Origin of the sequence: Methylovulum psychrotolerans (assembly GCF_002923755.1) — a bacterium.
Classification (GTDB): domain Bacteria; phylum Pseudomonadota; class Gammaproteobacteria; order Methylococcales; family Methylomonadaceae; genus Methylovulum; species Methylovulum psychrotolerans.
The window spans coordinates 236,406-292,106 of sequence record NZ_PGFZ01000005.1 but is presented as its reverse complement, the minus strand read 5'-3'; the positions used below and the strand labels follow the sequence as shown (position 1 = coordinate 292,106).

61 protein-coding genes and 3 tRNA genes (2 of these 64 running past the window's edge) are annotated in these 55,701 nt (G+C 50.4%); 24 read left to right on the top strand and 40 right to left on the bottom strand.

Annotated elements, in window-relative coordinates; all coding sequences use genetic code 11:
* The 5 genes in view from AADEFJLK_RS13240 to AADEFJLK_RS13220 are tightly spaced (at most 54 nt apart) and all read right to left on the bottom strand, a layout consistent with a single transcriptional unit that may run on beyond the window.
* Window positions 1-2,976, bottom strand: the 5' portion of a protein-coding gene (locus AADEFJLK_RS13240) for a hybrid sensor histidine kinase/response regulator (protein ID WP_103974603.1). The gene continues 288 nt to the left of window position 1, outside the view; 2,976 of the gene's 3,264 nt are visible here — the first part of the coding sequence; its start codon is at window positions 2,974-2,976; its stop codon lies off the left edge, out of view.
* Between the two features lie 54 nt (window positions 2,977-3,030).
* Entirely contained in the window at window positions 3,031-4,824 is a 1,794-nt protein-coding gene (locus tag AADEFJLK_RS13235; RefSeq protein ID WP_103974602.1) for a methyl-accepting chemotaxis protein, read from the bottom strand.
* A 36-nt stretch (window positions 4,825-4,860) separates the two neighbouring features.
* Complete coding sequence (locus AADEFJLK_RS13230) at window positions 4,861-5,382, bottom strand: chemotaxis protein CheW (RefSeq protein ID WP_088618653.1); 522 nt, start codon at window positions 5,380-5,382, stop codon at window positions 4,861-4,863.
* A gap of 8 nt (window positions 5,383-5,390) precedes the next feature.
* Complete coding sequence (locus tag AADEFJLK_RS13225; protein WP_088618654.1) at window positions 5,391-5,765, bottom strand: response regulator; 375 nt, start codon at window positions 5,763-5,765, stop codon at window positions 5,391-5,393.
* Between the two features lie 41 nt (window positions 5,766-5,806).
* Window positions 5,807-6,610, bottom strand: a complete 804-nt coding sequence (locus tag AADEFJLK_RS13220; RefSeq protein ID WP_103974601.1) for a response regulator — start codon at window positions 6,608-6,610, stop codon at window positions 5,807-5,809.
* Window positions 6,611-7,116: 506 nt separating this feature from the next.
* On the opposite strand from AADEFJLK_RS13220, the gene AADEFJLK_RS25130 reads away from it, so the two are divergent.
* From AADEFJLK_RS25130 to AADEFJLK_RS13210, 3 genes are all read left to right on the top strand, one after another.
* Entirely contained in the window at window positions 7,117-7,326 is a 210-nt protein-coding gene (locus AADEFJLK_RS25130; protein WP_146054592.1) for a hypothetical protein, read from the top strand.
* 341 nt (window positions 7,327-7,667) lie between these two features.
* The gene (locus tag AADEFJLK_RS13215; protein WP_088618656.1) at window positions 7,668-9,374 is read left to right on the top strand and encodes a proline--tRNA ligase; all 1,707 of its coding nucleotides are present in this window, start codon (window positions 7,668-7,670) and stop codon (window positions 9,372-9,374) included.
* 325 nt (window positions 9,375-9,699) lie between these two features.
* Entirely contained in the window at window positions 9,700-11,610 is a 1,911-nt protein-coding gene (locus AADEFJLK_RS13210) for a L,D-transpeptidase family protein (protein ID WP_088618657.1), read from the top strand.
* A gap of 3 nt (window positions 11,611-11,613) precedes the next feature.
* Here the strand turns inward: AADEFJLK_RS13210 and mepK are convergent, their stop codons facing one another.
* Entirely contained in the window at window positions 11,614-12,198 is a 585-nt protein-coding gene (mepK, locus tag AADEFJLK_RS13205) for a peptidoglycan L,D-endopeptidase MepK (protein ID WP_088618658.1), read from the bottom strand.
* A 478-nt stretch (window positions 12,199-12,676) separates the two neighbouring features.
* Between mepK and AADEFJLK_RS13200 the strand changes: the two genes are divergently transcribed.
* The 8 genes from AADEFJLK_RS13200 to AADEFJLK_RS13165 all read left to right on the top strand — a co-directional run bounded on the left by AADEFJLK_RS13200 (window position 12,677) and on the right by AADEFJLK_RS13165 (window position 19,904).
* Entirely contained in the window at window positions 12,677-13,306 is a 630-nt protein-coding gene (locus AADEFJLK_RS13200; protein ID WP_088618660.1) for a DVUA0089 family protein, read from the top strand.
* An 81-nt stretch (window positions 13,307-13,387) separates the two neighbouring features.
* Entirely contained in the window at window positions 13,388-14,887 is a 1,500-nt protein-coding gene (locus tag AADEFJLK_RS25885; protein WP_103974600.1) for a DNRLRE domain-containing protein, read from the top strand.
* 103 nt (window positions 14,888-14,990) lie between these two features.
* Window positions 14,991-15,524: a phage tail protein gene (locus AADEFJLK_RS13190; RefSeq protein WP_103974628.1), complete on the top strand. Its 534-nt coding sequence runs from the start codon at window positions 14,991-14,993 to the stop codon at window positions 15,522-15,524.
* Window positions 15,525-15,745: 221 nt separating this feature from the next.
* Window positions 15,746-16,285, top strand: coding sequence for a phage tail protein (locus AADEFJLK_RS13185; RefSeq protein WP_088618662.1), 540 nt, complete (start codon window positions 15,746-15,748; stop codon window positions 16,283-16,285).
* A gap of 195 nt (window positions 16,286-16,480) precedes the next feature.
* Entirely contained in the window at window positions 16,481-16,963 is a 483-nt protein-coding gene (locus tag AADEFJLK_RS13180) for a GNAT family N-acetyltransferase (protein WP_088618663.1), read from the top strand.
* An 8-nt stretch (window positions 16,964-16,971) separates the two neighbouring features.
* Window positions 16,972-17,775: an aspartyl/asparaginyl beta-hydroxylase domain-containing protein gene (locus AADEFJLK_RS13175; protein ID WP_103974599.1), complete on the top strand. Its 804-nt coding sequence runs from the start codon at window positions 16,972-16,974 to the stop codon at window positions 17,773-17,775.
* Window positions 17,772-18,755, top strand: a complete 984-nt coding sequence (locus AADEFJLK_RS13170) for a hypothetical protein (protein WP_088618665.1) — start codon at window positions 17,772-17,774, stop codon at window positions 18,753-18,755. The genes AADEFJLK_RS13175 and AADEFJLK_RS13170 overlap by 4 nt, the downstream gene beginning before the upstream one ends.
* Window positions 18,756-18,764: 9 nt before the next feature.
* Window positions 18,765-19,904 (top strand): glycosyltransferase, encoded by a 1,140-nt coding sequence (locus AADEFJLK_RS13165; RefSeq protein ID WP_103974598.1) that lies wholly within the window; start codon window positions 18,765-18,767, stop codon window positions 19,902-19,904.
* A 34-nt stretch (window positions 19,905-19,938) separates the two neighbouring features.
* Here the strand turns inward: AADEFJLK_RS13165 and AADEFJLK_RS13160 are convergent, their stop codons facing one another.
* The 7 genes from AADEFJLK_RS13160 to ffh form a co-directional block, all read right to left on the bottom strand.
* Window positions 19,939-20,145: a DUF6494 family protein gene (locus AADEFJLK_RS13160; protein WP_088618667.1), complete on the bottom strand. Its 207-nt coding sequence runs from the start codon at window positions 20,143-20,145 to the stop codon at window positions 19,939-19,941.
* Between the two features lie 133 nt (window positions 20,146-20,278).
* Complete coding sequence (locus AADEFJLK_RS13155) at window positions 20,279-20,728, bottom strand: beta/gamma crystallin domain-containing protein (RefSeq protein ID WP_088618668.1); 450 nt, start codon at window positions 20,726-20,728, stop codon at window positions 20,279-20,281.
* A 356-nt stretch (window positions 20,729-21,084) separates the two neighbouring features.
* A complete protein-coding gene (gene rplS / locus AADEFJLK_RS13150; protein ID WP_088618669.1) occupies window positions 21,085-21,426 on the bottom strand; it encodes a 50S ribosomal protein L19 in 342 nt (113 codons plus the stop codon).
* Window positions 21,427-21,428: 2 nt separating this feature from the next.
* Window positions 21,429-22,190, bottom strand: a complete 762-nt coding sequence (gene trmD / locus AADEFJLK_RS13145) for a tRNA (guanosine(37)-N1)-methyltransferase TrmD (protein ID WP_103974597.1) — start codon at window positions 22,188-22,190, stop codon at window positions 21,429-21,431.
* The gene (rimM, locus tag AADEFJLK_RS13140; RefSeq protein ID WP_103974596.1) at window positions 22,190-22,696 is read right to left on the bottom strand and encodes a ribosome maturation factor RimM; all 507 of its coding nucleotides are present in this window, start codon (window positions 22,694-22,696) and stop codon (window positions 22,190-22,192) included. The genes trmD and rimM overlap by 1 nt, the downstream gene beginning before the upstream one ends.
* Window positions 22,697-22,701: 5 nt before the next feature.
* The gene (gene rpsP / locus AADEFJLK_RS13135; RefSeq protein WP_088618672.1) at window positions 22,702-22,953 is read right to left on the bottom strand and encodes a 30S ribosomal protein S16; all 252 of its coding nucleotides are present in this window, start codon (window positions 22,951-22,953) and stop codon (window positions 22,702-22,704) included.
* 120 nt (window positions 22,954-23,073) lie between these two features.
* Entirely contained in the window at window positions 23,074-24,429 is a 1,356-nt protein-coding gene (gene ffh / locus AADEFJLK_RS13130) for a signal recognition particle protein (RefSeq protein WP_088621528.1), read from the bottom strand.
* Window positions 24,430-24,601: 172 nt separating this feature from the next.
* On the opposite strand from ffh, the gene AADEFJLK_RS13125 reads away from it, so the two are divergent.
* The 3 genes from AADEFJLK_RS13125 to AADEFJLK_RS13115 all read left to right on the top strand — a co-directional run bounded on the left by AADEFJLK_RS13125 (window position 24,602) and on the right by AADEFJLK_RS13115 (window position 27,787).
* The gene (locus tag AADEFJLK_RS13125; protein WP_103974627.1) at window positions 24,602-25,396 is read left to right on the top strand and encodes a cytochrome C assembly family protein; all 795 of its coding nucleotides are present in this window, start codon (window positions 24,602-24,604) and stop codon (window positions 25,394-25,396) included.
* Window positions 25,397-25,519: 123 nt separating this feature from the next.
* Window positions 25,520-26,461 carry a hypothetical protein gene (locus AADEFJLK_RS13120; RefSeq protein WP_103974595.1) on the top strand — a complete coding sequence of 314 codons (942 nt, stop codon included), beginning with the start codon at window positions 25,520-25,522 and terminating at the stop codon, window positions 26,459-26,461.
* A 207-nt stretch (window positions 26,462-26,668) separates the two neighbouring features.
* On the top strand, window positions 26,669-27,787 hold the full coding sequence (locus tag AADEFJLK_RS13115) for an ATP-binding cassette domain-containing protein (protein ID WP_103974594.1): 1,119 nt from the start codon (window positions 26,669-26,671) through the stop codon (window positions 27,785-27,787).
* A 125-nt stretch (window positions 27,788-27,912) separates the two neighbouring features.
* Here AADEFJLK_RS13115 and AADEFJLK_RS13110 read toward each other — a convergent pair whose 3' ends face one another.
* The 8 genes from AADEFJLK_RS13110 to AADEFJLK_RS13075 form a co-directional block, all read right to left on the bottom strand.
* Window positions 27,913-29,295: a radical SAM protein gene (locus AADEFJLK_RS13110; RefSeq protein ID WP_103974593.1), complete on the bottom strand. Its 1,383-nt coding sequence runs from the start codon at window positions 29,293-29,295 to the stop codon at window positions 27,913-27,915.
* Window positions 29,285-29,986, bottom strand: a complete 702-nt coding sequence (locus tag AADEFJLK_RS13105; RefSeq protein WP_103974592.1) for a prolipoprotein diacylglyceryl transferase family protein — start codon at window positions 29,984-29,986, stop codon at window positions 29,285-29,287. Before AADEFJLK_RS13105 ends, AADEFJLK_RS13110 begins: the two co-directional genes overlap by 11 nt.
* Window positions 29,987-30,356: 370 nt before the next feature.
* On the bottom strand, window positions 30,357-30,692 hold the full coding sequence (locus AADEFJLK_RS13100; protein ID WP_146054591.1) for a hypothetical protein: 336 nt from the start codon (window positions 30,690-30,692) through the stop codon (window positions 30,357-30,359).
* Between the two features lie 33 nt (window positions 30,693-30,725).
* Window positions 30,726-31,061, bottom strand: coding sequence for a hypothetical protein (locus AADEFJLK_RS23965; protein ID WP_146054590.1), 336 nt, complete (start codon window positions 31,059-31,061; stop codon window positions 30,726-30,728).
* A gap of 29 nt (window positions 31,062-31,090) precedes the next feature.
* A complete protein-coding gene (locus AADEFJLK_RS13090; RefSeq protein WP_146054589.1) occupies window positions 31,091-31,429 on the bottom strand; it encodes a hypothetical protein in 339 nt (112 codons plus the stop codon).
* A 71-nt stretch (window positions 31,430-31,500) separates the two neighbouring features.
* Window positions 31,501-32,589: an alanine racemase gene (gene alr / locus AADEFJLK_RS13085; protein WP_103974588.1), complete on the bottom strand. Its 1,089-nt coding sequence runs from the start codon at window positions 32,587-32,589 to the stop codon at window positions 31,501-31,503.
* Window positions 32,586-35,402, bottom strand: a complete 2,817-nt coding sequence (gene dnaB / locus AADEFJLK_RS13080; protein WP_103974587.1) for a replicative DNA helicase — start codon at window positions 35,400-35,402, stop codon at window positions 32,586-32,588. The genes alr and dnaB overlap by 4 nt, the downstream gene beginning before the upstream one ends.
* 47 nt (window positions 35,403-35,449) lie before the next feature.
* Window positions 35,450-35,923 carry a nuclear transport factor 2 family protein gene (locus AADEFJLK_RS13075; RefSeq protein ID WP_103974586.1) on the bottom strand — a complete coding sequence of 158 codons (474 nt, stop codon included), beginning with the start codon at window positions 35,921-35,923 and terminating at the stop codon, window positions 35,450-35,452.
* A 148-nt stretch (window positions 35,924-36,071) separates the two neighbouring features.
* On the opposite strand from AADEFJLK_RS13075, the gene AADEFJLK_RS13070 reads away from it, so the two are divergent.
* The 4 genes from AADEFJLK_RS13070 (at window position 36,072) to clpX (ending at window position 39,541) form a co-directional block, all read left to right on the top strand.
* Window positions 36,072-36,156 (top strand) — tRNA-Leu (locus AADEFJLK_RS13070).
* A 107-nt stretch (window positions 36,157-36,263) separates the two neighbouring features.
* A complete protein-coding gene (gene tig / locus AADEFJLK_RS13065) occupies window positions 36,264-37,565 on the top strand; it encodes a trigger factor (RefSeq protein ID WP_088618679.1) in 1,302 nt (433 codons plus the stop codon).
* A 9-nt stretch (window positions 37,566-37,574) separates the two neighbouring features.
* Window positions 37,575-38,222, top strand: coding sequence for an ATP-dependent Clp endopeptidase proteolytic subunit ClpP (clpP, locus tag AADEFJLK_RS13060; protein WP_088618680.1), 648 nt, complete (start codon window positions 37,575-37,577; stop codon window positions 38,220-38,222).
* Window positions 38,223-38,278: 56 nt separating this feature from the next.
* The gene (clpX, locus tag AADEFJLK_RS13055) at window positions 38,279-39,541 is read left to right on the top strand and encodes an ATP-dependent Clp protease ATP-binding subunit ClpX (RefSeq protein ID WP_088618681.1); all 1,263 of its coding nucleotides are present in this window, start codon (window positions 38,279-38,281) and stop codon (window positions 39,539-39,541) included.
* A 64-nt stretch (window positions 39,542-39,605) separates the two neighbouring features.
* Here clpX and AADEFJLK_RS13050 read toward each other — a convergent pair whose 3' ends face one another.
* Complete coding sequence (locus AADEFJLK_RS13050; RefSeq protein WP_088618682.1) at window positions 39,606-40,250, bottom strand: helix-turn-helix transcriptional regulator; 645 nt, start codon at window positions 40,248-40,250, stop codon at window positions 39,606-39,608.
* Window positions 40,251-40,405: 155 nt separating this feature from the next.
* Here AADEFJLK_RS13050 and AADEFJLK_RS13045 point away from each other — a divergent pair, with 155 nt between their 5' ends.
* Both AADEFJLK_RS13045 and AADEFJLK_RS13040 read left to right on the top strand, forming a co-directional pair.
* The gene (locus AADEFJLK_RS13045; protein ID WP_088618683.1) at window positions 40,406-40,792 is read left to right on the top strand and encodes a group I truncated hemoglobin; all 387 of its coding nucleotides are present in this window, start codon (window positions 40,406-40,408) and stop codon (window positions 40,790-40,792) included.
* Between the two features lie 79 nt (window positions 40,793-40,871).
* A complete protein-coding gene (locus tag AADEFJLK_RS13040; protein WP_103974585.1) occupies window positions 40,872-41,843 on the top strand; it encodes a 2Fe-2S iron-sulfur cluster-binding protein in 972 nt (323 codons plus the stop codon).
* Window positions 41,844-41,886: 43 nt separating this feature from the next.
* Here AADEFJLK_RS13040 and AADEFJLK_RS13035 read toward each other — a convergent pair whose 3' ends face one another.
* From AADEFJLK_RS13035 to AADEFJLK_RS13010, 6 genes are all read right to left on the bottom strand, one after another.
* A complete protein-coding gene (locus tag AADEFJLK_RS13035; protein ID WP_103974584.1) occupies window positions 41,887-42,489 on the bottom strand; it encodes a hypothetical protein in 603 nt (200 codons plus the stop codon).
* Between the two features lie 35 nt (window positions 42,490-42,524).
* Entirely contained in the window at window positions 42,525-43,163 is a 639-nt protein-coding gene (locus AADEFJLK_RS13030; protein ID WP_146054588.1) for a hypothetical protein, read from the bottom strand.
* Window positions 43,164-43,820: 657 nt separating this feature from the next.
* Window positions 43,821-45,494: a M10 family metallopeptidase gene (locus tag AADEFJLK_RS13025; protein ID WP_103974582.1), complete on the bottom strand. Its 1,674-nt coding sequence runs from the start codon at window positions 45,492-45,494 to the stop codon at window positions 43,821-43,823.
* Between the two features lie 123 nt (window positions 45,495-45,617).
* Window positions 45,618-46,154, bottom strand: a complete 537-nt coding sequence (locus AADEFJLK_RS13020; protein ID WP_103974581.1) for a DUF6438 domain-containing protein — start codon at window positions 46,152-46,154, stop codon at window positions 45,618-45,620.
* A gap of 5 nt (window positions 46,155-46,159) precedes the next feature.
* Window positions 46,160-47,065 (bottom strand): hypothetical protein, encoded by a 906-nt coding sequence (locus AADEFJLK_RS13015; protein ID WP_103974580.1) that lies wholly within the window; start codon window positions 47,063-47,065, stop codon window positions 46,160-46,162.
* Window positions 47,066-47,187: 122 nt separating this feature from the next.
* A complete protein-coding gene (locus AADEFJLK_RS13010; protein WP_103974579.1) occupies window positions 47,188-47,376 on the bottom strand; it encodes a hypothetical protein in 189 nt (62 codons plus the stop codon).
* Window positions 47,377-47,637: 261 nt separating this feature from the next.
* Here AADEFJLK_RS13010 and AADEFJLK_RS23960 point away from each other — a divergent pair, with 261 nt between their 5' ends.
* The gene (locus AADEFJLK_RS23960; protein ID WP_146054586.1) at window positions 47,638-47,832 is read left to right on the top strand and encodes a hypothetical protein; all 195 of its coding nucleotides are present in this window, start codon (window positions 47,638-47,640) and stop codon (window positions 47,830-47,832) included.
* 200 nt (window positions 47,833-48,032) lie between these two features.
* On the opposite strand, the gene AADEFJLK_RS13005 is transcribed toward AADEFJLK_RS23960, so the two are convergent.
* Window positions 48,033-48,434 carry a hypothetical protein gene (locus AADEFJLK_RS13005; protein WP_103974578.1) on the bottom strand — a complete coding sequence of 134 codons (402 nt, stop codon included), beginning with the start codon at window positions 48,432-48,434 and terminating at the stop codon, window positions 48,033-48,035.
* 313 nt (window positions 48,435-48,747) lie between these two features.
* Here AADEFJLK_RS13005 and gshA point away from each other — a divergent pair, with 313 nt between their 5' ends.
* From gshA to AADEFJLK_RS12990, 3 genes are all read left to right on the top strand, one after another.
* On the top strand, window positions 48,748-50,340 hold the full coding sequence (gshA, locus tag AADEFJLK_RS13000; RefSeq protein ID WP_103974577.1) for a glutamate--cysteine ligase: 1,593 nt from the start codon (window positions 48,748-48,750) through the stop codon (window positions 50,338-50,340).
* 3 nt (window positions 50,341-50,343) lie between these two features.
* A complete protein-coding gene (locus tag AADEFJLK_RS12995) occupies window positions 50,344-51,072 on the top strand; it encodes a phosphoadenylyl-sulfate reductase (RefSeq protein WP_088618687.1) in 729 nt (242 codons plus the stop codon).
* Between the two features lie 130 nt (window positions 51,073-51,202).
* On the top strand, window positions 51,203-51,964 hold the full coding sequence (locus AADEFJLK_RS12990) for a DUF4184 family protein (protein ID WP_103974576.1): 762 nt from the start codon (window positions 51,203-51,205) through the stop codon (window positions 51,962-51,964).
* Between the two features lie 109 nt (window positions 51,965-52,073).
* Here AADEFJLK_RS12990 and AADEFJLK_RS12985 read toward each other — a convergent pair.
* From AADEFJLK_RS12985 to AADEFJLK_RS12945, 11 genes are all read right to left on the bottom strand, one after another.
* Window positions 52,074-52,149: transfer RNA gene (locus AADEFJLK_RS12985), tRNA-Phe, on the bottom strand.
* A 51-nt stretch (window positions 52,150-52,200) separates the two neighbouring features.
* A tRNA-Phe gene (locus tag AADEFJLK_RS12980) sits at window positions 52,201-52,276 on the bottom strand.
* A gap of 64 nt (window positions 52,277-52,340) precedes the next feature.
* Complete coding sequence (locus AADEFJLK_RS24530) at window positions 52,341-52,493, bottom strand: hypothetical protein (RefSeq protein WP_170065111.1); 153 nt, start codon at window positions 52,491-52,493, stop codon at window positions 52,341-52,343.
* An 8-nt stretch (window positions 52,494-52,501) separates the two neighbouring features.
* Window positions 52,502-53,299: a twin-arginine translocase subunit TatC gene (tatC, locus tag AADEFJLK_RS12975; RefSeq protein WP_088618689.1), complete on the bottom strand. Its 798-nt coding sequence runs from the start codon at window positions 53,297-53,299 to the stop codon at window positions 52,502-52,504.
* Window positions 53,286-53,609 carry a Sec-independent protein translocase protein TatB gene (gene tatB, locus AADEFJLK_RS12970; protein ID WP_103974575.1) on the bottom strand — a complete coding sequence of 108 codons (324 nt, stop codon included), beginning with the start codon at window positions 53,607-53,609 and terminating at the stop codon, window positions 53,286-53,288. Before tatB ends, tatC begins: the two co-directional genes overlap by 14 nt.
* A 5-nt stretch (window positions 53,610-53,614) precedes the next feature.
* On the bottom strand, window positions 53,615-53,830 hold the full coding sequence (gene tatA / locus AADEFJLK_RS12965; protein WP_103974574.1) for a Sec-independent protein translocase subunit TatA: 216 nt from the start codon (window positions 53,828-53,830) through the stop codon (window positions 53,615-53,617).
* A 33-nt stretch (window positions 53,831-53,863) separates the two neighbouring features.
* Window positions 53,864-54,181, bottom strand: a complete 318-nt coding sequence (locus tag AADEFJLK_RS12960) for a phosphoribosyl-ATP diphosphatase (RefSeq protein ID WP_088618692.1) — start codon at window positions 54,179-54,181, stop codon at window positions 53,864-53,866.
* 68 nt (window positions 54,182-54,249) lie between these two features.
* Window positions 54,250-54,630, bottom strand: coding sequence for a phosphoribosyl-AMP cyclohydrolase (hisI, locus tag AADEFJLK_RS12955; protein ID WP_103974573.1), 381 nt, complete (start codon window positions 54,628-54,630; stop codon window positions 54,250-54,252).
* A 26-nt stretch (window positions 54,631-54,656) separates the two neighbouring features.
* The gene (locus AADEFJLK_RS23955) at window positions 54,657-54,857 is read right to left on the bottom strand and encodes a hypothetical protein (protein WP_088618694.1); all 201 of its coding nucleotides are present in this window, start codon (window positions 54,855-54,857) and stop codon (window positions 54,657-54,659) included.
* A gap of 1 nt (window position 54,858) precedes the next feature.
* On the bottom strand, window positions 54,859-55,632 hold the full coding sequence (gene hisF, locus AADEFJLK_RS12950; protein WP_103974572.1) for an imidazole glycerol phosphate synthase subunit HisF: 774 nt from the start codon (window positions 55,630-55,632) through the stop codon (window positions 54,859-54,861).
* A protein-coding gene (locus tag AADEFJLK_RS12945) for a hypothetical protein (RefSeq protein ID WP_103974571.1) crosses the window boundary here: on the bottom strand, window positions 55,629-55,701 show its 3' end. The gene runs 239 nt beyond the window's last position; 73 of the gene's 312 nt are visible here — the last part of the coding sequence; its start codon lies off the right edge, out of view — the gene reads right to left on this strand; its stop codon occupies window positions 55,629-55,631. The genes hisF and AADEFJLK_RS12945 overlap by 4 nt, the downstream gene beginning before the upstream one ends.

Below are 55,701 nucleotides of genomic sequence, written 5' to 3'. Positions count from 1 at the left end.
GCTGTCTTTTAACAGCAGCGCCAAGGATTTACGCGCACTTAACGAATCGTCCACCACTAACACCCTTGGCAGCTTAACCGCCACGGTATGCGCCACATAATCCATAACGCGCTGGTTATAGGCACTTTTATGCTTAAGGGCTTCAGGCAGGTCAATAACAGGCGAAATTTGTCCATCCGCCAACACAGTCACGCCCGGCATGGCCGGATTATGCGGCACATAACTGCCCAAATCCTTAAATACCAGTTCGCGGCTGTCTAGCAATTCCGTCACCATTACCACGACTTTTTCGCCCTGCCCCAAATTGACGCGTAATAAATGAAAATCCGGCAGCTGCCCATAATCGGCACTGGGCAGGCCAATCAGGTTTTCCATGCTGTAAGCCGGGTAGCGTTGGTCTTGATAACTGAACCAGAATCCGTTACCGTCTGCCTGTAATTGCCCGTCGGATGATAACAGGACTTTTTCAATACCGTATTGGATCAGCGATAAGGCATAAGGACCACAACGCGCCACTTGGGCTTTCAATAACAAGGCACTGGCAGGAATAGACAGGGTAAAACGGCAGCCTTGGCCTGGAGTTGAGGCAATCTCCAGCTTACCTTTCAGGCGGATCACTTCCTGATACACCACATCCATACCGATGCCCCGCCCGGATAATTGGCTGACCTCGCTACGCGTAGAAAACCCCGGAATTAAAATCAGGCGGTCTATATCCTGCTCGCTTAAGGACGCGGTGCTGTCGATCAGGCCCTTGGCCTCGGCGATTTGCCGGATGGCGGCACGGTTAATACCGCGCCCGTCATCTTCGCACACCACGGCAATCCTATCGGTTTCTTCAACAAAACTGAGTTGGATCAGGCCATGTTCCGGCTTGCCGACCGCTAACCTTTGGGCAGGGGGTTCCAGACCATGATCGACGGCGTTACGGAGAATGTGCATTAATGGGTCGGCCAGTTGATTAAGTATCTGGCTGTCTATCAGCGTCTGCCCGCCCGTCACCACCAACTCGGCTTGCTTACCCGCAACGCGGCAGGCTTGCCGGAGGGTACGCTGTAAGCGCGGCACCATAGACTCGACCGCCAGTAAGCGGGTAGCGAGGACATTCTCTAAACTGTCTTTATGCAAATGCGCCAAATTAAGCAAAGTATCGGACATTTTCCGCGCATAGCCCTCCACTGTCCGTTCGATTTCACGGCTGTCGGCGGCGGCTTCATAGAGCTTAGAAATGCTGCTGTGCATTTCATTGAGGCGGTTCATTTCCAAGGGGTCAAAGCCATCGTGGACGGCAGTGACTGACGGGTTATTCAGTGTGGTGGCGAGTAACTGCTCCAAGTCAGCCAGTACCCGCTGTAAGGTGCGGTAACGTTCGCCGCCTGTTTTCAGTAGGGCTTTAATTTGCTTAAGCTGTTCGTCCAATTGGGTATCGGAAATTTTCACCTCGCCCGCCACACGGAATAATTGGTCAAGCAAGGCTTTAGGGACGCGGACAAAAGTATCTTCACGGCCAGCCGCTTCCTGCTCGTCAGGCAACGGCTCCGCAGCGGGGCTAGGGTTAGCCGCAACCGGCGTTGCCGCCTCTCCGGTCTGTAACCGATAATGTCCATCGGCTAATTGTTGGAGAACACTGAGGGCTTGCGGAGGGGGCGCACGCCGCGCTAACAGCGCTTCGCCCAGCACCGCCAACATGTCCGCCGCCTCCATCAGCGCCTCAACCAAACCGGCATCGGGGGATTGCGCTTGGGTATGCAAAAATTCCAATATATCTTCTAAACGGTGGGTTAAGTTGGCAATCCCCTTCACCCCCAGCATATTCGCCAAGCCTTTTAGAGTATGCGCGACCCGTTGCGCGGTGCGCAACGCCTCACGGTCTTGGCGGTTAAGAAAAGCCTGTAAATGCTTGGCAAAGTCTTCGGTCAGTTGCGGTAAATCATTAAAGGCCATATCCAACAATTGCGGATCGACATCATCAGGAATAATTAAACTGATGTCATCAGCAGATACCACCTCAGCGACCAATACGGCGGCGGTTTGCAACTTTAATTGGGCGAACAGTTGCCGTAAGAAATGGCTATCGTCGCTACTTAAGCAATACGGCCATTCCGGGTTGGCGAACAATTCGTCCAACGCTTGCTGGACAGATAGGTTTTGGGTATCTTGGCAATAGTGGGTGATAGCGGCCAAGGCGTTGTTTATCAGCATTGGCGTGTCATCGCCCAACAAGTCAGGATCATCCTGATAGCCGTGCAGGTTTTTCATCAGCCCGGTCAAGACAAAATGCCCAGCCCATAAGCGGATACCCGCCGTAGCACGGACAATCGGCTCCACAGCTTCCAGCACTAAACTTAGCCGTTCCGGCAGCGTGGCGGAGCTTTGCCAGCATTCCTGCAATAAGACGCATTGCCCGCCGATCATGGCGATCAGTTGCGGGTCAACGCTGATCGGCCCCTCCGCCAGTAAAACATAGTCCAGGTAGGCAAAACCGCCGTCTTCAGCACTATTGGCAACAGCGGGCACTTCTTCGCTTAGCGCTGAGTCTTCTTCGTCTTGGGCATTATCGTCCACACCTAACAAACGCAGCCTATCCGCCTCCAGCAGTTCCTGAAAATAACCCCTATCTTCATCGCTAAGCGGGCTAGGCCATTGCGGGGCTTGCAGAAAATCTAATACTGCCAGCATGGCTTCAGGTGTGGGTATCTGGAAAAAATCATCCAATTGGCTAATGCCCGCCAACAAAAAAACGGTTTCGGCTTCGCCCAAAGCGTCTTGGTCAGCCAACAATTGCTCTTGCAACTCGATATAAAAACCGAATAAATCCACCAGTCCTAAGCAATTTTCTTCGGCGGCGGCTATCATCAGGTTTTGCCATTGCACCGCCAGCCGTTCCAGCAAGCCGTCTTTATCAGGCCGCGCCTCCAGATAAGCCTGCTCATCAGCCAATGCCACAATAATCTGTTCAACAAATTCGACACACATGGGTGTTCCTAAGGACTGTTTAGGGGATGGGTGCGGCAGGCAAAAGCCGACCCCTTATGACAATTTAAACACACCAATCGCCGCTTGCAGCTCTTCCGCCGCCCAGACCAAATCAGCCGACAAACTGGTCTGCTCGGACATTTTTTCGTAAGTGGAATGGGCGCTCGCATCGATGCTGACGGCGCGGAAACGCAACTGTTCGGCCACGGCGGTTTGGGCGACCGAGTAGCGGGCGATACGCTGTATCGAGTCCACCAGCAATTCGGTGCTCAGACGCGTCTGCTGCATCCGCTCGCCCGCCTGCCCCGCCAATTGCGTGCCTTCGACCACATTGGTGATAACGGCATTCATGGCACTGACGGTATCGGCGGTTTCCTGTTGGATATTATTCACCAACTCCTCGATTTCCGCCGCCGCTTCGCTGGAGTTTTCCGCCAAACGCTGCACTTCTTCCACCACCACCATCAGGCCTTTACCCGCCACGCCCGCCGAAGCGGCATGCATACTGGCGTTCATCGCCAATAAATGGGTCCGCGAAGAAAAGCTGTCCAACAGCTTGACGATACCGCCAATCTCCTGCGAACGTTCGCCCAAGCGTTTGATTTTTTTCTCGGCATCGTTAATGGTCGTGCGGATTTTGTTAATACTGGCAATGGTCTGCGAGACCGATTCCTCGGCATTTTCGGTGGTGTTGATGGCTTTGAGGGAGGTTTCATTGGTCACTTGCGCCAATTCCGAAATCAATTGCATGGTCTCTATCGCCTGCTCCAATTCCGCTAAAGTCTCTTCAATCTCTTGTTGCTCTTCACTAGCCGATTGGGTAACAGAGCTGGATTGCTCTTTCACTTGGTTGGACGTGTCCACAACTTTTTCGGCAACAACCCGGACATTTTCCAAAACGGCTTTAATGGATTCGGTCAATTGGTTAATCGAGTCGGCAATGGCTCCGGTAACATCTTCTTCAACGGGCAAAATCACCGTCAAATCCCGTTGGCTGAGCATGAACACGTTTTGGATCATGCGGATGATAGAAGTATTGATAGCATCATTTTCGCGCTGTTTCTGGATGAGGGCCTGTATTCTTTCATCCAACAAATTATCCAGGGTAGTCGCCAACTCGCCCAATTCATCAGAACTGCTAAGGCGGCTTCTGACCTCGGTGTCCCCCGCCGAAATTTTACGGACGGTATTTTGGATCACCGCCACCGGCCTTAACACCCCAAATTGCAGAATGAAAAAAGTCGCCACCAAAGCGATCACCATGACCGTTACGGAACCTAAAAATAACCGTAACTTAATGCTTTTTTCCGCGTCAAAAATCAATTTGTCCTTAGCCTGATAATCTTGCTTAATTGCAAAAAACCGCCCCATGAGCGGCTCCATTGCTTTGATCAGGGTTTCGATATGCTCACTGACGGCCTGTTTTTTATCGGCCTGGGAAGCTTTCAGATCAACCAACTTATGAAATTCGTCCTGATAATCCAATAACCGCTGCTGGATGGCATCGACCAATTTTCTGTCGTCATCGGTGCGCAAAAAATACTCGACGGCAATAATGGCATCGTCCGCCAAAGACATGCTTTCATCAAAATTGTCCACCATGGCCGCTTGTTGTTGGAACTGGTAGTCTTTTTGATACCCCCGCGCTTCCAACACGTCAATCGTCACCGAATCGACTAAGCTCGATAAGGTGCTAAGCTGCTGGTTTCTCTCCAACGTACCTTCTTCAAGCTGGATGGTCTGATAATAGTTAAGCCCTAAGGATAACAAGCCCATAGCCAAAAAACCCGTCACGATAAGGAATTTTATCGGCAGTTTTAGGTTTCTAAAGGGTTTCAATAACTGCATAGTGTTTCCTCGCAAGTCAAATTAGCGCAGACACGGCTAACTCAGGAGTGATGATTGGTAGTCTTGGAACAGCGCTTTTACCGATAACAGCCAAGCATCGTAGCGGCAATCCAACCACGTTTTGCCGCTACCCGTATACGCCGCATAAACAAATGGCCGTATCTGCTCAGGGATATTGGCGACACTATCCAAATCGGCTTCCTGTAAAGCGTTAAGCAATTGCGGGTAGCTATCGATCAGCAGGCCGCACATGTTCGGTGGGCTATCGATCACCAACAGCCAATGCGGGTGTTTGGCGGTGGTTTGCGGTGCTGGCGGCAAGAGCAATTCGGGAACGGAAAATACCGCAATGACATCACCACGATGGTTAGCCATGCCTTTACACCACGGCGGCGCTAAGGGTAGCGGCGAAATTCTGGGAACGTCAAGCAATTGCACTGGGATTCCAGACGGTATTAACAAATGCAGTTGCCCGACACTAAAGCCATGGCGGATAACGCTATTATCTGTAGCGTCTTGTTGTCTAGCGGCTGGCGGGGCGGTCGGCGTACCGTTCATAACAATACCTAAATGAAATGGGCGACCTGTTCGAGTATCTGGTCATCGGTGTAAGGTTTGGCGACCAGCGCCACGGCCCCTTGCAAGGTAGCCCATACTTTATCGGCAGGCTGGTGTTTTATGGACACGATAACAATCGGAATGCCTTTGGTGTCGGCGGCGGTGGTAAGCTGCCGACACGCCGAATAGCCGTCCAATTCGGGCATCAGAATATCCATAAAAATCAGGTCAGGGTGTTCGATGCGGGCTTTCTCTACCCCTTCCCGGCCATTTTGTGCCAATGACACGGTCGCGTTCACGTTCGCTTTAGCCAGTACGGCGCACAGCCGTTGCCGGTCAATAAGGGCATCATCCACTACCAAGATTTTTTTTGTCGAAGCCATTGCCGCCACCTTTAAGCATATTTGCTGTTGGAGTTTTTGTTTTAGTCGCGGACACTAAAATTGTCCACCCATTTGGTAATGCGCTGCATCACTTTTTGAAAGTCTTCATGGACAATAGGTTTGGTCAAATAAGTTGAACAGCCGGCAATAACGCCTTTGACTTCATCCATCGGCGAGGTTTTTGCCGTCAACATAATAATCGGGGTTTTTTTCATGGCCGGGCGTTTACGCATCTGGGTGCAAGCCTCAAACCCATCAATGCCGGGCATCATAATGTCAAGGAAAATAAAGTCGTAGCGCTGTTCCTCGGTCATGGTTAAGGCTTCTTCGCCGCTGCCCGCAAAGTCGATATGCACAGTGGCCGGCAATTTCTCCAGTTCCAACGCCAAAGCCTTTTGCATCGGTAAGCTATCGTCCACCACCAACACGCGGTATTGCAAGGCGGTGTCGCCCTCAATAGGAGCGGCTATGGCAGCGGGTTCGGCCGTGACTGTTATGGCTGTGTGTTCGGGTTGGGCGGGTGTGGACGGCGGCTCTATGCCCCCTACCCCCGATAGGCCATCTAAAACCCGTAACACCCGTGATGCCACTAACGGAAAAGGCAAGTGAAAATACCCGGCCTGTTCGGGCGGCTGTTTGGCAACCACGCCGATTTGCACGGGTAATCCAGACAAACCCGTCAACTGCGCTTGATACGCACCGACCTCACCAAAGACCAACAGCACATCCGGCACACCCGAAGCATCAAAAGCCTGTAATGTGTAAGCCGCGTTTTTCGCCAGGGGCAAAATTTTTCCAAGCTTGGCCTCTTCTGTTGAAGGAAATCCTAAGGTGCTTATTTTCATTGCCTATTATCCTTTAAAATGTAGCTAAATTGATTCTGTATTGGCGCATGGCGTAGGCTGGCGGAGATTAATAGCCCTGGCAAAAAACCAGTGCCAGACCCAAACTTGTCCGCCGATTGCTATGGCTTTTCCGCCTTTAAGTTCATTGTACTGCGTTAAATACGAAAAACCTGCATAAAATCGCAAGCCTTACGGTATTTGCTGGTGAGTGAATTTATAGCTTACCCTTAGCCATATATAACAGAGCGAGTGGGAACAAAAATATTTTGCCACCCTATTTGCAACAATACCTAGACATAATTAAATGGCGGTTAGGCAAGCACTTGGGGAAATACCCGAAACACATTATATAATAATGATTTTTATATAAAAATTAATAATCGAAAAGAACAAAAGCACACCTAAACTACAACATCAAAAGCAAAAAGACAGGCGGCTTTTGCAAATTTTCAACATTACACAATACACAATGCCGATATGGGCATAAGCGGATACGTTTTTACGCCATGACAGAAATTTTTCTGCCATTGTGCGTAAGAAATCTGTTGCTCTTCCGACTAAAGCAATGGAAATGGCCGTTTTACGCAAATAGACCGACGGAGCTTGGCGGTACTTTTGCCTACCAACGCCTGTCCGCAAAATTTAATACCGTGTTGGGAACTTTACCGCAAAACGATGGTTTAACAGAGCATGGTTCGTCTGACGCTGAACGCTAATGTGCCTGCCGATTCATGTTTATTTTTCATCGAAGCCCCTCTAACCTTCTGCTTGCCTATCAAGATAGGATTTACTATCTTGATAGGCAAGCAGAAGGTTTTTTTTGCCTCTACGTCTATAGGCCATCATTATTGCGGCTTTATCGGCAGCCACGGCCAATCTCCGCTGCCGTATTGCTTCCTACGTTACGGATTTAAACGTAGACAACCCGACGTTAACGGCCTACAGCCTCCGGTTTGGGTTGGCTCTTCACACAACAGTGGCGATTTAAACCCGCAAACGCTTGGGAACCCGCGAAAAAGCTGTAAAATAGGTACTTTTATTTTAACCCTGCCTTATTATGCGTACAACTCAGTTCCCCCTCAATACCGTCAAAGAAACGCCTGCCGATGCCGAAATTATCAGCCATCAGCTCATGATCCGCGCCGGCCTCATCCGTAAACTGGCCGCCGGGCTGTATAGCTGGCTGCCGTTAGGTTTGCGGGTGTTGCGCAAAGTCGAAAAAATCACCCGTGACGAAATGGAAAAAGCCGGGGCACTGGAAGTGTTGATGCCGACCTTGCAACCTGCCGAACTCTGGCAAGAAACCGGACGCTGGGAACAATACGGCCCCGAATTGGCACGCCTGAAAGACCGCCATGACCGCGACTTTTGCTTAGGGCCCACGCACGAAGAGATCATCACTGATTTGGCGCGTAACGAACTGAAAAGCTATAAGCAACTGCCGATTACCTTTTATCAGATACAAACGAAGATCCGCGACGAGATACGTCCGCGTTTCGGGGTCATGCGCTCGCGCGAATTCATCATGAAAGATGCCTATTCTTTCCATCTTGACCAAGCGTCCTTGCAAGAATCTTATGAGGTGATGTACCGCGCCTACAGCAATATCTTTAACCATCTGGGCTTAAAGTTCCGCGCGGTGATCGCCGACTCCGGCTCTATTGGCGGCGCCATTTCGCATGAGTTCCATGTTTTGGCGGATTCCGGCGAAGATGCCATCGCCTTTTCCAGCGCCAGCGATTATGCGGCCAATGTCGAAAAAGCCGAAGCCTTGGCCCCTACGGGCGAACGCCCTGCCGCCAGCACACCGATGGTTCTGGTTGACACCCCTGCCCAACACAGCATTGAAGAAGTTTGCACCTTTTTGACCATTGCCCCAACCCAATGCCTGAAAACCCTTATTGTCAAAGGTGAAGAAGAGGGTTTGGTGGCACTGCTGTTACGGGGCGACCACGAACTGAACAAAATCAAGGCGGAAAAACTGGCCGGTGTCGCCGCGCCGCTGACTTTCGCCAGCGAAGCCGACATTATTGCCGCCTGTGCCTGTAAGCCCGGCTCTATTGGCCCTATCGGCCTGACCATGCCGATTATTGCCGACCGTAGCATCGCCTTAATGGCGGACTTTGTCTGTGGCGCTAACCAAGACGGCAAACATTATCAAGGTGTCAATTGGGGACGCGACCTGCCCTTACCCGAACTTGCCGACCTGCGCACTGTCGTCGAAGGTGACCCTAGCCCAGATGGCCAAGGCCATATCACTTTAGCGCGGGGTATTGAAGTCGGCCACATCTTCCAGCTCGGCACCAAATACAGCGGCGCAATGAAGGCGGGCATCATTAACGAAGCCGGCAAGCACCAAATCATGCTGATGGGCTGTTACGGCATCGGCATTTCCCGCGTCGTCGCGGCGGCTATCGAACAGAACCACGATGGCCGAGGCATTATCTGGCCGACCAACCTCGCCCCGTTCCAAGTCGCCCTGCTGCCTATGAACATGCACAAATCGGAGCGCCTGAAAGCCTTGGCCGAACAGCTCTACCAAGACCTGCAAGCGGCGGGCATTGACGTGCTGTTTGATGACCGCAAAGTCCGCGCCGGCTTTATGTTCTCAGATATGGAACTGATCGGTATCCCGCACTGCATTATCGTCGGTGACAAAAGCCTGGATAACGGCACGGTAGAATATAAGGCCAGAACCTCGCGCGACAATGAAGAATTGCCGCTTACCGACGTACTGGCGTTTCTTCAGGCTAAATTGGCATAAGCTCTGCTGGCCCGGCCAAACAATAATATCACCCTAACTTGTCGGGAGTTACCCCGGCTAGGCTCGCCACCGCTTCGGATAGCTAAGCGCTTTCCAAAGCGGCCTTATATGCCGCCGCCTTACCGTAAACGCCGCATTGCCAAGCAAGAAAGAGGGATTTGCAGCAACGAATTACCTTTGTCGTCCATGTTGGCCGTTAACTTAGTGTAAAATAAACCAAGCCTAGCGACATAACAGCTTATCCTGGTTTCATATCATCCTAAGAAACAGCCTGTTAGTGGTAATATTGGCACAATCGGCAGTTAAGCTAACATCTGGATATTTTATGCACCTGAATATATTGGCAAGTTTTAAGCGTTTTGATGGATTTAATAATTCCGCTAGGGTAAGGCTACAGCCTGCGCGTGTTTTGGCTTCCCGCCCCACCGCTCTCTCAGGTAGCTGGCTAAGCCGCCAAGCTCCCCGTTGGTTCATGTACGCCTGCCTGACGTTAATGGCTCCGCCGCTATTGGCCAACGACCCCATCTTAAATCCGACACCAGCAGTTCCGGCTCTTGCGCCTGTCAGCCAAGAAATCACCGCAATCATTACTGCTAAACAACATCCTTTGCTGTTACCCGGCGGCTTTGCCAGTCGCGCCGACGATTTGGATGCCCTCTATAAAATGGCTAACTACCAACCGCTCTGGCTGGGCACAGAGACATCGGAAAAGAATATCACGGCGTTACTGGAGCTATTAGCCAATGCGGCAGTAAATGGCTTACAAACCAGTCATTACAATCTCGACACCTTGCAGAAAAAAATGCCCGCCATGCTGCATTTGGATGCGGATGCCTACCGGGAACAGGCCAGTTACGACACCGCCTTGAGCCTGTCGCTGTTGCGTTTTTTACACGACTTGCATTATGGCCGTATCAGCCCCCAGGTCATTAACTTTAACCTCAAGCTCCGCGACAAAAAAACCATCGACCTGCCTGCCCTCATCAAGGCCAGCACCGAACAGCAAACCGTCGCCAGCCTGCCTAGCATGGTCGAGCCGCAACTGAAGCAATACCAACTGTTAAAAACCGCCTTAGAACATTACCACGCCTTGGCGCAACAGGCCAAACCTTTCGCCATGACGTTTAAAAAACCCATCCGCCCTGGCGAAAACTTACCCGAATTGGCGGATCTGCGGGATTTACTGCATACCTTAGGCGATTTGCCCAGCAGCCAAAGCAATGGCAAAGCGACCCGCTATAGTGATGACACCGTGACCGCCATGAAAAGCTTCCAGCGGCGGCATGGTTTATCAGGTGACGGGGTGATCGGCAAATCCACTGTAACGGAACTTAATGCGGGCTTGGAAAAACGGGTAACCCAAATTAGCTTGGCGATGGAGCGCCTGCGGTGGTTGCCGGAACTGGGCAGCGGCCCTTCCATTGTCGTCAATATCCCCGCGTTCCAACTCTGGGCACTTGATGACATTAATGATTTACAAACCACCACCACGCAAATGCGGGTAGTGGTCGGCAAAGCCATGAAAGCCCAAACACCGGTACTGATGGCGAGCATGAGCTTTATTGAATTTTCCCCTTATTGGAACGTGCCTTACAATATCGTCAAAAATGAGATATTGCCCAAATTGGCCAATGGCCCAGGCTATCTAAACTCACAAAATATGGAACTGGTCGGCAAAAGCGGAGCGGTCGGTTTTTCGGGTGCGGCACTGGCGCAATTAAAACAAGGGACGCTAAGAGTCCGGCAAAAACCGGGAACGAGAAATGCGTTAGGACGGGTTAAATTCCTTTTCCCTAACAAAGATGATGTGTACTTACATGACACCCCCGCTGATGCTTTATTTAGCCGTTCACGGCGGGATTTTAGCCACGGCTGTGTCCGCGTCGACGATCCCCAAGCTTTAGCGGAATTTGTCTTGAAAAACCAAAAAGGCTGGGACAAGGCTAAGATACAACAGGCCATGAAATCGGTAAAAATGCAGCGGGTCGTTTTGGCCAAACCCATTCCGGTACTGTTTTTTTACACCACGGCCTTTTTCGATGAGCATAACCAATTAGTGTTTTATCCCGATATCTACGACCATGACACGGTCTTACTGGAGGCGTTAAAAAATCCTGGCGAACTGTCCGATCAAATGCTCTTTGTCCAAGCCAACGATCCAATTAAGGTAAAAGACGACGCGGTTCTGCCCGACATCGGCACCGATGCCCTAAAAACCGTCGATATTAACAAATAGCCTTCACCACAACCTAATATCCCCCGTGTCCAGATGGACAAAATCGGCATGGGGATAATAGCCGACCCCACCCCGCTGCATCGCCACCGCCGCTTGCCTAATGACGGCGGTCGGCACACCCTCAATACGGATATCAATCGCCCTACCCTCCATATGCAAGCTGTGCTTGGCGACCCCATGGCTTTGGCGGCGCAGTTGCGCATTCGTAAACGGCGAACGGTACCCGGACACCACTTCGATGGGCTGGCTGATACCTAGCCACTGGCTCAAATCATACAACTGGTCAAGCAACGCCGGATCAATCGGGTGCAACTCATCAGTATGGCTATCGCGTAGCAAATAATCCACTTCGCTTAAAGCATTATCAAGATAACGGCCTTGGTCAAAATAAGTGACTTGGATGGCATCGCCCGTGTGCGGACGCAGTAAGGCGAGTGTTCGGGGCGGTGGGGCATAGTGGCGGAGGGCGGCTTTGGCAATCGAAGGGGTAGTGGCCGCTAATAGGGAACCACAGACTAACTGCTTTAAAAAACGGCGTTTGGTCAGCACGGGCGGTTGCGCCGTGTCGGTGTCATGAGGTCGGTTCATTGGCAAGCTCCAAAATTTTTGCCTATTTTGCCTACAATTGCCTTAACAAAATCTTAAATCCGCTTTTTTTACCCGCAAAACTTGCGGCTTCTGATCGCCGCACCCACTTTTTTTTAAATCCCCCTGCCACAACCAAGCGGCCACAGCCGCAAAAATGCTTGAATTATGGTCTGTGCCTGCTCCAGCATCCCCTTAATTATACCGGTCAGATAAAATTACTTATATCCCTGTATTTTCAATCATTACCAGGAAAACAACAATGCCGCGAACAAACATATAATTTTTGAAAATGTGAAAAACTACCTTATTTAATTTGCATCACAAAATTTCCTGCTTTTTATAATCAAACAAAATCACATATTTTTTTAAAAAATGTGAGAAATTACCTCGGAATTCTAAAGAAGTCTTGTTAAAATCCGTCCGTTTTTTGATGGAGTTCACACTTTTCAAGTATTAATCTAGCAATCGGGTAATAAGTATGATAGCAAAACACCGCTTTACCACATTGAAACTCGCCTTCTTGCTGCTGGCTAGCCAGTCCGTAATGGCGGCAGATTTCAGCTTTACAGGCAACTTCACTCAAGACAGCGATGTCCAGCTGTTTAGTTTTTCCCTAGCCTCAGACTCTTCATCTTTTATTATCGACACCTTGTCTTTGAACGGCGGAACAAATGCCGCAGGTGCAACTATTGGTGCGGGGGGCTTTGACCCTTATCTTGCCATTTTTAAAGAGTCCGATGGCCAATGGTTCTATTCCACCGAAATCAAAAATGCCGGTGATGAAGCCATTATTTCTAGCAGCCTGTTATTTGCCGGCAACTACCTATTAGCATTGACCCAAACCGACAATTTCCGGGCAGGCGACTATTTGACGGACGGCTTTGCATTCGATTTGGGCCTAACCAGCTTTTCTCCTACCCCGTTCACCACTAACGGCGGCGGCGGTAGTGGCCAATGGGCGGTTGACATCAAAAATGTCAGCGCGGCTGATACCTACCCATCATCGCCAGTACCTGCCCCAGCGGCCTTACCCCTGACGCTGATTGGCCTACTGGGCTGGCAAGCCAGCAAAGTAGCAAAAAAAATCCGTACCACAACCGCTGCTTAAGCCGTAACCGTTTGTCTAGGAGTTGCCAGCCGTTCAGGTTAGGGTAACTCCATCATCGATAAAATATTTTTTGGAGTTGCCATGCGCTTATCTTTCACACCCCTACACGCCGCTATCGCCTTAGCGTGCCTTAACCCAATCACTGCCCATGCCGTGGTTGCCCCGCTTATCGCTGATGTTAATTCAGCAGCGACCAATACGGGCGGTGCAGTAGCCATTAATATTGTTTCCAGCAGCAAAGCCCTGTTCAATTTTGATTTATCGGCATTGCCTAGCGGCATCACCTCCAGTGATGTTGCCAAAGCCACCCTGGTCTTTTATGTAAAAACCATTCCCAGCAGCGGCAAAATCCAAGCGAGCCCTATCACCCAAGCATGGAGCGAAGGGACTGTCACTACCGCCCCCACCCAAGGTGCGGCAGCGGCCAGCAGCGCGACCATTAGCCGTGCCAATAGCTATTTTGCTGTTGACGTCACCAACTTGGTTCTGGATTGGGTTGACAATCCTGCCAATAACAACGGCTTAGTTTTGGAACCTGATGCTTCAACAACCAACACATCCATCACTATAGACAGTAAAGAAGCCCTGCAAACTAGCCATCCGGCTTATCTTGAAATTTCATTAAAAGGGCCGGCGGGAGCGGTTGGTGCTACGGGTGCGACCGGAGCGACAGGGGCAACCGGCCCGCAAGGCCCCACAGGATCGACTGGCGCTACAGGGGCAACCGGCCCGCAAGGCCCTACAGGATCGACTGGCGCTACAGGGGCAACCGGCCCGCAAGGCCCTACAGGATCGACTGGCGCTACAGGGGCAACCGGCCCACAAGGGCCTACAGGATCGACTGGCTCGACCGGAGCAACCGGCCCACAAGGCCCTACAGGATCGACTGGCTCTACAGGGGCAACCGGCCCACAAGGCCCTACAGGATCGACTGGCTCGACCGGAGCGACTGGTTCAACCGGCCCGCAAGGCCCTACAGGATCGACTGGCTCGACCGGCCCGCAAGGCCCGACGGGAGCCACGGGTTCAACCGGCCCACAAGGCCCAACGGGAGCCACTGGCTCGACCGGCCCGCAAGGCCCGACGGGATCAACTGGCGCTACAGGGGCAACCGGAGCGACTGGCTCAACCGGCCCTCAAGGCCCTACCGGTTCAACAGGCGCTACGGGAGCGACAGGCTCTACCGGAGCGACGGGCGCCACTGGTCCAGGCGTACCTACAGGCGGCACCGCCAATCAGGTGCTATCTAAGATTGACGGCACTAACTACAACACCCAATGGGTAACCCCTGCTTCGGGTTCCAGCATCCCTGTTTATGACAACAGCGGCACAGCCATTTCAAATGTGCACATCGTTACTGGCAAAATCACAGGAATAGGTGCCAGCAGCTCAGGCTCGGTCACTTTTAGCAGCAACGCCGTTTTTGTTGGTAATGCCCCAATTTGTGTGGTAACACCTTTGACTTCTGCTGGCACCGTCAGTAGCCCACCAAGAATATCAACCACCACAACAAGCCTTAGCGTATCCAACACCAATACAGTTAATGCTCTAGATGTCTCTTATCATTGTATAAGCAATTAAAAGCTATAAAACATTAAACCTTACCCTCCGTTTAGCCATAACCGCCATACGGTTAAGCGGATTTTATTGAATGGCGAATACTATTATTATTGAGGAGTTCATTATGTCAGAACCTTTTGTCGGCGAAATCCGTATGGTCGGCTTTAATTATGCCCCACGCGGCTGGGCTTTGTGCGATGGCCATACACTTCCCGTTGCCCAATACCAAGCTCTGTTTGCCTTACTCGGCGTAACCTACGGCGGCGACGGACGCACTACCTTTGGCTTACCTGATTTACGCGGGCGGGTGCCAGTAAACCAAGGCGCCGGCCCTGGCTTAAGCACCTATACGATGGGCCAAAAAGCAGGTAGTGAAACAGTTACCTTAACCAGCGCCCAAATACCTAACCATACCCATGGCTTGAACGTTTCCAGTGGTCACGGCAATCTCGCGACCCCTGTCAACAACTTTTTAGCTGTACCTATCGATAATAATGGTGCCGCCGATATGCAGGATTTTGCCGGTTTGGCTAATGCAACCATGAATGCGGCGGCAATTGGTGCAACGGGTGGCAACCAAGCCCACACCAACATACAGCCGTATTTGTGTGTAAACTTTATTATTGCCTTAAACGGTATCTTCCCAAGCAGAAACTAAGGGCGGGCCTTGCCAACACTCGGCTTATAAAAATGGGCATGACATAGCGAATATCCGCCAGACCTTTCAGGCTTTTTTACGCAATAAGGCATTGAAAGGTCTGGTCGGCGCTGACGGAATGATTTTCCGAGCCTATTTTACCGTCTTAACCTGATTCGCCATACAGTTAAGCGGCCATTTACTTTAAACGGCGGATACTAATTATTATTGAGGAGTTCATTATGTCAGCACCTTTTATCGGTGAAATCCGTATGGCAGGTTTTAGTTATGCCCCGCAACCCGGCTGGGCTTTATGTGATGGCAGAGTGCTAGCCATTTCCCAAAACCCAGCACTGTTTGCCCTAATCGGTATAACTTACGGCGGTGACGGCCAAAACACCTTTGCCTTGCCCGACTTACGCAGCCGAGTTCCGGTAAATGAAGGTAGTGCCCCTGGGTTAAGCTCGTATCTGTTAGGCCAACGGAGCGGCATAGAATCGGTAACCTTATCTTATGCTTCTTTGCCCAGCCACAGCCACGCTTTAAACGTGTCTAGCGCAGACGGGACTTTACCGACACCCGTCGGTGAGTTTTTGGCTAAACCTATTGATAAGCTCGGCAACGCGGATATGCAGGATTTTGCCAGTGCACCTAATTCCATCATGAACCCAACAGCGGTTAGCGGAATACCTAACAGCGGTCAGGCGCACCCCAACTTACAGCCTTATTTGTGCGTAAACTTTATCATTGCCTTAGAGGGCATTTTCCCAAGCAGAAACTAAGGGCTGTTTTTGCCATAGCCTCGGCCACTAAAAACGATTAAGGCATTAGCTCCGCCAAACCTTGCAGATTTATGCCTCTTAAAGCACAAATCTGCAAGGCCTTAAGCAGTAAGTTGCCTGTCCGGCACTCGTTACCCTAGCCGAGGCTACGCCTTTCTGTTACCATTTTTTCTTTTAGCCAACACCCCTACCACCATGCAGGCGATTACCCTACGCCCCGAAACGGCGGCTGACGAGCTGTTACTGCGGCAAATTTACGCAGCTAGCCGTAACGAAGAACTGGCCTCCGTACCTTGGACAGACGCACAGAAAAGTGCCTTCCTAGCCATGCAATTCGATTTGCAACGCAGCCATTATCGGCAACATTATCCGAATGCCGATTTCCTTATCGTCAGCCAAGCGGACAAGCCTATCGGACGTTATTATCTGCATCGTGGCGAAACCGACTTGCTGTTGATAGACATTGCCTTATTGCCCCCTTACCGTAGGCAAGGCATCGGTAGCTTGCTGTTGTACAACCTATTGGCAGAAGCCGAAGAGTTTAACAAACCCGTGCAACTGCATGTGGAGCAGTTCAATCCCGCGCAACACCTTTACCTAAAACTGGGCTTTTCTGTCATCGAAGATAAAGGCGTACACCGCCTGATGCAATGGCGGCCACAAGCCAGTAATCCTTAAAAAAAACCATGCCAGCACAAACACCTATTTCTGCCTGCCGTTTACCGCTCGCGTTCAATGCCGCCCAACTCCAAGCCGATGTGGCAACGTTAGCTCCTACCGACTGGCAAGCCCATTTCAATAACAGCATTTATCAAGGCGATTGGAGCGCCGCCGCCTTACGCGCCGTTCCGGGCAGCCATAACGCGATTTATTCCGATCCTAACGCCGAAACTTGGGCGGATACCGAACTGTTGGCGCGTTGCCCACATCTGCAAGCCGCCCTTAGCCAGTTTGCCTGCCCGTTGTTGTCGGTGCGGCTTTTACGGCTCGCGCCTAGCGCCGTTATCAACGAACACCGCGATCATGGCTTAGGCTTGGATGTCGGCGAAGTCCGTATCCATCTGGTTATCAGCACCAACCCCGATGTCGAATGCCGTATCGACGGCAAGCCTTACCATTGGGCGGCGGGGGAATGCTGGTATGCCGATTTTAGCCTGCCGCATTTTTTTGCCAACCGGGGCGACACTGAGCGCGTCCATCTGGTACTCGACTGCAAAGTCAATGACTGGCTTTTGGCGCTCTTAGCCGCTGCCGAACAGGCCACGCCCAATGCGCCTTCCCTGCCACCACTGACAGTTGCTTGGTTGCACCAACAAATGCAAGATAACCCTGAACTGCACAGGCAGTTATTTGCCATTAACACCAGCGATGCCTTTATCGCCGCCTTGGCCAATGTGGCCACACGTTCCGGGCATAGCTTGGACGAACCGGAATTAAGGCAGATAATGCGCCAAAACCACCGTGCTTGGATTGAAAGGAACTTGCCATGACCACAACCGATGCTTTAACGGACTGGATACCCTTATATCTGCAACGCGGCCATGTCCATTGGTGTTATATGGGGCAAGAGCGTTTTGTCGAACCGTTTTGCCAAGACACCTTACAAAAACTCGCGGTCAAACCCTTTAACCAATTGTTCCGCCAACGCACCGAGTTATCGGTATTAACCGAACGCGCCCTTAGCCATCCGGGCTTGCCCTTACAAGGTATCATTTTCCATAGCAGCCGTTGCGGCTCAACCTTGGCCGCGCAAGCCCTCGCCGCCTTATCCGATAGCGTCGTGCTATCGGAACCGCCTGCTATTGATACTTTTTTGCAATGGCTAACCGCCTCCCCGGATTTTGACAAACAGGCAGGCGAAGCCTTACTGCATGACCTCACTGCCGCACTGGGGCAACCGCGCCGCGCCCAAGACCAACGTTTATTCCTAAAAACCGATTGCTGGCATATCTGCCATATCGGGCGGATTCTGAGCGCTTTTCCCGGTACGCCGTGGCTATTCCTCTACCGCGACCCACTGGAAGTGCTGGTTTCGCAAGCGCGTATGCCTTCATCGTATCTGATCCCCGGCTCAATGATAGCGCACGGCCTTTATCCGCCCGAACAGCTCTTTAACCAACCCTTAGAGCACGGCGCGTGGGTGCTTTCCCATATCCTGAACGCGGCTATCCAAGCCCTGCAAACTTATCCGGGCGGCTTACTGGTCAATTACAGCGAATTGCCGACGGCCTTGACAACCCGCCTTGCCCCACATTTTAAGCTGCACCTGAACGGCTCTGACCTTACCGCTTGGCAACAGACCACAGCCCGCCACTCTAAAAATCCCCAGCAGACTTTTACCGCCGATGCCGCCGATAAACAGCGCGACGCCGATGAGGCGATACGCGCCATCGCCGCGCGCTGGTTAGACACGCCTTATGCCGTATTGGAGCAAATGCGCTTGGAACGGCTGACAGGCCTGATAAACTAAAGGACAGGTATGGCTAGCATAGGCTTAGTGATGATCGTTAAAAACGAGGCCAAGGTCATCCGCCGCTGCCTAAGCAGCGTGTTACCCTTGCTAGATTATGTGTTAATTGCGGATACCGGCTCCACTGACGGTACGCAAGACCTCATCCGCGCCTTTTTGCGTGAGCAGCAATTGCCCGGCCAAGTACTTGACGAACCGTGGCAAAATTTTGCCGCGAACCGCAATTCGGTACTGGCCAAACTGCGTGGGCGCACCGAGATAGATTATGCGCTGATGATTGATGCCGATGAAGTATTGGTGTTTGCCCCTGACTTTGACTGCATGGCCTTCAAAAACAGCCTGTCCGCGCCTGTCTATGACATCCCCACGCACTTTAACGGCCTGATCTACAACCGCCCACAACTGTTCAGCAACCGCCTGCCGCTGGTTTATAAAGCCGTGTTGCACGAATATCTGGACTGTGCCGATCTTAGCCGCGCCCTAGTGGGCGGCTTTTTTAACCAGCCCACTACAGACGGGGTAAGAAGCCAAAACCCCGATAAATTCCGGGCCGATGCAACCCTGTTAGAGCAAGCGTTACAAACCGAAACCGACCCGTTTTTAATCTCGCGCTATACTTTTTATCTGGCGCAAAGCTACTGGGATATTGGCGAGTTGGAACGGGCAGTAGAGACTTATTTACGCCGGGCGCAACAAGGCTTTTGGCAACAAGAAGTGACTGTCAGCCTCTACAATGCCGCGCACCTGAAAGAAGTGCTAGGCCATCCGCCTGAAGAATTATTGACACTGTATCTTCGTGCCTTTGAGGCCTGCCCAAACCGCGCCGAAGCCTTACATGGCGTAATGCGGCTTTGCCACACCTTGGGTAAATACCAGCAAGGCTATGTGTTCGGCAAACACGCCCTGACCCTGAGCAACCCGCCCGATGCCTTGTTTGCCAAACAGTGGTTGTATGACTACGGCTTATTGGATGAATTCGCTATCACCGCGTATTGGGCGGGGCATTACCAAGAGTCGTTGGCCGCTTGCCAGCAACTGCTGGCCGATAAGCGTATCCCCGCCGAACACTGGCCGCGTATCCGCGCAAACGCCGGCTTTGCCATCGCCAAACTTAACCAACCGGAATTAAGGGGGCTATTGCCAAGTTAAAAGCCAGCAATACGGCTCTTCCAGCCATTAGCCGTTACTCAAGCGCTATCGTGCCCTCAATACAATGGCTAATGCCGACAGCCGGAACTTCCAGCGTCATACTGACCGCAACCGTTTCTGTACCGCTCAATTGCCCTGCTTCAACAGCCTTTAAAATAGCATGTTCGATTTCCCGTTGCGAGGTGATGCCGACCGTTTTCAAAAACTTTCTGATTTCGATGTTAAAGATATCTTCGTTCATCTGCATTCTCCTGTAGCTGATCATTACGCCAAATAGCCGTACAAATTTTTTAACCTACTCGCATAGTGAGGGGCTGTATTTTTAACCCAACCCCACATAGTATGACTTGGCATATATGTCCTGCCCTAAAGGTTCATTCAAGACAATCAATCTTCAATGAACGGGTTTTATCATGGAAATTAAAATCGCTAAGGTCGTGTATTGTCGCTTTGGCACCAAAAATCAGCTCGGAATCTTCTTTGATGTCCTGTTCCGTAACCCCTAAAGAACGCATTAAATCTGGATATTTTGCCATTTCCTTTAACGTGAGTTTAAAGTTGAGATTTTCAAAAACCGTCACTTTCGCCTTAGGCCCGACTTTAATGCTGTCAATGCGCAAATCCCAATTTTCGCCATTGACGTTATGTAAATTGTCCAGTTGCACCGGCCCGTTCAGCCGGACATGCTCGCCCGTATAGTTAGTGCCATGAAAAAACTCGGCCCAACAGGCTTCGTCCCCGGCATAAGCCGTAGCTACCGTGCCTAATAATAATGCCGTAACGCAACACATTTTAATGCCGCTGAATAATCGGATGCTGTTCATTGTTATCCCCTCCTCCATCTTTTATTGATCGAATGGCATTGCCGCCCTGACCGCTGTTGGGAATCCAATGCCCGTTCAGCCTGTTCACTGTAACGTCGGAAATAACGCATATAGACAGGCTGAGGTACTTAATGCCCTCACCGTTAGGTATGCAAGCGCTATCAAAGCAAGCGTTAAGCCGATAGCGCGTGTAAAAAATGGGCGGTCGCCCGCAAAATGCAACCGAACCGAGCCATCATCCCCCAACAAGGGCAGGAACCTATTCTTAGAGAGCCTATAAAAGCAAGGCAGTTCAACAAACATAAAAAAAGGCAGCCTAAGCTGCCTTTTTCACTGCACGGATTAAAAATAACCGCTTACAGTTTTTCTTTAATACGCGCCGCTTTACCGGTAAGATCACGCAGATAGTACAGTTTGGCGCGGCGGACATCGCCACGGCGCTTAACAATAATTTCACTGATCATAGGGCTGTGGGTTTGGAAAACCCGCTCAACGCCTGTACCGTGGGAAATTTTTCTGACGGTAAACGCCGAGTTTAAGCCACGGTTACGCTTAGCGATAACAATGCCTTCAAACGCCTGAATCCGCTCACGCTCGCCTTCTTTTACTTTTACTTGTACCACAACAGTGTCGCCTGAGCTAAATTCAGGGATTTGTTTTAACTGCCGCGCTTCCAATTCATCAATAATATTGCTCATCACTACACCTTTTTATTCAATTCTACTATAAATTCTTTCAGCAGCTTGTCCTGTTCTGCATCCAAATTATTATTTTTTAATAAATCTGGCCGTCTTTGCCAGGTTCTCCCCAGTGCTTGCTTCATCCGCCAACGCGCTATTTCCGCATGGTTTCCGCCCATTAACACGTCGGGTACTGCACGGTCATTAATCTGTTCAGGCCGCGTGTAATGCGGACAATCCAAAAGGCCAGCGGCATGGGAGTCCTGCACTGCCGAATCGGCATCACCGAGCACACCCGGCAACAAACGGGTGATGGCATCAATCACTATCAGCGCGGCAAGTTCACCGCCGCTGATGACGTAATCGCCTATCGACCATTCTTCATCACAATCCAGATCAACAAAACGTTCGTCTATGCCTTCATAACGCCCCGCCACCAACACCAATTGCGCCAGTTGGCTGGCATCCTTGAGCAATGCCTGGGTTATCGGTTTTCCTTGCGGACTTAAACAAACCACCTTGCGCCCGCCCGCCGGAGTGGCGGCTTGCTGCGCTGCCGATACGGCATCATGCAAGGGTTGGTATTTCATCACCATGCCAGGGCCACCGCCATAAGGTCGGTCATCGACCGTTTTATGCCGGTCTTGGGTATAATCCCTAGGGTTCCAAACCGACAGGCTGACGATGTTACGCTCAATGGCACGGCCTGTTACGCCATAGGCGGCAGCGGCAGTAACCATTTCAGGAAACAAGGTGACAACATCAAAACGGGTCAGAACCATTAAAATTCCGGGTCCCAGTCGACAACCATCAGTTGCGCCGCCAAATCAATACGGATAATGGTTTGCCCCTGCAAGAACGGGATAGCCCTAGGACGCTCGCCGCTCACTACGACGACATCGTTAGCCCCTGTTTCCAGTAGGCTATCAACAACGCCTAACGATACGCCGTCGGTCGTTTCAACGTTTAAACCGAGCAAGTCCGACCAATAATATTCATCAGCAGCCGTTTTTGGCAATTGTTCAGGGGTGATAAAAATCGTCCAGCCCATTAATGCAGCCGCCTGATCCCTATCGTCTATCCCCACCAGCTTGGCCACCACCGCCCCGCCTTGTAACGCCCCTTCAATCACCTTAACGGTTTTCGTCTCATTGCCTTTGCTCAGCAGCCAAGGCGAATAGCTTAGGATATTGTCGCGCGGGTCGGTAAACGAAAAAACTTTTACCCAGCCTTTGATACCGAAAACGCCGGACACTTCGCCAACGTTAACCAGCCCTTTATCTGCCAAGCGGATTAAGCGGCTGCCTTAGCAGCGTCTTTAATCAATTTGGCGACGCGGTCAGAAGGCTGTGCGCCTGTGGCCTGCCAGTAAGCGACGCGGTCGCCGTCTAAACGTAATCTTTCTTCATTGCCACGCGCTAATGGGTTAAAAAAACCGACGCGTTCGATATAACGGCCATCACGACCGCTTCTGCTATCGGTGACAACGACGTGGTAAAAAGGGCGGTTTTTTGCACCACCTCTTGAAAGACGAATGGTTACCATCTAATTTCCTCAAAAAAACATTTAATAATTGTTAATCCGCCTATTTTACGCGAATTTACTGATAAGTGAAGAAAAATTAATGCCGACTTCAGGCAATCGGCAGATTTTCTTCCCTAGGAACTATCTTCTCAGATTCTTGGCGTTGCTTTTCAGGCCGCGCATCATATTCGCCATGTTACCGTTTTTCATTTTCTTCATGACCTTTTGCATCATCTGATACTGCTTTAAAATCCGGTTAACATCTTGTAATTCCTGACCACAGCCGACCGCGATACGCTTTTTGCGGTTGCCCTTAATCAAATCAGGGAAACGGCGCTCCTGCATGGTCATGGAGTTAATCACCGCAATTTGCCGCGCCAACATCTTGTCGTTCATCTTTTCTTTGACTTCTTGCGGCACTTTATTCATGCCGGGCATTTTTTCCATCATCGAACCGATACCGCCCATGCTTTGCATTTGTTGGAGCTGCTCGCGCAGGTCTTCCATATCAAAGCCTTTGCCTTTTTGCATTTTGCGGGCAAATTTTTCGGCCTTTTCCTTATCGACCTTTTTCTCAATCTCTTCAATCAGGCCAAGAATGTCACCCATGCCCAAAATGCGCGAGGCGATACGGTCAGGATAAAACGGCTCCAGTTCCGAGGTCTTTTCACCGACACCGATAAACTTAATCGGCTTGCCGGTGATATGGCGGATAGACAACGCCGCCCCGCCCCGGGCATCGCCGTCGGCCTTGGTCAAAATCACCCCGGTCAGCGGCAGGGCATCGTTAAATGCCTTTGCGGTTATCGCGGCATCCTGTCCGGTCATGCTATCGACCACAAACAGGGTTTCAATCGGCTTAATGGCGGCGTGCAAGGCCTTAATTTCGACCATCATCTCATCATCGACATGCAGACGGCCTGCGGTATCGATGATAATTACATCCAAGAATTTGCGCTTTGCCGCGTCGATGGCGTTTTTGGCGATCTCGACCGGATCTTGCGAAATGTCGCTAGGGAAGAAATCCAACGACAAATCCGCCGCCAAGGTTTCCAACTGCTTGATCGCCGCCGGGCGGTACACGTCAACACTGACTACGCCGACTTTTTTCTTATGGTTTTCTTTCAGCCAACGGCCCAGCTTGGCGACCGTGGTGGTTTTACCCGCCCCTTGCAAGCCCGCCAACAAAATTACCGCAGGCGGCACAGCCTTAAGGTTAAGGCTTTCGTTCGCCTCACCCATGACCTTAATCAATTCGGCCTGCACCAGCTTAATCATCGACTGGCCGGGAGTCAGGCTGGACTGGACATCCTGCCCTAATGCGCCAAGCTTGACTTGTTCGATAAAATCGGTGACAACAGGCAGCGCGACATCTGCCTCCAGCAACGCCATACGCACTTCGCGCAAGGTATCCTTGATGTTGTCTTCGGTCAGGCGGGCCTGACCCTTGAGTTTTTTCAGTGTGTCGCTTAAGCGGTCGGTTAAAGTATCAAACATATCGGCGTTGTTATTATTCTTAAAAGACAAAGAAGCTATCCGTAGGCATAAATGCACTAGGACTATTTAACCTGTTATATTAACATAGCCAATGAGACCTTTGCACTTAGCAGTCATTGCCAAACCCATCCTGCTTACCCTCTACCGTCATCGCCGCGCTAAAAATAAGCCAATGATTTCCATCGCCCTCGCTACTTTTGCAATCTTTGCCTATCTGGCAAGCACCGCGTTAATCTTCCGGCAGATGCGCGAAAACCAGCGCCGATACGCACCGATTTATCTGGCGTGGGTCGCCGTGTGCGCACATATCGCCTTTGTCGCCAGCGAATTTACCCGCTACCATAGCTTTAGCTTTAATTTTTTCAGCACCGCCTCGCTGGTCGCCATGATTGTCGCCTTGGTGCTGCTGCTCGCCGCCCTCAACAAGCCAGTCGAAAAACTCGGAGCCGTGCTGTTTCCCATCGCCGCCACCATGCTAGGGCTGGACATTAATTTTGCCGACCCCAGCCAGCACCTTTCCCACTACAGCTGGGGCATGACCAGCCACATCCTGACCTCCATCATTGCCTTTAGCCTGCTGAATATCGCCGCCTTACAAGCCCTACTGCTCTATATCCAAGACCAGCAACTGAAAAGCCATCCGCCCAAACGCTTCATCCAAGCTCTGCCCTCATTGCAGGCGATGGAGTCGCTGCTGTTCCAAATGATCGCCACCGGGGTCTTTTTCCTGACCCTCTCACTCATCAGTGGTTTTGCTTTTGTCGAAGACCTGTTTGCCCAGCATCTGGTACATAAAACCGTGCTGTCGATAGTGGCGTGGCTGATTTTCACCAGCCTGTTACTCGGCAGAAAATGCTATGGCTGGCGCGGCAAAACCGCCATTCAGTGCACTGTCAGCGGTTTTGTCCTGCTGCTGTTGGCATACTTTGGCAGTAAATTGGTATTGGAGTTGATTTTGCACCGCTAAGCCAATCCGCTATGCGCATTTCACCCAAAGCCTTGGTGCAAATGTCACAGCTGCCTTTGCCGGGCTTTGCTATCCTACTTGCAAGCACACCCCTAACGGCAACGGACACAGAGGAACACCAAAATGCAAACAACAAAACTGGGCTTTTTAGCGCTTTTAATCGGCGGCATGGCCACCCAAAGCTTAGCTTGCGATACGGGGCTGGGGCTTAACGCCGACCTGCATGGCAACCGCTTTTTTCCTGCCGACAACGCCTGGAACCAGCCGATAGACACCAAACCTATTGACCCCAACTCAACGGTTTTGATTAACCAAATGGGCAGCGGGGTAGCGTTACACCCTGATTTTGGCGCCAATGCCTATTGGGCGGACGGCAAACCCTTCGGCATACCCTACGTCGTCGTTTCCGGCACTACCCCGAAAGTCCCCGTCAGCTTCACTTACAGCAGCGAAAGCGACCCCGGCCCTTATCCCATTCCGGCCAATGCCCCTATAGAATCTGGCAGCGACCGCCATGTTTTAGTGGTCGATCAGGATCATTGGAAACTGTATGAAACCTGGAATTCTTACCCGCAAGCCAACGGCAGTTGGGATGTCGGCTCCGGTGCCATTTTTGACCTAAGCTCCAACGCCTTACGTCCCGCCGGCTGGACATCCGCCGATGCCGCAGGCCTACCGATCCTGCCCGGCCTGGTGCGCTATGATGAAGTCTACCTGCACAAAGCCATTAACCACGCCATCCGCTTTACCGTCGCGCAAACCCGCAAAGCCTACATCGCCCCGGCACGGCATTTTGCCAGCAGCAACACCAGCACCAACCTATTGCCCATGGGCGCACGGCTACGCCTAAAAGCCAGTTACGACATCAGCCAATTCTCGCCGCCCGCCCAAGTTATCCTAAAAGCCTTAAAGAAATACGGCATGATGGTCGCCGATAACGGCAGCAATATGTACATCTCCGGCACCGCCGATGACCGCTGGGACGACAACATCCTCAACACCTTAAAGCAAGTGCATAACACCGATTTTGAAGTGGTAAAAATGGGGGCGATGACCACGAAATAGCGTGGAGTGCAAAGGTCTTTAGCCTTTGCACGATGGCCTATAAACCGTGTATCAATATTTAGCCCGTCGCTTGCTTAACACCGGACTCTATATCGCCTAAGACCCTTGCAGCAAACAGTATTTCATAGCTCGCCACACCCTCCCAACTTGGCGCGTTATCTGCTTGCTATCGTTATATACTAAACAACATAACGAAAGGAGCTTACCATGCGGCTAGAAATGAAGGTCACGCTACGGCGCGGCAATTTCGACTTAACCACCGACTTATCCGTACAAGACGAAAACATGGGCTTACTGGGCCGCTCCGGGGCAGGTAAAAGCACCGTCTTGGGCTTATTGGCGGGGACCTTACTGCCTGAATCGGGGCGGATTGCTTTAGACGGCAAGCTGCTGTTCGATAGCGGCAAAGGCATTATGGTGCCGCGCGAACAGCGGCCTATCGGGGCGGTGCTGCAATACGACCAATTGCCTGCCGAAGAGACCGTGCAGGACGGGCTGTTTGCGGTGTATGAGCGGACACCCAAACAACGGCGCAACTTAAAGCCCGCCAGCTTGATTGAATTTTTGGACATCGGCGCGTTGCTGAAACAGCCGATGCGGCATTTATCGACAGGCGAGCGGCAACGGGTCTTATTGGCAAAAGCTTTGCTAAAATCGCCTAAGCTATTGTTATTAGATGATCCTTTAGCGACGATGGGGCATTTTGCCCACGCGGTGACACCCCTGCTGAAACGCCTGCAAACTGAATTGGCTTTGCCGCTGTTTTACGCCAGCCACACCTTAGGCAACATCAGCGAATTCAGTGCTAAGGCGGCGGTACTCGCCGAAGGCCGCATCATCCGTGTCGGCTTAATTAATGATCTGCTGCAAGATGCCGATTTACTACAAAAAATCGGCCTAAGCCAAATTGACAACCGAATTCCCGCCCTCGTCACCCAGCACGACCTTGCCGACGGCTGCACCTTGGCACAAAGCTACGGCATCGGACTGGTGCTGCCGTTACGCCCCGAACTGCCGTTAGGGTCATGGGTGACCATCAGCATCCCCGCCAACGAGATCGCGCTATCGCGGCATTATATCCCCGGCATTTCCATCCAAAACCAAATCAACGGCGAAATTTGCGCGTTAATCCGGCGTGATAACGGGGTATTGGTGCAAATAGACTGCGGCACGGTCTGGTTGGCGGGGATTACCTTAAAAGCCTGCCGCGACATGGACTTAAAAGAAGGCGACAGGGTCTATTGTCTGGCAAAAACCCAATCTTTCTCATACCGCTCCAATGCCGAACCCAGCACCTTTAACCAGCTTTTCGATAAGAGCCAATAGTAGCCTAATGGTGCTAGCTTTGCCTGTACCGGACAAGTTTGGCCTAAGTTTTTCGATGTCGCTATCCTGACAAGGCCTGTTAGCTTGTCATTTTTATGACAAGCTAACAGGCCTGAGGATGCACACTAAGGGCGTTTATCCCGATAAAATAAATTCCAAGTGTCAAACGGGTAAATTTTCCCGTCCGGCTCGACAAAGTGGATACAGGAGCGTTTGACTGAGCCGATGTCAAAACTGTATTTGTCCATAAAGGCGATAATGACCACCCGAAAGACGTTTTCATACGTGAGCCCACCACCTTGGATACGCGGCAGGCAACACAACAGAGTATTGAGATTTTCAGCGGTTTTTTCACTGCACATATCCAGCGAAAACAGCTTTAAAAACGCCTCACGCAAGCCCGCGCTTTTTTCAAAGGTAATGGTGTTGGTCACACCTTGGAGCAGCTCTTCACGCGGCAATAAGCCCGTCACTGGCACAATAGTTCCAGCCGATTTGATGCCGTAACCGATGGCAATATTTTCGGGATGGCAAGGCAGAGGGATCATATCAGCATCGCCAAACGGGTTGTCCGCCTCAATGATGCGGGTACGGATTTCGCTTAAGGTTATACGTCCGCCCCGGTTGCCCTCCGCCGTGTCCGCGTCCATTTCGTTGCGCCCGGCATCTTGCACAGGCTGGAAGGTAACGCCACGCACACACCGCCATTGCTGGGCAAACTGGATCAGCTCGCCAATTTCATCATCGTTCACGCCTTTGCGGATGACACACACCAAGGTGGTGGATATATTGTGCCGCTCCAAGTTTTCCAAAGCCTTAATGCGGATGTTGCGCATATCCTGGCCGCGTATGTTCTGCAAAGCGGACGCTTTTAGCGAATCAAATTGCAGATAAACCTCAAAGCCCGGCATCAGGCTTGCCAGCCCGGCAACCAGTTCAGGATCACGCGCGATACGGATGCCGTTAGTGTTGAGCATCAGATGGCGAATCGGGCTGGCTTTCAGGCGGCGCAAAATCGTCAGCAAGTGCGGATGCAAGGTCGGCTCACCGCCGGACACCTGCACCAAATCCGGCTCTTGTTCGCTCGCCAACAGCGTTTGCAGCATTTTTTCAATATCTTCAAGGCTGCGGGGATTGCCTTTGCCGGGTGCGGAATTAGCGAAACAAACCGGGCAATACATATTGCATTCGTCAATAATGTCGAACAAAGCTAAGCAGGAATGTTGCTCATGGTCGGGGCATAAACCACAGTCGTGCGGACAGCCGTGCTGGATTGCCGTTTGGAATTTGCCGGGCATGTCGCCGGGTTTCAGATACTCCTTGCAGCGTTTGAAATAGGCAATATCAGTGGACACCAGGGTTTTCTGGACACCGTGCTCAAGGCAACGCTTCTGATAATAGACATTGCCCTGTTGAAAAATAATTTTCGCAGGCACAACGGCAAGACAGACCTCGCATAGCGATTGCGTCTGCCCATAGAACAGATAAGGGCGGGCTTTATTCGCCATGAGTTTGCTCCCGATTCAGCATAAATAGCGCGTAACCCACCAATAGCAAGCTTAACCAATGGAACAGGTTAAGCCCCGCCAACACGGGCGGATAAGGCTTGATAAACTCCCAGACAAAACGTTGTCCGGCATACACCAGCACAAACAGATAAAAACCTTGCCGCTGCCAAAATACCGGATGCTTAGGATAGTTCAGCAATAAAACCGCTAACGCCGCCAACATAGCCACAGACTCATACAACTGTACCGGATGGCGGCGGATGCCATCACCAAAATCCACGCCCCACGGCAAGGCCGTCGGCACACCATAGGTAAAATCCGGCAAACCCGCCAAAAAACAACCTACCCGCCCTACCGAAATCAGCATAATCAGTCCCGGCACAAAATACAGTCCGGTAGACTGGCGGATTACGGCAACATATTTAAACGCCTCCGCCGCGACAATCGCCCCAAATACGCCCCCTAACATGCTTTTTGCCACCCCGCCCTGTCCGGCAAGATGCAGGTTAAGCGTACCAAACAACAGACTACCGATAATTAGCCCCATCATCAGGGCGATTGAATAATAATGGTACTGCGCCGCGTGGGTAATGCCCGCCGGACGCACTAAGCCATATTGGCGGCGAAACCAGAGGCTGATGAACACGCCACTGCCCAGTGCCAAGAGGTCGAACAGGATATGGATAGCCATCTAGCTCAAAGACATCATGAATAGGCTACAGCCACCGACGGCAACAAATGGCAGGGCAAAGGTTGTAAGTGCCAGCCGATTAATGAGTAAAGAAGCGGCGAGCGTCCTACACAAAAATTGCTTAGTCAGCTTAAACAGGATGCCGCCTTGCCCTAATATGACCAATGAAAACCATAGTATCGCCCCCCCTTTAGGCATCGACCAAAACGCTATATTAAGCATAGGAGCCATACGAACAACCAGCAACAAAAAAGCGGCACAGATAAGCCACAAAAACCAAAACGCAATTTTTGTGGCGATTGAATAGGGTTCTAGGGGTGGCATAGCGTTATCCTCGTCTATTATCTAAATATCGTTACCCGTGTTGTATTCACCAAAAACGGGCCAATGTAACCAATGTGCAGCCACCATAAGCAAGAAAAGGCATACCAAACGTAATGAACGCCAGCCTTTGAATAAGCATGGAAACAGGCTTAGCTTTCAGAAAAAATTGCTTGGCCGAGTTTAATAGGATAATGCTTTGCGCCAATATGCCCATTACATTCCATCCGGCTATAATCACACCGCAGAAATCTATTGGCAGATAACCTATACGGATCATAGGAAAAAAGACAAACAAAAATAACAACAAAGAGCCAAGACAGATAAGCCACACGACCCAAAAAGTAATTTTCTCCCCTATTGAATAGATTTCTATTGGTGACATTTGCCATCCTCAGGCATTTACTTAATTTGCTACCTACCCCGCTATTATGCACCCCCCAAAGGCGATAAAAGGCGCACCAAACGCCGTTAAAGCCATATTTTTGATAAGCAAAGAAGCGGGTTTAGCCTTATTTAAAAATTGGCTGGCCGATCTGAACAGGATAATGATTTCTGCCAATATCAAAAATAGAGGCCAACTCCCTATTGGCCAGTTTATGGCGAATGCGGACTTAATACCTATAGGCATTAGGGAAGCACAGATCATGTAAATCATGACATAAGCAAACGGCAGTAAAAATACGGCACAAAGCAACCATAAGCACCAAAAAGCAACTTTTACGCCTAGTGAATAGGCTTCTATTTGTGACATTTGCTATCCTTGAGCATTTACTTAAGCGGCTATTTACCCCAAGGCGATATCATTATCATACACCCCCCATACGCGACAAAAGGTATACCAAACGCAGTGAAAGCCATATTTCTGATAAGCAAAGAAGCAGGTTGAACCATCCGTAAAAATTGGTCGGCTAATCTGAACAGAATAATGCCGCCTACCGACATTACCAAGAAAGACCAACAGCCTATTACTACCCAATCCTTGGGGAGATCATTAACAAAACCTATATTTATCAATTGAACGATAATAAAAGCAAACGGCAGCAAAAATACGGCACAGAGCGACCATAAGCACCAAAAGGCAATTTTTACGCCCAGCGAATAGGCTTCTGTTTGTGACACTTGCTATCCTCCCGTATGGTTCGGTAACGTTTACGCCCCATTAGGTTAGCTGGGATTTTTCCAAGCTAACCTCAGCCCTCCGCTTCCACCAACCGCACCCGCTGGGTCACGCCACACACTAACGTATAAGGTATGGTATCCGCACACAAGGCAATCTCCTCCACCGCCAAGCCTTCGCCCCATAAGGTCACGGCATCGCCGGGTTTGGCATCGGGTTGGCTGGCGAGGTCAACGGTAATCATATCCATAGACACCCGCCCAATCAGCGGCACCCGCTGGCCGTTGACCAATACGGGTGTACCCGGCTTGGCATAACGCGGATAACCGTCACCGTAACCTATCGCCACCACACCCAGAGTGGTATCTTCGGGACATTGCCAGCGGCAACCATAGCCGACGGTATCGCCTTTCGCCAAGGGCTTAACGGCAATCAGCCGTGAATGCAGGCTCATGACTGGCTGTAAGGCCAATTGTGCGCCCGTGCTGTCAGGAAACGGCGAAATGCCGTACAGCACCACCCCAGGCCGCACCCAATCGTTTAACGCGGCTGTCCACGCCAAAATCCCGGCGGAATTGGCAATGCTACGCTCACCCGGCACATTGCCGATGGTTTGCCGAAATAGGGCTATTTGCTTCAAGGTCATGGCATCTTGCCGATCATCCGCATTCGCCAGATGGGTCATCAGGTTAATGGGCTGCTGGACTAAAGCGCAATGGCTTAGGCGCTGGTAAACGCCGTTAAATTCGGCGGCGCTAAAGCCTAAGCGGTTCATGCCCGTGTCCAGTTTCAGCCAGACGGCAAGCTGGGCTGAGCCGTCATGCTGCTCCAGTAAAGCCAATTGGCTGGCCGTATGCACCACCGCATCCAATTGATAGGCCAATAAATCGTCCAGCTCTTCGGTGCAAGTAAAGCCCTCCAAAACGGCAATCCGGGTGTGCAAGCCCGCCTTACGCAAGCGGATGCCTTCTTGCACCCGCGCCACGGCAAACGCATCGGCTTGCGCCTGAGCCAGCGTTTCCGCCACCCGCAACATGCCATGCCCGTAGCCGTTGGCTTTAATGACCGCCATAATCTTGGCAGCAGGGGCGTATTCGCGGACTTTGCGTAAATTGTGCGCCAGGGCAGTTAAGTTCAATACCGCATAAGCTGCTGGGGTCATTCGTAATCCTCGGCACTGTAACTTTGCCCCGAAAAGTTTTCAAAACGAGTGTATTGACCTAAAAAGGTCAGCCTGACCGTACCTAACGGGCCGTTACGCTGTTTGCCGATGATGATCTCGGCGATACCTTTATCGGGGCTGTCTTCGTTGTAGACTTCATCACGATAGACAAACACAATCAAGTCAGCATCCTGTTCGATTGCGCCAGAATTATGGCTGACGATGCCATCCGCCAACCAACAGGCATTGCCGGGTACGGTCAAATCAAACACCTCTTCTTCACCTGCGGGTTCAATAGCAACCACCCTATCCCAAACCAAAGCGTTATCGGCTAAGGTATGCAATTTATCACCCGGCTGCAACTGCCCTGCCCTCTGCCAATCCGATAAGCCGCGCAGACGGTGCTCTTTAGTGCAACGTATAGTGCGGCCACTGGCAAGGCTAACTTTAACAATCTCTTTGCGCCCCACCGACCAAACCAAATCGGTAGCGGCAGTTTGCAACTGCCCTTGCGGCGAGACCGACACCACTTCTGGCGTTTGTCCGACCAGTTCGCTGATAGGCAAGCGGCGACCATCGGCCAACAGCACCAAGGTATCGCCTGTTACACATTCACGCAAATCCGACATAACAGGCCGCTTGTTCGGGCGTTGCTCCAAATTCCGGTTAAGCTGCGACAAAGCAATAACCGGGACGTTCAATTCTTTCGCCAAAGCCTTTAAGCCCCGCGAAATGTCGGAAATTTGCTGGACGCGGTTCTCGCCGCTAGAAGGCGATTGCATCAATTGCAAATAATCCAGCACAATCAGCCCCAGTTGCCCATGTTCGCGGGTCAAGCGCCGGGCGCGTGAGCGCACTTCGGTGGGCGACAGCGCCGGGGTATCATCAATAAACAGCTTGGTTTCCGCCAACAAGTTAATCGCCGAGGTCAACCGGGGCCATTCGTCATCCTCCAGCTTGCCCGTGCGCACTTTATGTTGGTCAATACGCCCTAAAGACGACATCATCCGCATCGCCAAGGCATCCCCCGGCATTTCCATACTGAATACCGCCACCGCTTTGTCGCTCTTAATGGCGATATTTTCCGCCATATTCATGGCGATGGTCGTGTTATGCACGACCGTCATATCTTCCAGTAAAAATAATCGGTTACCATCACAGACAAAGCCGTAATAATCATCTACGCCGTCATATTCAACGGACACGCCCGTTTGTTGCCACGTCCTGTTAGATACCCAAGCGGCGGCTTTTTTCCTGGCAACCCTGACCGGAATCGCGTCCACATCGCCAGTAAAGCGCACCCGATACACGGTGGTCTGAAAATCTCTGGCTTTAATGCTGGCTTGTTTTTCGATTAGCGATGTCCGATACCCCAAACTATCGCATAAGAACTTAATTTGCCGCGCTAAGGCGGCGTTTTTCTGGGTTATCTCATACATTTTATAGCGGCTGGCATAATGCCCGTCGCTATCAATCAAACCTGCCAACAGCTTTAAACGGTTGGCGCGGGAATTCAGCAAAAAGGCTTGGGGGATGTGTTTGTTATTCAGCAAGCCCTGTTCGCGGAGTATTTTTTGTAAAGAGAACTGATTCTGATGGTTGCCGCGTTGCTGTGAACTAATGCTGTACAAGGGGCATTTATCGTTGCCGTCTTTATCTTTGGCGAACTTTTCGGTCAACTGCAAGTTTAATTGCGCCGCATAGTCCCTTAAATAAGCCACGACTTCGGCATCAGTCGTTGCTATATCCACCGACGCGCTTACGCCATCGCCCAACCATAAGCCGAGAAAATACGGGCAAAACGGCAACGCCTGTTCGGTAAACTCCACCGCGACTTTGTAGCCTTTGTAGTTAGAACGGAATTTGGCCGAAGCTGCCAGATAATCGGTTAACGGCACATTCAGGACATCGCCGTTTTTGTGCTTGCCGTCATTACGGCTGCGCTTCAAGGACAAAATATGGGCTTGGTTGACACGGTAAGCCATCGCTTTATTTTGCCGCACCCAATACATGGCCTCACGGCCACGCGCCAAAGACAACACCCGTCTGGGTGTGGAGTCATCGCCCATCAGCTCATCACCGACCTGAATATCTTCCACGGCCTTGACCGCACCCGAATACATCAGTATCGGCGTACCTTTGCCGAAACACTTGCCCATGGACGGCCTACCCGCAACAATAATTAAATCAGCAGGTTGCAATCCAGAGGTAAGTTGATCAAAATCCGAAAACCCGGTCGCCGCTCCGGTGATATTGCCGTCTTGCTCAAATAAAGTTTCGATACGGTCGACCGCTTTGGCCAGCAAGGCCTTAATGGGGATAAAACCGCCCTGCCCGCGCTGGCGTTGCTCAGCGATTTTGAACACCTCGCGTTCGGCACTTTCCAACAACTCGGCGGTTTCACGGCCTTCGGGATTAAACGCCGAATCGGCAATGGTAGTGCCGACATGGATTAACTGGCGCAGTACCGAGCGGTCACGGACAATATTGGCGTAGGTGACGATATTCGCCGCGCTGGGGGTGTTTTTCGCCAACCAACCTAAATACGCCAAGCCGCCAGTATCTTCCAGTTCACCCGCTAAGGCTTCGGAAATGGTGATAATGTCAAACGGTGACTGCTTTTCGGCAAGCTGGGCGATCACCCGAAAAATCAGGCGATGGTCGCGGCGGTAAAAATCGACTTCCTGCACCTTATCGGCGACCGAATCCCACGTCTGGTTGTCCAGCATCAGCCCGCCCAGCACCGCCTGTTCGGCGGGTATGGAATGCGGCGGGATGCGTAGCGATTCCAAAGGGTCATCATTGGCGAACATATAATTATCAGACATACTTAGCTTACTTCTCGGATCAGGCAACAGGGCTACAGCCCCAATTCAGATAAAGAGGGATGCCCGTCAGGCCGTGGCCCTTGCGGCCAATGGAACAGCCTATCCGCTTCGCTAATCGCCAGATCGTTAATGCTGGCAAAACGCTGGCGCATCAGGCCGTATTCGTCAAACTGCCAATTTTCATTGCCATAAGAGCGGAACCATTGTCTGGCGGCATCATGCCATTCGTAAGCAAAACGCACCGCGATACGGTCATCGGTAAATGCCCATAGCTCCTTAATCAAACGGTATTCCAATTCGGCCGCCCATTTGCGCTCAAGAAAAGCCGTGATAGCCTCGCGCCCCGAAAAAAATTCCGCGCGGTTACGCCAGGTAGAATCTACGGTATAGGCCTGCGCACAGCGGGCGGGATCGCGCGAGTTCCAGGCGTTTTCGGCGGCACGGATTTTTTGTCCGGCAGTTTCAAGGGTAAAAGGTGGGAATGGCGGTTTAGTTTCTAGGGACATGGCGGCTCCGACGTTGAGTAAAATGACGGTTCTAAACGGTTAAGGATAGCATAATTAAGGCCCGCATAAGGCAAATAACAAAGGATTTTGAAATAATAGCTTGTTATATGTAGGGTAAAACCTATATAATGCCAAGTTCATTCAAAGTGCGAACGTGGCGAAATTGGTAGACGCGCTGGATTTAGGTTCCAGTAGGTTGCCCTGTGAGAGTTCGAGTCTCTCCGTTCGCACCACCTAATTCCTTAAAAATGGCGGATTGATCCAATAATCCGCCATTTTCAGTTCTATTGAGCCGTTACCAGTCTCTAAAAAATCCTTATCAAACGCGTGGAGTAAAGAAATGCAAGTTTCTGTCGAGAAGACATCTGAATTAAGCCGAAAAATGACCGTCAGCGTGCCAGAATCCGTTGTCCAAGAAAAAATGGCGACACGCTTCAAGTCATTGGCCCGTGAAGTTAAAGTCGACGGCTTCCGCCCAGGCAAAGTACCTCCACATGTGGTAAAAAAGTTATTTGGCGACCGTGTCCGTGGCGAAATCGCTGGCGACCTGATCCAATCCACTTATTATGAAGCCCTGAAAAACGAAGACTTAAAACCGGCTGGCCAGCCTTTTATCGATTCGATTGACGAATCGGAAGGCTTTAAATACACCGCCATCTTTGAAGTCTACCCAGAAATCATTTTAGACGGCTTAGACCAACTGCAAATCACCCGCACCTTAGCGACCGTCGAACAAGCGGATGTGGATGCGATGATTGATAAATTGCGCAACCAAAAACTGACTTGGACAACCGTTGAACGTGCCGCCCAAGACCAAGACCGCATCACCATTACCTTTTCAGGCATCGCCGACGGGGAAAACTTCACCAACGGTAACGTCGAAAACTATCAAGTTGTGATCGGCGCAAAACAAATGATCCCTGGCTTTGAAGAAAGCCTGATCGGCTTAACGGTCGGCGAAAGCAAAACCTTTACCGCCACTTTCCCAGAAGCTTACGGCAACACCAAGCTGGCCGGAAAAACCGCAGAATTTACTGCTGAAGCCACTACCGTCGAAGAGCCTACCCTGCCGGAAATTGACGCTGAATTTATCCAAAGCTACGGCGTTGAAGACGGCACTGTCGAGTCTTTCCTTAGCGATGTCAAAACCAATATGGAACGTGAACTGGCAACCGCTTTATTAGCCAGACTGAAAAACTCGGTGATGGATGCCCTGTATGCCCAACTTGACATCAGCGTCCCTACCGGACTGATTGATGAAGAAGTCGAAAATCTGATGAAGCCTTATGTCGAAACGGCAAAACGGCAAAAACTCAGCTTAGAAGACTTACAGTTACCGCGTGACATCTTCGAAGCCCAAGCTAAACGCCGTGTCGCCTTAGGTTTGATCCTCGGTGACATCATCCGCCAAAACGCTATCACGCTTGATGAAAACAAAGTCCGTAGCACGGTTGAAGACATGGCGAAAAGTTATGAGTCGCCAGAAGAAGTCGTCAACTGGTATTATAGCGACCTGAGCCGTTTAGCCGATGTCCAGCAAATGGTCTTGGAAAACCAAACAGTCGAATGGCTGGTGGCAAAAGGGCAAGTTTCTGAAGAAACCCTGCCGTTCGCCGAAGTCATGGAAAAACACCAACGTTAAGGGGTCTTTATGTACAGGCATGATGCAATAAATGCCGCCAGCCAAATACAAGCGGCGGGCGGATTGGTTCCTATGGTTATCGAGCAGACTGCCAGAGGCGAGCGTTCTTTCGATATTTACTCCAGATTACTGAAAGAACGGGTTATTTTCCTAGTCGGCCAAGTCGAAGACTATATGGCCAATTTGGTCGTTGCCCAGTTGTTATTTTTGGAATCGGAAAACCCAGACAAAGACATCCACCTGTATATCAACTCACCTGGCGGTTCAGTAACGGCGGGCATGTCAATTTATGACACCATGCAGTTCATCAAGCCCGATGTCAGCACCATGTGTATCGGCCAAGCCGCCAGCATGGGCGCGTTATTATTGACGGGTGGCGCAGCGGGCAAACGCTACTGTTTGCCGCACTCCAGAATGATGATACATCAGCCTTTAGGCGGTTTTCAGGGGCAAGCGTCAGATTTTGACATCCATGCCCGGGAAATTTTATCTATCCGTGACAAACTGAACCGCGTCCTGTCGCACCATACTGGCCAACCTATCGAAAAAGTGGCTCAAGACACCGACAGGGACAACTTTTTAAGTGCAAATGATGCCGTGGCTTATGGCCTGATCGATAAAGTCCTGACCAGCCGCGCCACTACACCAGAGGTATAAAACTTGGTCACTTGGATACCCAGCGCCTTGGGCGCTGACCCTTGCGGGAGTCAATTATGAGCCAAAAAGATGACGACAAGCTGTTGTATTGCTCTTTTTGCGGCAAAAGCCAGCATGAAGTACGCAAGCTGATTGCCGGCCCATCAGTCTATATCTGCGACGAATGCGTAGAGCTATGCAAAGATATTATTAAAGACGAACTGACCGATGAGGCCGATACGGGTGACGGTAACGAATTGCCTAAGCCGAAAGAGCTCAAAGGCGAGTTGGACAATTATGTCATTGGCCAAGAAAAAGCCAAGCGCATTTTGGCGGTCGCCGTTTATAACCACTATAAGCGGTTGCGCAACAAAGATAAAAAAGACACAGTCGAACTGGCAAAAAGCAATATTTTGCTGATTGGCCCGACTGGCTCCGGCAAAACCTTGTTAGCGGAAACCTTGGCGCGGTTATTGGATGTGCCGTTCACTATCGCCGACGCAACCACGCTGACCGAAGCGGGCTATGTCGGTGAAGATGTCGAAAACATCATCCAAAAAATCTTGCAAAAATGCGATTACGATGTCGCCAAAGCCGAAACAGGCATTGTCTACATTGACGAAATCGACAAGATTTCCAGAAAGGCCGAAAACCCTTCGATCACCCGCGACGTGTCCGGCGAAGGCGTACAACAGGCTTTGCTGAAACTGATTGAAGGCACAATTGCCTCGGTGCCGCCGCAAGGCGGGCGTAAACACCCTAACCAAGAGTTTGTCCACGTCAACACCGCCAATATATTGTTTATTGTCGGCGGCGCGTTTGCAGGCCTTGACCGGGTGATTAAGGCGCGTACCGAAAAAGGCGGCATCGGCTTCTCGGCAGACGTAAAGAGCAAGGATGACAGCAAAAATGTCGGCGAATTGTTTGCCGAAGTGGAAGCTGAGGACTTAATCAAATACGGCCTGATCCCTGAATTTGTTGGCCGCTTGCCTATCGTGGCGACCTTGGAAGAATTGGATGAAAAAGCCTTGATCCAAATCCTCACCGAGCCTAAAAATGCCTTGGTCAAACAGTACAAGCATTTGTTTGCCATGGAAGGGGCCGAACTGGAATTCCGTGAAGAATCTTTAGGCGCGATTGCGCGTAAAGCCATGGAAAGAAAAACCGGCGCGCGGGGTCTTAGGACTATCGTTGAAAATATCCTGCTCAATACTATGTACGAACTGCCGTCTACCGACAACATCTCAAAAGTCGTCATTGATGACAGCGTCGTCCAAGGCCATTCCGAACCTTACTTAGTGTACGAGACGGAACTGAAAAAAGCCGCCTCTGACCTATAAGGCGATTCGCCTGTGCTTGGGTGCAAAATTTCTTGCACCCAAGCCCCGTCCGCACTGCCCCAGCCTAACCCCCATCACCTAAGCCGCCCAACCTAAATTGGCAGGCACAATCGCCTTTCGCCATACAGCTAAGCTGCTGCACATCGGTTGCCAATAACCCCGCCATTAACGCCTTATCGAACTCGCACAGAGCCGGATGCTGTTGGGCGACATCATGATAAATACAATTGACCGCCTTAAGCACCGACAAACCCGTCGCCGCCTCTTGACTGTGCCGCACCTCAAAACCCAAACCCGTCATAATCTGTTGTAACAGTTCCCGCTTTTCGGCCTGGGATTTGCCGACAAACTGCCCGCCCAGTTGCCGCACCAATTTATCGGCCAAGCGCCGCAAATAAGCCGCAAACGCCTCCTCCCCCATCGCCTCCTGTAAATCCGCCACCAATAACCCGGCAAACCATGCGTATTGCTTAGGAAAATGGTTAATGCCTTTATCGGTAATGCCATATAAAGCCACGGGCCTGCCCGCTGTCTTAGCCGAAGTCACCTTCCCGATATAGCCCTCGCCCTCTAAAGCCACAATATGCTGCTGTACGGCGGTGCGGGAAATCTCCAGCAGTGCCGCCAAACTATCGACGCTTAAGCCCTCCCTATTATCGCGTAACTGGGCGAGGATTTCGTCTTGGCGGGGGCTGATGTGTTGTGGCATGGGTAATTAGTCCTGTTAGGTAAGCAGGGTTCATTATGCCATAAAAAACTTTTACAAGTTAAATATTGCATAAGATTTTACATTGCTATACACTTTCCCCCCGTAAGCCAAGCCGCTTACTGACACTAATAACAACAAAACCAGAGGAGATGATTATGAGCGAAACCACCGAAGCCCCCGTATCGTTATTTGAACAACTAGGCGGCGCGGCCGCCGTTGATGCCGCCGTCGATATTTTTTACCGCAAAGTCCTAGAAGATTACCGGATCAACCGCTATTTCAGCAATGTCGACATGGCGCAACAAGCGGCCAAACAAAAAGCCTTTTTAACGATGGCATTTGGCGGCCCCAATAACTACACCGGACAAGACATGCGCGATGCCCATGCCCGCTTGGTGAAAATGGGCTTGGATGACAGCCATTTTGACGCGGTGATGGAAAACCTGACCGCCACCTTACAAGAGCTTAACGTCCCTGAAAACCTGATTGCGCAAGTCGCCGCCCTGGCAGAAACCACCCGCAATGACGTACTGGGCAAATAAGCGCTGGCTTTAACACCTACCACCCCGGAGCGGCGGCTAAAACCCCGTTCCGGTTTACCGCCCTTAACAAGGTGCCACTATGCCGCACATTACCTTAGGCGCAAGCCAACTCACCTGCCCTAGCGAGACCCTCTTGCTGGACAGTTTGCTACAAGCCAATCTCCGCATCCCTTACAGTTGCCGCCAAGGCATTTGCCAATCCTGCCTCATGCAAAGCTTGGATGCCAAACCGCCCGCCTTAGCACAAGTCGGCCTTAAGGATACCCTGCAACGGCAAAATTACTTTTTGGCTTGCCGCTGCTATCCCGAACAAGACATGCACATCACCCTGCCTAACCAGCACGGCCAAAGCATTAACGCCGTAGTGACCGAAAAACGCCGCCTCGCGCCGGATATTATGCAGCTGACCGTACAGGCCAACGGCCTGAATTTTTATGCCGGACAATTTATCAACCTACAACGCGCCGACGGCCTGACCCGCAGCTACTCCATCGCCAACCCGCCTAGCCCAGACAATACCCTAGAATTCCATATACGCCGCTTACCGCACGGGCAATTCAGCAACTGGGTGCATGACGGCCTGGCCATTGGCGACCCGCTGACCTTATCGCAAGCCCAAGGCAGTTGCTACTACTTACCCGACAACCCCGCCCAACCGCTGCTACTGATCGGCACGGGCAGCGGCCTCGCCCCCCTTTACGGTATCATCCACGACGCGCTTGCGCAAGGCCACAGCGGCGACATCCACCTATACCACGGCAGCCGCGACCCCGACGGCCTGTATTTAACCGAAGAACTGCATACCTTGGCCGCCAACGTCGCCCATTTCCATTACACACCCTGCCTATCCGGCGAACCGCAAGCATCCGGCTACGCCCAAGGCCGCGCCCACGAACTGGCCTTAGCGGATAAGAAAAACCTTAAAGGCTGGCGGGTGTATTTATGCGGTCATCCAGAAATGGTCAATAATAGCCAAAGAATGGCCTATATAAAAGGCGCGTCGCTAAAAGACATTTATAGCGATGCGTTTGTGGTACAACAAGCAGAATAAAACAACAGGACAGGCGCAGATATTGTTATGAAAAAATCAGCTATTAAGGATTATAGTAGTTTTTTAGGTCATCTAGATTTGTCGGAATATCTCCTCCCATGCAGTGGTCGTTATAATAAGGATGGTTGATTGGAAAGCATATCCACTGTTGAAGATGAATTAGCGCATCCAATTTTTTTATTAACACATAAAAAAATATTGGATCGTCGATATAAATACGCGAATAAGCCCCTTTGTAGTCTATTGTTTGATGCCATCTTTCAAAGCCCCTTTTAATCTCATATTTTTTAGAGGCTACAAAAGGCAGTGAGAAAAAATAAATCGTAAACGCATCAAGCTGTTCGTGGGTTATCTGAGCATAGCGATCATCATTAACAAAAGAATTAAACCCTTGGTAATGAATTTTTCCGTCCGGGTATATTGTGATGAAATAGTTAGGCTCCTGCTTTATCCCAATATTTTTCAATTCAAAAACAGGTGCGGGGTTAGTGTCCGCCAAGCTGTTTTGGCATAAAAACAAGGTAATACTAAGCAGAATTAAGATGACAAAATGGTAAGTTGGTGCTGAGGGTATATTTGCCGTTCTTGTAAAAAACCAGTTCCATTTAACTAATTGGCTTTTTTGTTCATCGGTTACAGTTGTCATCTTTTGCTCCTGTTAGGGTAAGTTTAAAGTGAGTGTCATGGTTCCATGTAGTTTTTAAGACCCTGTAGGTCGTCCGGTATGTTAAATACATTGGCACTACAATCATCTTGCTTATTTTTGGCGCAAAGCAATGGTTTTAGATTGGCATATTTGCGCATTCGGTTTATTAAAAACTCAAAAAAAATAGTATCTTGAATAGTAATGCTAATGAATTTATCTTTATAGGCGATATAAACACGCCAAGGTACACTTGCACTGTCTTTTGCCCGCTCCAGTTTTTTTGATGACTCGAAGGGCAGCGACAAAAATACATTCACCAGTTCATTCAACTGTTCGGATGTCATTTGGGCATAACGGTCTTCAGCTTTAGTGGCAGGATTAAGATGGCCAAAATCAGTTTCGTTACGGTGAAAATGGACTTTTCCGTCTGGGTATATTTTGATGACGGAAGTAGGTTTCCCCCCATATGTATGCGTCAATTCAAAAACAGGTGCGGGATTAGTGTCCGCCAAGCTGTTTTGGCATAAAAACAAGGTGATGCTAAGAAAAATTAAGATTACAAAATGGTAAGTTGGCGCTAAGGGCGCATGTTGATTCAGGCCTTTCATGGGGCAGTACCTTTGGGCAGCATTAAGGTTAGGAGGGCAAGCGGCTGGTTTTTCATTTTGTTTCATCGTCGCCAGTTCAGTTGTTGGCGGTAAAATCAACGATGAATTTTAGTGGATGTTCTCTTAATTCCAGAAAATATTAGCATTTAACATGAGTTGATTATATGCCGCTGTTCCAACGAAAGCGTGGCTTTTACTTAAGACAGTCATGCGCTGAAATTCGGCATTTGTGCCGTTTCACAATTGCCGATATTTTGCCGTGTTGCAACCGCCACCGTGTTACTTTCAACCCGATTTTCTCTGGCATTCAAAAACTTAGTTTATTTATTTGCGACGCTCTGGTCTTTTGTATAATTATCCATGCCTGCCTTAAGATTATAAGGGAACCCAAGACAAGTCAATATAAATTACTGATATTGGTATTTTTGCGGATGAATCGGCTGATTTTTCAACCAAAAAGGAATGACTTAGGCGACGAAACAGAAAAGTAACCACTTAAATAGTTACCGAACAATACAAAAATCAGCACTTGCTTGAGAAGATATTAGGCGTTTTGGTTATTAATCATGGCAATCGCATTATTTGTCGCCCTTGGCGAATGATAAAATAACGGGGTTGCAGGGGCGAATAAGCGGTTGATGTCGCCCGTCAGAAATCCTATTTTCAAAAATAAAATACTATACCAAACCCATACAAACGGATGATAATTAAAGGCGGGGGCACTTACTGAAGGAGGTTAAAAAGACGTAACCGTGCTGAGCCAGTCGCCCCGCTGCCGCCCAGCAGCACATCGGTCTGTGCGCCGCCATAGACGATGTCATTATCGGAGTAAGTGAGGCTAGCCGCATTAGGGCCGGCGATAATGTAATCGTGGCCTGTGCCGCCCTTAATTTGGTCGTTGCCGTAGAGGGCGTTGACATAATTGCTGTTGGAGTCGTTGCTTGCGCCGTCACCCGTACCGATGATGTCGCTGTAGTCGGTGCCCCTGAAAGAATCTTTATTGGTGCCCCCGCCAAACTCCACGCCCCTGGGTGCGGGTACTCCGGGCACGATCACGCCGGAAAAGTTCTTATAATCGGAACCGTTCATGTTTATAAAGGTGGCGCTGGTCGGAAACACCAGTTTTACGCGTTCCGAGCTGGGGGAGTCGGCCGCGGCCTTGTATTCGTGGGTGTTGGGGTCAAGCATTAACAGGCGGTAAGTCCCACCCGCCGACAGTTGCAAGCCGTAAGATTTGTCCGCACTGAAGTAATCGTGGCCGCCGTCAAAGGTGGGCTTGAACTCGCCGGACACCACCGTGCCGTCGATTTTGATCTGGTTGTTGCCTTCGTGGTCGGTGATGGTGTCGGTGCCGTCGCCTGTGGCGTAAATGTAGGTGTCGTTGCCGACACCGCCGACAAGGGTGTCGTTGCCTTTGCCCCCAGTCAGCTCATTGTCGGCTTTGTTACCCGTCAAGGTGTCGTCGCCGCTGCCGCCGATGGCGTTTTCGATCCAGTTGTTTTCTTGGCCGGCCACTTGGTAGGCGATGGCAATATAAGCCTTATTGCGGTCGCCCGTGCCAATGGAGCTGAACTCGCCGGGGGTAAGGTTGATGAAGACGCTTTCGGTTTGGTTGTCAGCATCAAACGTATCCGTGCCGCCCGCATCCCATAATGCCTGGACATCGGGGTTGTCGGCATCATTGGAAAAAACGTAGTTATCGTCAGTATAGTGGGCGCCCGCATTGACACCATACATCGTTTGTATGGCGAGGATGTCATAAAGCATGGGGGCGGAAGGGTACCATTGTTCGCCGCCTTGGGTAATATGGAGCGAAGCGTGGCCGTTCCCGACTTTTCCGTCCATCACGTTGTAGGACATGGTGGTGTGGAGTTCGTCTTCAGAGTATGGATTATTATTTGGATGATCTAAGCCCAAAGCGTGGCCTATCTCATGCAGGATAGTTTGATAACCATCCTGTCCTGGATTTGTTAACGTCTGGTTAGTAATGCCCGGATCGTGGGTTGTGTTTAGCCACATATCGCCAAACCGGGTGCCACCTGCTGTATTAGTCCATATTGGCTGGGTTGCGGCATAAAAATATCTCTGCTCTTCTGCACTCCATTTAAAGGAGGCTCCAGCCACTGTAATGGCTGCGCTTGAGTTATTAACTCCTTTATCTTCAAAAGTAATATTAGCGACCGATTCCCATGCCAATAAAGCCTTAAAAAATGCCTGTTGCTGTGCAGGGTTGAGTGCTTCAACCGTATTTTGATCAATTACATCGTTTAAGAAACCTGTTGCTGTAGGATCGGTTAGATAGTAATTTGGAAGCGTTGAAAAAAAGCTAAACGAAATGGTTAAAGGCTGGCCAAACCCACCATTCCATGTTGTTGAGTTCAAATTTAATGAAGACACAATTTTTTTTGTGCTTCGAGTTGTTCTTTAGAAAGCATAAATATTTACCCCTCAATAATGATAGAAAATAGCGATTACTTGTAGAAAATTGTTAACTAAATATAGATATTTTAAATACTGTTCTTAATTTTTATACTTCACCCCTTTGTTAATGCAAAGTGAAGGTTCGTTGACTCCCCAACGCCCTGCTTTTGTAGCCCGGATAATGTCACTTTTTAAATTCGGAAAAGGAAAATTATCGAATACAGTGGCTTCTTGGCTGCCTTGACGAAAACGAATGGCTGAATATGTCGTTAAGTAATGTGACCGAACAATATCAGGAAGCCATACCCGCTCATCTGCCTCCATAAAATGGGCATCCTGAAATTTTTTGATCAGTGCCTTTAAAGTTGCCTTATCCATTTGATATTCGCGTTTACCCGGTACTTTAATTTTATGGAACCCTTGGTAATCGACACGTCCGTTTTCAAATATTTTTATGATATAGGAAAAACCACATTGGTCAGCTATTGGTACTTCAGTTATTGGTAATGGGTAGGGCGGCAAACCGACCGATAGCGTTATGATCGGAAGGTCTGCGGATAAAGCGGCGGCTGAATTGCTGCCGATAACAACCATAAACAGTAAAAACCCTATTTTTTTAAATATGCTGTCGACCATAGCTTTTATTTCCGGTAGATGATTTGGGCAGTATTTACCCATTCGTACTCACAAATCCGATGGGTTTGCTGACGTTCGTGGATAAAAACCCCTAACAAATAGGGGCGTTGCAGATAATGGGCTATCCCGAGCGAACCCCGTTGTTGAAAATCTAAATTATTAAAAAACCCATCGAAATAGTATTTGTTGTTGTAACCAAAAACCGTGATCGGGAACGCCAAGCTGGGAAATTGGTACATCGTCGGCCAGTCTAATGCGTCCTGATCTGCGAATATCCGCTTCATCCGCTCTTCGTCGATATGTTGCAGCAGATAATCGACTATGTACACGCCCCGGTTATTTTTGATGACGACATCACCGGCAATCCCATCGTTGTCCATATCCAGTTGCACTTGATAGCGGACAAAAGGCGTTTTTTGGTTGGCGACGATGTCTTTGTTGATGGCCTCCAAGGTATTTGATGGAAATTCTATAAGGCCATGTCCAAACAAGCTGCTTTGTCGTCCCCAAGCCTCATCCCATTTTTTGGAAAATTTCTCAAAAAGATATTGATCCTGAAAGCGTTCAAAGCTCAGCGTTTTATATTGGACGCGCTGTATTTCCTCTGCGGTGAGCGGCACGGGCTTAAGGTCGGCAAAACCTTTAAGCAGCGGCTCGCTCACTCGGCCTTGAGTTGGGTCATTGTTGAGAAATTCGGTGGCGTTCAGCCGTTGCAGATAGGCTTCGCAGACTTCCGTGCCTTGGCCTTGGGTCAGTTTAAAAAGGGGTTTAGGCAGGTTCTCAGCGCGTGCGGCAAATCCTATGAAAACCAATAAAACAGAAATGCCTTTAATTAAAATTAAAGGGTTAAGTGTTTTTTTGTGTTCGTTTTGCCGGGCGGTAGCAAAAAATAAGGGGTTCAGGTGCTTCATGGAGCCGTACCTTTGGGCAGCATTAAAATTAGGAGGGCAAGCGGCTGGTTTTTCATTTTGTTTCCTCGTTGCACGTTCTGTTGTTGGCGGTCAAATCAACTATGAATTTGGGGGATGTTATCTTAATGCCAGAAAATATTAGCATTTAACATGAGTTGATTACATGCCATTGTTCCTACAAAAATGTGGCTTTGATCTAAGCCAATCGTGCGTTGAAAATCGACATTTTGTGCCGTTTCACAATTGCCGATATTTTGCCGTGCTGCAACCGCCACCGCGTTACTTTCAACCCGATTTTCTCTGGCATTCAAAAACTTAGTTTATTTATCCGCAACATTCTGGTCTTTTGTATAATTGTCCATGCCTGCCTTAAGATTATAAGGCAATCCAAGTCAATATAAATTACTGATATTGGTATTTTTGCGGACGGTTCGGCTGATTTTTTAACCAAAATGGATGATTTAGGCGGCTAAACAGAAAAGTAACCACTTAACTATTTACCGCACAATACAGAAATTAGCGCAAAAAACGGCACTTGCTTGAGAGGATATTAGGTATTTTGGTTGTTAATCATGGCAACCGCATTATTTTTCGCCCTTGGCGAATGGGAAAATAACAGGGTGGTAGGGACGGATAAGCGGCTGATTCCGCCCATCAGAAATCCTATTTTCAAAAAATCAAATGCCATAGTAAACCCATACAAACGGACGGCAATTGAAGGCGGGGCTATCAGATCAAGTCAGGCGTTAAAAGGTGCATACGCTTAGGTCATCATGCAATGGCTAAAGACCATTGCACTCCGCTCGGCCAGTCTTTGTGTGGCTTAATGCGTAACGGCATTTACTCTAACCCTCCAAGTGCGCCGCCTAGCGGCATAGGGAAGCGGTTAAACCGCCCGCCTTTAACAGGGCGTTTTGCCAAGGCGCAGAAAAAGGCAGCGGCAAAAACCTGCCGCTGCCGGAAACAGTTATTTAAATTTAACCATTTCTTTGCCGTCGCTAGAAAAATGGCAAATACCGGCGGCGAAGTTGGCACACGCTTCCGATTGCTCAACCGTCGCCCCGGTTGGGGTCAAATGGATTTTCAGTTCGCAGTAACTGGCTTCGCTTTCAGAATGTTTCTTTAAGACCAATTCATTATCAGCCACTTGCTTGGCGACGCCTGTCACATGGGCGGCACAGGCATGGCCGCCTGCTTCATCGGCGTTGGGCTCAAAATCGACATCGGCGCTGACGGTCACTTCATCATTCATGTTTGTGATTTTTAAATGATGGATATGGTTGCCGTCACGCAACAAGTAATGGTCGGTAGCCGCCGCTACACTGCCGGAAAACACCAATGCCATTGCCAGAAACAAACTTTTTTTCATGATATGTCCTCTTTATTGTTAGGGGGTTAATAGATAAAGCATGATGGCAAACCAGCAACCGCTTGCAAGCAATTGTCCCCAGTCTGACCCAACATAACTCATGACATTGTACCTTACTGCCTGCGCTTACCCAAAAGTGATAACAGGCAAAAAGGCTTTTACCCAAGGCAAAACCATACGCCACAAGCCGCCAATTTATGCCCTGCACCTTAAAGCAATGGGCTTGGCACTAACGATAATATTCTGCCATCTTCCCAATACGCTTTATAATGGGAAGTATTTACATCAAACAACTGGGGCGCATACCCACGCTATGACTCATTTTACCAACACGCTTTCGCCACGATTGGCACAGTTGCACACAAACGGCCTGGAAAACCTGCTGTGCGGCGGCCTTAAGGGCATAGAAAAAGAAAGCCTGCGCATTGCGCGTAACGGCATTATCGCCCATACTCCGCACCCTTACGCGTTAGGGTCGGCGCTAACCCATCCACATATCACCACCGATTATTCCGAAGCGCTGATCGAACTGATTACGCCGCCGTTTGCCGACATTCAAGATACGCTGGCCTACTTGCAAAGCGTCCACCAGTTTGTCTATGCGCATTTGGACCAGGAGATATTGCTGGGCACCAGTATGCCTTGCGGTATCAGCGGCGATGCCAGCATCCCCATTGCCGAATATGGCACCTCTAATGTCGGGCGCATGAAGCATATTTACCGCCACGGTTTATGGCACCGTTACGGGCGCACTATGCAGGCGATTGCCGGCATCCATTTTAACTATTCCGTCCCCGAAGCCTTATGGCCGGTATTGCATCACCAAGAAAACAGCCCGTTAAGCTTGGCCGACTTTATCGCCACGGCGTATTTTGGCCTGATCCGCAATTTTCAGCGTATCGGCTGGCTGGTCTTGTACTTATTCGGCGCGTCTCCGGCCATTTGCAAAAGCTTCTTTAACAGCCGCCCGGAATTGATGGCGCAGTTTGCGCAGTTTGACGGCCATACCCTCTACCATCCTTATGCCACGTCTTTGCGCATGAGCGATATTGGTTATAAGAGTAAAAACCAAGCCAACTTAAAGATTGACTATAACTCCCTGTCCGGCTACGTCGATAGCCTCAGCCAAGCGATCAACACGCCCTACCCGGATTACGAAGCCATCGGCACGGTGGTGGACGGCGAATATCAGCAATTGAACACGCATATCCTGCAAATCGAAAATGAGTTTTACAGCACTATGCGCCCGAAACAAATCGCCCAATCCTGCGAAAAGCCGACCGTGGCCTTAAAACGCCGAGGGGTACGCTATGTGGAAATGCGCTCCTTAGATTTGGACATCTTCCAGCCGCTGGGCATAGCAACCGACACCGCGCACTTTGTCGAAGCCTTGCTGCTGACCTGCCTGCTGACTGATAGCCCGCCGATGACTGAACAAGACCACCAGACCAATAACGCCAACCAACTGGCGGTCGCCCATGCTGGGCGCAAACCGGGGCTGGAATTGGCCAGAAACGGCGGCAGTATTTTATTGACCGATTGGGCGCAAGAAATCCTCACCGCCATGCAGCCGATTTGCGCCACGTTAGATGCCAATAATCCGCAAGGGCCGTATTCTAAGGCCCTGCAAACCCAACAAGCGAAAGTCGCCGACCCTGACCTGACCGCTTCCGCACGGTTGCTGGCGACCATGCGCGAACGCTCGCAAGCTTTTGCCGGATTTGCCATTGCCAAATCGGCCGAACATGCGCAATACTTTCACGACCTGCCCTTAGACGAGACTGCCAACCAAGCGTTTCTTGACTTAGCGGCACAATCGCACAGCAAACAGCAGGCCATCGAAAACCAGCCGCAACTGCCTTTTGATGAATTCCTGCACCGCTACTTTACCCAAACTTGTTCCTAGCCTATGAACACTGCCGAAATTAACGAACTGCAAAACCAACTCCACCAAAAAAGCCCACGCATCATCCTCAAAAAAGCCCTGGCGGCCTTTGATAACATCGCCATTTCCTTTAGCGGCGCTGAAGATGTGGTATTGATCGACATGGCCTTAACCATCCGCAAAGACATTAAGGTCTTTTGCCTGGATACCGGACGTTTGCACCCTGAAACCTACCGTTTCTTAGAAAAAGTCCGCAAACATTACCAAATTGACATTGATGTCCTTACCCCAGACCGTGTCCTGTTGGATGAATTCGTCAAACGCAAAGGCCTGTTCAGCTTTTATGAAGACGGCCATCACGAATGCTGTGCCATCCGTAAGGTAGAACCGTTGGCCCGCAAACTGGCGGGCTTGGATGCTTGGATCACTGGCCAACGCAAAGACCAAAGTGCCGACACCCGCCAGCATATCCCCGAAGTGGAACTGGACAAGACTTTTTCCGGTGAAGACCATGCCTTAATTAAATTTAATCCGCTGCTGAATTGGAGTTCGGCACAAGTGTGGGATTATATCGAAGCCTACCAAGTGCCGTTTAACGAACTGCACGAGCGCGGCTTTATCAGTATCGGCTGCGAACCCTGTACTAAAACAGTGCTGCCTAACCAACACGAACGCGCCGGACGCTGGTGGTGGGAAGCCGAAACCAAAAAAGAATGCGGCCTACATGCGGGCAATTTAAAGGGCAAGTTTTAGCCATTCCTTAAAGAATAGTATGCCATAACACAGACAACGGCTAGGCGGCATTGGCCTTGGAGCGCGGGCATTTTACCCGCTCTTTGGGGCTACCGCTTAGCCGCCGGGCAATTTACCCCCTAAAACCACCATGCCTTGGACATTTGCCCATCCAGCAGCCGTGCTGGCCATCCGCCCCTTACTATCGGCCCGCTTATCGCTTGCGGCCTTAATGGTCGGCAGCATCACCCCCGATGTCGGCTACTATCTGTCCCTATTCAAAATGGCGACTTTCGCGCATACCCTGCCCGGCGTTATCACGGTATGCTTACCCATTGGTTTGCTGTTATTGCTGCTTATTCAGCGGCTATGGTTGCCTATTGCCTATCTTTTGCCGCAACCGCACAGGCAGGCCTTGTCGGTATTGCCGATAAGGTCTTTCGCCGCGCCGTTGGCGGTCGGCCTATCCCTGCTAATCGGGGCATTGACCCATATTGTTTGGGATTCTTTCACCCATCACTCCGGCTGGGCGGTCAACCATATCGCTATGCTGCAATACCCCGTCACGTTAGCCGCTGGCCACAACACGCCGCTGTTCCATATCTTGCAACATACCAGCACATTGCTGGGCATTTTATACTGCGGCTGGGTTTATCGGGCGTGGCTATGGCGGCAAACACCCACCCCTACAGCCAATGGCTCAAATGAGTGCTGGCGCTATCTCCTGTTGGTAAGCCTTGGGCTATTGGCCTTAGCCATCGCAACGGCTTTGGTTTATAGCGCATCACTCAGCGGCACAGCAGGCTTTACTATTGATGAGGCGTTGGTTTTTCGGCTGATACTGACGGCAACGACGACGCTACTGGTATTGTTAGTGGCCGCATCACAACTCATAGCGCGAAAACGCCGTTAATAGAGACAGGTTCTAATGAAGGCAGTGCAGCATATCGGCAACACCAAGGAAGGGGGAAATCTGCGGGCATAAAAAAACCGGCTAAAAGCCGGTCTTTTTTAAAGTATCATGGTGCCCAGGGACAGAATCGAACTGTCGACACAAGGATTTTCAATCCTTTGCTCTACCGACTGAGCTACCTAGGCGTGATATTCGGTAAACAACCCCAAAAAAGGAATTGCCATTTTTTTACAGTATGGTGCCCAGGGACAGAATCGAACTGTCGACACAAGGATTTTCAATCCTTTGCTCTACCGACTGAGCTACCTAGGCCAAGCTGCAAAAAACGCCTATTAAACCGTATAAGCGGCATTTCGTCAAGCATTAGTTGTAAATTTTATTTAACAACGGATAACGCTTCCGGTTGTCTGGCCGCTTCTTGCTTATTTTGTTCCGATAACAGCGTACCCGTCACCAGAAACGCCAAGACCAGCAAATAGGCCACCGAGGCGACATAACGGGCTTTTTTACTTTGTTGATAATCATTCATAACGCGGCCTATTTATCTTGTTTATGGATAGTATTCAGTCTGGCGGGCAGAATTTCGTCGGTGTCTTTGGGCTGTTTGGTGAGCATTTTGGCAAACAACAGGCCAATCTCAAACAACATCCACATCGGCACGGCCAACATGGTTTGGGAAATGGCATCGGGTGGGGTTAAAAACATCGCGATGACGAACACCCCAACAATCACATAAGGGCGTTTCTCCGCCAAATCCGCCGCCGACACAAAGCCCGTCCACACCAAGACAATGGTAAAGATAGGGATTTCAAAACACACCCCAAAAGCAAAAAACAGCGCTAAGACAAAATCCAGATACTTGGCAATATCGGTCATGACCGTCACCCCTGCGGGGGCGGCGGCAGTCAGGAAACCGAACACCAAAGGGAAAACCAGAAAATAGGCAAAGGCCACGCCGATATAAAACAGCAAGGTGCTAGCGACCAATAAAGGCAAAACCAAGCGTTTCTCGTGCCGATACAGACCAGGGGCGACGAAAGCCCAAAACTGGTACAAAATCACTGGCACGGAGACAAAAACCGCGACAACAAAAGCCAATTTAAACGGGGTTAAAAACGGCGAGGCCACATCAATAGCAATCATGCTGCTATTTTGCGGCAAATGCTTAAGCAAAGGCCCGGCGAGAATGCTGTAAATGTCGTTGGCATACGCCGCCAAACCGCCGAACACTAACAGTACGCATAAGATCACCTTTAACAGGCGGTCACGCAATTCTATCAAATGGCTGATAAACGGCTGCGGCTGCGCCGGGTCTTCAAAATCAAGCTTGTTCATTATCGTGTGGCTTAGTAGGCTCATCGTGGTGTAAGGTATCCAGCGACGCTTTTGCCGTCTGCGTGACCCCGTTCAGCTCGTCCTGAATAGTTTTCAGCTCCTGCAAGGCAACCTGCTCTTGGAACAACTGGCGCATTTCTTCGGCTTGCAGTTCGGCACTGATTTCCGCCTTCACATTGGCGACCATAGCGCGGGTTTTACCCAACCAAAAGCCCGCCAACCGCGCCACTTTCGGCAAGCGTTCAGGACCTATCACCAACAACGCGACCAAAGCGACCATGCACAGCTCGGAAAAACCGACTTCAAACATAACTCTTAAGCCTGGTCATTTTTTTTGGTGGTCACTTCGCCTTCGATGGTGTCGCTTTCGCCAGCGGCGGTCTTGCCATCCGCCTCACCCTCTTTCATGGCACTTTTAAAGCCCTTAATCGCCCCGCCTAAATCCGCGCCGAGATTGCGCAGCCGCTTAGTGCCAAAAACGACAATGACAATCGCCAATACAACTAAAAGATGTGGAATACTAAAGCCCATGCTTGCCTCTGTTTAACGTGATGTAGGGTTGGGTTAAGGGGTACGCCGGGCCTTTTCTTCCAGACCGGACAAACCAAAACGCCGCTGGAGTTCGGCCAGGACATCGTCAGGATGCAGGCCTTGCGCCGCCAGCAACACCAAGCAATGAAACCACAAATCGGCGGTTTCATAAATAATCTGTTGCTTATCGCCATTTTTTGCCGCAATGACCGTTTCGGTAGCTTCTTCACCAATTTTTTTCAGAATGGTGTCCAAGCCTTTTGCATACAAACTGGCGACATAGGATTTATCCGCCGTTTGCTGTTTGCGGTCTTCCAAAACTTGGGCGAGTTGGGTTAGGGTGTTATTCATGCTATTTAAGGTAGGTTAATGCCAAATCAATCCGTCAAATGAGCCGTGTGCGGAGCCAAGACAAAGCGTTATTTATAAATCTCATCAGGATGCTTCAGTACAGGCTCCACCGCTTGCCATTGCCCATCGATCAATTGCCGATAAAAACAGCTCTCGCGTCCGGTGTGACAGGCGATACCGCCTTCTTGTTCGATTTCCAGCAAAATAACGTCCTCATCACAATCTAACTGGATGCTGATGACTTTTTGCCGATGCCCTGATTCTTCGCCCTTACGCCATAAACGGTTGCGCGAGCGCGACCAGTAGACGGCATAGCCATCTTGTACGGTTAAGGCCAAGGATTCGCGGTTCATCCACGCGAACATCACCACCCTACCGCTCCCCGTTTGCTGGGCGACGACAGGAATTAAGCCCTCTGGTGTCCAGCGGATTTCATCTAGCCAATTCATGCTGCATATACTCGCGTAAAAGTTGGTTAATACGGTGTTGAAAGGGGTTTAGATGCACTAGAAAACACCGGGGCGACAGCAACCGTTTGCCCATTCGTGTGCCGTATCCGTAAGCCAGGCAACTCAAACGGCATTGGCGGCGCATCAGAGTAATCGATTTCCTTATCATCGCGCCTAGCCAACCTGCCCCAATCGGTTTTTGTTACCGCCATATCAGGAATAGCCATTTTATAGCCGCACTTCAATCCCACGCATCCGCAAGTGCTCTTTCGCTTGCTGGATGGTATATTCGGCGAAATGGAAAATACTGGCGGCCAAAACCGCATCCGCCTTACCGTCCAACACCCCGTCCGCGAGATGGTCTAAGCAGCCGACCCCGCCTGAGGCGATCACCGGCACGGCGACCGCGTCGCTAATGGCGCGGGTCAAGGCCAAATCAAAACCTTCGCGCGTACCGTCCCTGTCCATACTAGTCAGAAGAATCTCCCCTGCCCCATAAGCAACCATTTTTTCCGCCCAGCCGATAGCGTCTATGCCTGTGCCTTTGCGTCCGCCGTGGGTGAAAATTTCCCAGCGGCTGACTTCACCCGGCAGGCTGACTTTTTTTGCGTCAATGGCGACCACGATACACTGCGAGCCAAAACGTTCGGCGGCTTCTTGGACAAATTCGGGGCGGAACACCGCCGCGCTGTTAATACCGACTTTATCAGCCCCGGCATTGAGCATCCGGCGGATGTCGTCCAAGGTGCGGATACCGCCACCGACGGTTAACGGGATAAAGACTTCACTGGCGACTTGCTCAACCACATGGACAATCGTATCGCGGTTATCATGGGTGGCGGTAATGTCCAGAAAAGTGATTTCGTCCGCGCCTTCACGATCATAACGTCTGGCAATTTCCACCGGATCGCCCGCGTCACGGATATCAACAAATTTTACGCCCTTGACGACCCGACCGTTGTCGACATCAAGGCAAGGGATAATGCGTTTAGCTAGGCTCATGCGGCTTCTTTTACGAGAAAATGACGTTCATCTTCGCCATAAAGGCTTAGGGTAAAAATATTTTCGCGG

Bases quoted from the DNA above. Each gene is read 5' to 3' on its own strand.
- AADEFJLK_RS13235 (WP_103974602.1), bottom strand. From the start codon at position 4,824: ATGCAGTTATTGAAACCCTTTAGAAACCTAAAACTGCCGATAAAATTC.
- AADEFJLK_RS13230 (WP_088618653.1), bottom strand. From the start codon at position 5,382: ATGAACGGTACGCCGACCGCCCCGCCAGCCGCTAGACAACAAGACGCT.
- AADEFJLK_RS13225 (WP_088618654.1), bottom strand. From the start codon at position 5,765: ATGGCTTCGACAAAAAAAATCTTGGTAGTGGATGATGCCCTTATTGAC.
- AADEFJLK_RS13220 (WP_103974601.1), bottom strand. From the start codon at position 6,610: ATGAAAATAAGCACCTTAGGATTTCCTTCAACAGAAGAGGCCAAGCTT.
- AADEFJLK_RS25130 (WP_146054592.1), top strand. From the start codon at position 7,117: ATGACAGAAATTTTTCTGCCATTGTGCGTAAGAAATCTGTTGCTCTTC.
- AADEFJLK_RS13215 (WP_088618656.1), top strand. From the start codon at position 7,668: ATGCGTACAACTCAGTTCCCCCTCAATACCGTCAAAGAAACGCCTGCC.
- AADEFJLK_RS13210 (WP_088618657.1), top strand. From the start codon at position 9,700: ATGCACCTGAATATATTGGCAAGTTTTAAGCGTTTTGATGGATTTAAT.
- mepK (WP_088618658.1), bottom strand. From the start codon at position 12,198: ATGAACCGACCTCATGACACCGACACGGCGCAACCGCCCGTGCTGACC.
- AADEFJLK_RS13200 (WP_088618660.1), top strand. From the start codon at position 12,677: ATGATAGCAAAACACCGCTTTACCACATTGAAACTCGCCTTCTTGCTG.
- AADEFJLK_RS25885 (WP_103974600.1), top strand. From the start codon at position 13,388: ATGCGCTTATCTTTCACACCCCTACACGCCGCTATCGCCTTAGCGTGC.
- AADEFJLK_RS13190 (WP_103974628.1), top strand. From the start codon at position 14,991: ATGTCAGAACCTTTTGTCGGCGAAATCCGTATGGTCGGCTTTAATTAT.
- AADEFJLK_RS13185 (WP_088618662.1), top strand. From the start codon at position 15,746: ATGTCAGCACCTTTTATCGGTGAAATCCGTATGGCAGGTTTTAGTTAT.
- AADEFJLK_RS13180 (WP_088618663.1), top strand. From the start codon at position 16,481: ATGCAGGCGATTACCCTACGCCCCGAAACGGCGGCTGACGAGCTGTTA.
- AADEFJLK_RS13175 (WP_103974599.1), top strand. From the start codon at position 16,972: ATGCCAGCACAAACACCTATTTCTGCCTGCCGTTTACCGCTCGCGTTC.
- AADEFJLK_RS13170 (WP_088618665.1), top strand. From the start codon at position 17,772: ATGACCACAACCGATGCTTTAACGGACTGGATACCCTTATATCTGCAA.
- AADEFJLK_RS13165 (WP_103974598.1), top strand. From the start codon at position 18,765: ATGGCTAGCATAGGCTTAGTGATGATCGTTAAAAACGAGGCCAAGGTC.
- AADEFJLK_RS13160 (WP_088618667.1), bottom strand. From the start codon at position 20,145: ATGAACGAAGATATCTTTAACATCGAAATCAGAAAGTTTTTGAAAACG.
- AADEFJLK_RS13155 (WP_088618668.1), bottom strand. From the start codon at position 20,728: ATGAACAGCATCCGATTATTCAGCGGCATTAAAATGTGTTGCGTTACG.
- rplS (WP_088618669.1), bottom strand. From the start codon at position 21,426: ATGAGCAATATTATTGATGAATTGGAAGCGCGGCAGTTAAAACAAATC.
- trmD (WP_103974597.1), bottom strand. From the start codon at position 22,190: ATGGTTCTGACCCGTTTTGATGTTGTCACCTTGTTTCCTGAAATGGTT.
- rpsP (WP_088618672.1), bottom strand. From the start codon at position 22,953: ATGGTAACCATTCGTCTTTCAAGAGGTGGTGCAAAAAACCGCCCTTTT.
- ffh (WP_088621528.1), bottom strand. From the start codon at position 24,429: ATGTTTGATACTTTAACCGACCGCTTAAGCGACACACTGAAAAAACTC.
- AADEFJLK_RS13125 (WP_103974627.1), top strand. From the start codon at position 24,602: ATGATTTCCATCGCCCTCGCTACTTTTGCAATCTTTGCCTATCTGGCA.
- AADEFJLK_RS13120 (WP_103974595.1), top strand. From the start codon at position 25,520: ATGCAAACAACAAAACTGGGCTTTTTAGCGCTTTTAATCGGCGGCATG.
- AADEFJLK_RS13115 (WP_103974594.1), top strand. From the start codon at position 26,669: ATGCGGCTAGAAATGAAGGTCACGCTACGGCGCGGCAATTTCGACTTA.
- AADEFJLK_RS13110 (WP_103974593.1), bottom strand. From the start codon at position 29,295: ATGGCGAATAAAGCCCGCCCTTATCTGTTCTATGGGCAGACGCAATCG.
- AADEFJLK_RS13105 (WP_103974592.1), bottom strand. From the start codon at position 29,986: ATGGCTATCCATATCCTGTTCGACCTCTTGGCACTGGGCAGTGGCGTG.
- AADEFJLK_RS13100 (WP_146054591.1), bottom strand. From the start codon at position 30,692: ATGTCACCAATAGAAATCTATTCAATAGGGGAGAAAATTACTTTTTGG.
- AADEFJLK_RS23965 (WP_146054590.1), bottom strand. From the start codon at position 31,061: ATGTCACAAATAGAAGCCTATTCACTAGGCGTAAAAGTTGCTTTTTGG.
- alr (WP_103974588.1), bottom strand. From the start codon at position 32,589: ATGACCCCAGCAGCTTATGCGGTATTGAACTTAACTGCCCTGGCGCAC.
- dnaB (WP_103974587.1), bottom strand. From the start codon at position 35,402: ATGTTCGCCAATGATGACCCTTTGGAATCGCTACGCATCCCGCCGCAT.
- AADEFJLK_RS13075 (WP_103974586.1), bottom strand. From the start codon at position 35,923: ATGTCCCTAGAAACTAAACCGCCATTCCCACCTTTTACCCTTGAAACT.
- tig (WP_088618679.1), top strand. From the start codon at position 36,264: ATGCAAGTTTCTGTCGAGAAGACATCTGAATTAAGCCGAAAAATGACC.
- clpP (WP_088618680.1), top strand. From the start codon at position 37,575: ATGTACAGGCATGATGCAATAAATGCCGCCAGCCAAATACAAGCGGCG.
- clpX (WP_088618681.1), top strand. From the start codon at position 38,279: ATGAGCCAAAAAGATGACGACAAGCTGTTGTATTGCTCTTTTTGCGGC.
- AADEFJLK_RS13050 (WP_088618682.1), bottom strand. From the start codon at position 40,250: ATGCCACAACACATCAGCCCCCGCCAAGACGAAATCCTCGCCCAGTTA.
- AADEFJLK_RS13045 (WP_088618683.1), top strand. From the start codon at position 40,406: ATGAGCGAAACCACCGAAGCCCCCGTATCGTTATTTGAACAACTAGGC.
- AADEFJLK_RS13040 (WP_103974585.1), top strand. From the start codon at position 40,872: ATGCCGCACATTACCTTAGGCGCAAGCCAACTCACCTGCCCTAGCGAG.
- AADEFJLK_RS13035 (WP_103974584.1), bottom strand. From the start codon at position 42,489: ATGACAACTGTAACCGATGAACAAAAAAGCCAATTAGTTAAATGGAAC.
- AADEFJLK_RS13030 (WP_146054588.1), bottom strand. From the start codon at position 43,163: ATGAAACAAAATGAAAAACCAGCCGCTTGCCCTCCTAACCTTAATGCT.
- AADEFJLK_RS13020 (WP_103974581.1), bottom strand. From the start codon at position 46,154: ATGGTCGACAGCATATTTAAAAAAATAGGGTTTTTACTGTTTATGGTT.
- AADEFJLK_RS13015 (WP_103974580.1), bottom strand. From the start codon at position 47,065: ATGAAGCACCTGAACCCCTTATTTTTTGCTACCGCCCGGCAAAACGAA.
- AADEFJLK_RS23960 (WP_146054586.1), top strand. From the start codon at position 47,638: ATGGCAACCGCATTATTTTTCGCCCTTGGCGAATGGGAAAATAACAGG.
- AADEFJLK_RS13005 (WP_103974578.1), bottom strand. From the start codon at position 48,434: ATGAAAAAAAGTTTGTTTCTGGCAATGGCATTGGTGTTTTCCGGCAGT.
- gshA (WP_103974577.1), top strand. From the start codon at position 48,748: ATGACTCATTTTACCAACACGCTTTCGCCACGATTGGCACAGTTGCAC.
- AADEFJLK_RS12995 (WP_088618687.1), top strand. From the start codon at position 50,344: ATGAACACTGCCGAAATTAACGAACTGCAAAACCAACTCCACCAAAAA.
- AADEFJLK_RS12990 (WP_103974576.1), top strand. From the start codon at position 51,203: ATGCCTTGGACATTTGCCCATCCAGCAGCCGTGCTGGCCATCCGCCCC.
- AADEFJLK_RS24530 (WP_170065111.1), bottom strand. From the start codon at position 52,493: ATGAATGATTATCAACAAAGTAAAAAAGCCCGTTATGTCGCCTCGGTG.
- tatC (WP_088618689.1), bottom strand. From the start codon at position 53,299: ATGAACAAGCTTGATTTTGAAGACCCGGCGCAGCCGCAGCCGTTTATC.
- tatB (WP_103974575.1), bottom strand. From the start codon at position 53,609: ATGTTTGAAGTCGGTTTTTCCGAGCTGTGCATGGTCGCTTTGGTCGCG.
- tatA (WP_103974574.1), bottom strand. From the start codon at position 53,830: ATGGGCTTTAGTATTCCACATCTTTTAGTTGTATTGGCGATTGTCATT.
- AADEFJLK_RS12960 (WP_088618692.1), bottom strand. From the start codon at position 54,181: ATGAATAACACCCTAACCCAACTCGCCCAAGTTTTGGAAGACCGCAAA.
- hisI (WP_103974573.1), bottom strand. From the start codon at position 54,630: ATGAATTGGCTAGATGAAATCCGCTGGACACCAGAGGGCTTAATTCCT.
- AADEFJLK_RS23955 (WP_088618694.1), bottom strand. From the start codon at position 54,857: ATGGCTATTCCTGATATGGCGGTAACAAAAACCGATTGGGGCAGGTTG.
- hisF (WP_103974572.1), bottom strand. From the start codon at position 55,632: ATGAGCCTAGCTAAACGCATTATCCCTTGCCTTGATGTCGACAACGGT.